This window comes from Enterococcus sp. DIV0724b, from assembly GCF_050531475.1.
GTDB classification, from domain to species: domain Bacteria; phylum Bacillota; class Bacilli; order Lactobacillales; family Enterococcaceae; genus Enterococcus_L; species Enterococcus_L haemoperoxidus.
Genome location: NZ_CP172890.1, coordinates 2710554 through 2768224, shown reverse-complemented (window position 1 = coordinate 2768224; position 57671 = coordinate 2710554). Strand labels below are relative to the sequence as shown.

Here is a 57671-nt window from a genome sequence, read left to right as displayed (position 1 = left end):
GTTTTTGCTAGTTTAGCATTTGCTACGCTAATGAGTATCCCGGTGAAACTATTTCCATCGGATGAAGTATCTGCAAAATATGCAACGATCAATGCAATTGGTGTATCAGGTGGCTTCGTTGCACCTACGATTATAGGAGCTCTAATCAAACTTTCAAATGGTGCTTTCTTCAGTTCCTTTTTATTTATAGGAATTTCATTCGTTGTTGCAGGAGGAATTACCTTACTGGTTCAAAAAAATAACGAATCTTAGTTCAGGATTTTGAAAAAATGGAAAGGTTATGAGAAAATGTTTACAGGAATCACAAGTAAGTTTAAAGTAGGAAATCACTATTAGAATTGAATCCAAGAACTCATTTATTGATAAACTATGATATTCTTGTAGGCGTTTTAACTCATTGCCCTAAGTTGATTGGCACTTAACCATTCTTCAAAATCAGGTAGAAGTTAGTGAGGCGATAGCGCCCGATATTCAGATGTAAAATCGCAATTCTTTAACAAGCGCGTGATCTAAACATTCTCCTTAAATTCTGACATAATTAAGCACCACAATAGTTTGAATAAAGAAAGAACGGTATTAGTTTTCAATGCCTAAAAAAAGATAGAAATTATGTATAATCTAAATTAGATGGAAGAGAATTACGGGAGAGACTAGTCATAGCACCGAAGGAATAAATGATCAGTGGCGCAAACTATTGATTGTGAAGATCTCAGGTAAAAAGGACCGTAATTGGACATCACTCTGGAAAGCGGAAGCACCGAAGGAGCAACTCTTCAATATGAAGACGAATCTCTCAGGTTTTGTACAGAGGAGCAGGCATTTTTTAAAGATGCCTGCTCCTCTGTTTTTATATCGTTATTTTAGTTTGGAGGTGTCTTAGTAAAGAACGAAAAATAAAAAGAAGCAAAGGAGTAGAAAAGATGGATTTAAAAACACCTTTATACGATGCACATCTTAAAGCAGGCGGGAAAATGGTTTCATTTGCTGGCTACATGCTACCTGTCCAATATAAAGATGGCGGTGTGATCAAAGAACATTTAGCCGTTCGAAATCAAGTAGGACTATTCGATGTTTCCCATATGGGGGAAGTTGTTTATGAAGGAAAAGATGCGTTAGCAAATTTGCAGTATGTATTAACAAATGATTTTAGTAATTTGGAAATTGGTCGTGTTAGATACACTTTGATGTGTAACAAAAACGGTGGTGTAATTGATGATTTACTCGTATATAAATGTAGCGCTGAAAAATATTTATTAGTGGTCAATGCAGCAAATAGAGAAAAAGATGTAACTTGGATGAAACAGCACTTATTCGGTGAAGTTGAGTTTTCAGATCAATCAGATCGGTTTGTTCAGATTGCATTACAAGGACCAAATGCCAAAGAAATTATTGGACAACTAACCAAAGAGGAAGAGATTCCTAAAAAGTATTATAGCTTTGTTGAAGACGCTAATGTTGGGAGTGTGTCCTGTATTTTGTCGCGAACAGGCTATACAGGTGAATTTGGATATGAATTATACTGTCGACCAGAAGATGGACTTAAATTATGGGACTTGTTATTAAAATCAGGTCAAAAATATGGCATTATTCCATGCGGATTGGGCGCTCGTGATACCTTACGATTAGAAGCTGGAATGCCGCTTTATGGTCACGAAATGACGGAAGAAATCACGCCACTTGAAACGGATCTGAGCTTTGCTGTCAAAATGAATAAAAAAGAATTCATCGGTAAACAAGCAATCCTTGATAAAGGAGAGCCCAAAATCACTAGAATCGGTCTACAGCTAACAGAAAGAGGAATCGCACGTGAAGGGGCGAATATTTATTTCAATGGTAAAAAAATTGGACAAATAACCTCTGGTACAATGTGTCCGTTTATTAATAAAGCTTGTGCGATGGCTTTAGTTGAAAAAGGCATCGTAGAAATAGGTTCACCTATTGATGTAGAGGTAAGGGGCAAGAAAATTACAGCTGAAGTTGTCGCAATACCGTTTGTAAAAAAATAATTGGAAGAAAAGGAGTCGTTTAATATGGAAAATACAGCAGAAATGAAGTTTTCAAAATCACATGAGTGGGTACTGTTTGATGGAGATAAAGTAAGGATCGGCCTTTCCGATTATGCACAAGATCAGTTAGGGGATATTGTTTTTATTGATTTACCAGATGAAGGCGACGAGGTAATCAAAGGTGAGTCATTTGCTGATATTGAGTCTGTTAAAGCTGTATCAGAAGCATATTCTCCAATCACAGCGACGGTTTCAGCAATCAATGAAGAGTTGATGGATAGTCCAGAACTGATTAATTCAGCACCTTTAGAGTCATGGTTGATCGAGGTGGAAGGAGTCGAAGAAATCGAAGACTTACTGAGCGCTGATGAATACAAGAAATTCTGCGAAGAATCTGAGGAGGCATAATGAATGGGTAACTATCTTGGATCAACAGAACAACAACAACAAGAAATGCTAAAGACGATCGGCTTAAAAGAGATGAGCGATCTTTATCAAGTTCTTCCAAAGGAAATGATCGTAGAAAAACTAGATATTCCAGCAGGGAAGTCAGAGTTTGAAGTGCGACGTATTTTGGAAAACATGGGGAAGAAGAATAAAGTTTTCTCAAGTATTTTTCGTGGTGCAGGTGCGTATAATCACTATATCCCGGCTATTGTAAAACAAATCTCAGCGAAAGAAGAATTCATGACATCATACACACCTTATCAACCTGAAATCAGTCAAGGCTTATTGCAGTCGATTTTTGAATATCAAACGATGATTTGTGAAATCACTGGAATGGATGCTACGAACGCTTCTGTTTATGATGGTGCAACAGCGGCAGCAGAAGCAATCAATATGTGTTTAGAGAAAAAACGGTTGAAAGTGCTGATTTCAGAAACGACTAATCCCATGACGATCCAAACTGCATTGACCTATTTTAGTTCTAGAGATATTGAATTTATCATGATTCCAGAAAAAGACGGGCTGACCGATTTAGCTGTTTTACAAGAAAAATTAGATGATACAAGTGCTTGTTTCATCGTTCAACAGCCAAATTATTATGGCGGGATCGAGCCTGTGGAAGCGATAGCTGAAATGGTTCACACAGCAAAAGCTAAGTTCATTATGAGCGTGAACCCAGTTGCTAGTACAATTTTGAAAACAGCTGGCGAAGTTAATGCTGATATTGCAGTAGGAGATTCACAACCATTTGGGTTGCCGTTAGCTTTTGGTGGACCCTATATTGGTTTTATTGCTACCAAAGAAAAATTGATTCGAAAATTACCAGGTCGTATCGCGGGAGAAACGGTAGATGAAGCTGGTAACCGTGCGTTCGTTTTAACGTTGCAAGCACGTGAACAGCATATCCGCAGAGAGAAAGCAGCTTCGAATATCTGCTCAAATCAAGCACTTTGCGCGTTAACGAATGCTGTTTACATGAGTACGATGGGTGCGCGCGGGATTCAAGAAGTAGCAGAGCAATGTTATAGTAAAGCACACTATTTTGCTGATCAATTAAGTCAAATCAATGGCGTAAAACGAAATAATGAGAACCCTTTTTTCCATGAATTCGTTACAACATTTCCAGTAGCAACTGAATCTATACTAGCTAAATTAGAAGAACATGATATTTTAGGTGGTTATCCTACAGAGCAAGGGTTATTATGGTGTGTTACAGAAATGAATACTAAAGAACAAATAGATGAAGCCGTTGAATTGGTGAAGGAGGTATGTGTTCAATGAAATTGATTTTTGAACGTAGCGTAGAAGGATATTATAATGAAATGATTTCACCTTGTGATGTGCCGACTACCGATCTCCCAGAAGAACTAAAACGTCAAACAGAACTGAATCTACCCTCACTTCCTCAACCGGAAATCAGCCGTCATTACACAGAATTAGCCAATGCAACTTTTGGCATCAATAATGGATTTTACCCACTGGGCTCATGTACGATGAAATATAATCCTAAAATAAACGACGAAATGGCCGCTTTTTCAGCTTTCGCTGCTATTCATCCATTGCAGCCGGAACATACTGTTCAAGGATCACTAGAAGTTTTTACCATGACAGAAATGCTGCTAAAAGAAATTACTGGAATGAATGCGATTACTTTTCAACCAGCAGCTGGAGCTCATGGGGAGTTTACGAGTTTATTGATGATCAAAGCATATCATGAAAAAAATGGTCAGGGGCAAAGAAATAAAATTATTGTACCTGATTCTGCTCACGGAACAAATCCTGCAAGTGTGGCGATGACTGGCATGACTACGGTCAACATTCCTTCCGATAAATACGGATGTGTCGATATCGAGGCCTTAAAAGCTGCAGTTGGAGAAGACACGGCCGGCTTGATGCTGACAAACCCTAATACAGCAGGGATTTTTGATAAAAATATTTTAGAAATCACAAAAATCGTTCATGATGCTGGTGGGTTGAATTATTATGATGGTGCAAATTTAAATGCCATTATGGGTGTTGCACGTCCGGGAGATATGGGGTTTGATATCATTCATTTAAATTTACACAAAACTTTCTCAACTCCGCATGGCGGCGGTGGACCAGGGTCTGGCGCTGTAGGGTGTAAAACTTTATTAAAACCATTTTTACCTAATTATTATCCAGTCAAAGAAGGTTCGCAAATCACTTTTACTAAACCGGAGTATTCAATTGGGATGGTTAAAGGATTTTATGGTCAGTTTTCGGTGTTCTTGCGGGCATTGACTTATATCTTATTTCTAGGATCAGAGGGGATCTCATCAGCTTCTAAAAGTGCAGTGTTGAACGCTAATTATATGCTCCATGAATTAAAAGATATTTTTGAAGTGCCATATGGTGAATCTTGTATGCATGAGTTTGTTATGAGTTTAGATAAATTGAAGAAAGAAACAGGTGTTTCAGCATTAGATGTAGCTAAAGGAATTCTGGATCATAATATGTATCCACCAACAATGTATTTCCCACTGACGGTGCCAGAAGCGTTAATGGTAGAACCTCCTGAAACTGAGTCAAAAGAACGAATGGATGATGCAATTGCAGTTTACCGTAAGCTTTATGAAGAGGCACATAAAAATCCAGAAGCCTTTCATGCTTACCCATTACACGCGCAAATCCATCGAGTGGACGAAGTAAGAGCGGCTAGACATCCAATTGTTCGGTATGATTTTAAAACGAATTAAGGAGAGGAGAATAAAAAGGTGAAGTATGATTTGATTGTGGTCGGTGCGGGTCCAGGTGGTTATGTTGCGGCAATCAAAGCAGCTCAGTTGGGCATGAAAGTAGCGCTTGTTGAAAATGATCGTGTTGGTGGTACTTGTTTAAATAAAGGGTGTATTCCAACTAAAACATTATTACATTCGGCTGAAACAGTCCGTGAAATCAAAAACGCTAGCGAAAATGGTATCAAGGTCAGTAATCTTCAAATCAATATGGAAGAACTCTATGCGAAGAAAAATAAAGTCGTCGATAATCTAGTTCACGGAATTGAAGGCTTAGTCAAAGCAAATAAAATCGAATTGATTTTTGGGAAAGCTCAAGTTATCAAAGCAGGTGTAATCAAAATAGATGAAACTACTTACGAGACCAAAAAAATCATGATTGCGACAGGTTCCACCCCAACTATTCCACCGATCCCAGGAATTGATCTACCAGGCGTATTAACGAGCAATGAACTTTTAACAGAACCAAATGATTATAAAAAAATGACTATTATCGGCGGTGGCGTGATCGGTGTAGAGTTTGCTATGATTTTTAATGAGTTGGGCTGTGAAGTAACGATTATTGAAACGGCGGCTACATTATTACCGAATTTTGATAATGAGATTTCAAAGAAATTAGCGTTGGTTTTGAAGAAACAAGGCATCAAAGTGGTTACAAAGGCCGTTGTTACAACTATTTTTAGAGATCAGTATTTGACATGTACTTACACTATCAAAGGGAAAGAAAACACTGTAGAAGCTGATGCAATTTTGATTGCTACAGGTCGAAAATCAAATTTTGAAGGGGTTTTTGCACCAGAGTTGAATGTGAAAATTGAAAATCAAAGCATTTGGGTTGATGATTATTTTGAAACATCCATCAAAGGTATTTATGCGATTGGAGATGTAGCGAGTCGTGGCATACAACTCGCACATTTGGCTTCTGCTCAAGGTGTGAATGCTGTTTTAGCAATGAATCAACTTCCTGTTGAGTATGACTTAAATGTTGTTCCTTCTTGTGTCTATACAACACCGGAAATCGCGTCTGTTGGTATCACAGAAACTAGGGCAAAAGATCAAAACAGTTCAGTAATAGTCGGCAAATACAATATGGCAGGCAATGGGAAGACGATGATTGCAGGGGCTTCTTTAGGCTTTATCAAAGTCATTGCAGATGCACAGAGCAAAAAAATTATTGGCGCACAGTTGATGTGTGATCGAGCAACGGACATGATCAGTGAGTTTACAACTGCAATTGTTAATGGATTAACGATTAATGAAGTGACTGCCATCATTCATCCGCATCCAACTTATAATGAAGGTATAGGAGAAGCGTATGAGAATCTTCAAGGTCTTGGAATCCACACAATTCCTAAAAAATAAAAAAATAGGACCAATAATCTGAAATCTTTGGTACTATAATAAGAGAAGCTTCTTATCCGTTAGTTTTGTTTGTATTATTGGTTTTTACAATGGCATCAGAAGCTACTAGCTTTAAATGAAAAGGAGAAAAATAATGCTGACAGAAAATCAAAAGAGATTTGCCGATAGCTTAGAAGACGAACTGATCCAAATTAGAAGACATCTTCATCAAAATCCAGAAATCGGTATGGAGTTGCCAAATACGGTTGCTTTTGTAAAAGAGAAGCTCACAGAGTATGGTTATGAGCCACATCCTTGTGGAGAATCAGGTATCACAGTTATCGCTGGTAAAAAGACTGGGAAAACATTTTTACTGCGAGGGGATATGGATGCACTACCGATTCGTGAATTAACTGATCTTCCGTTTAAATCTGAAAATGGCTATATGCATGCATGTGGTCATGATATGCATACAACGATGTTACTTGGAGCCGCTAAACTTTTAAAAAATTTCGAAGATGAACTTGAGGGTCAAGTAAAATTACTATTTCAACCAGGTGAAGAAATTCTTTCTGGCTCAAAAGACTGTATCGATAATCATGTATTGGAAAATCCTAAGGTAGATGCAGGGATGATGATCCACGTTTTTCCTTTTAAAGGATATAAAGCCGGACAAATCATGCCGACACCAGTTGGAACTTTTATGGCCAGTGCTGACTGGTTTGAAATCAATATCAAAGGACGAGGTGGGCACGGCTCTCAACCAGAGACATCGATCGATCCAATCAACGTAGCCGTTCATATTTATACAGCCTTACAAGAACTTTCAGCGAGAGAAATTGGTTCAGAAGAACGTTTTGTACTAACGATCGGTGAGTTTACTGGAGGTACCCCAGGTGCTTCGAATATTATTCCAGAAACAACCGTGATGAAAGGGACACTACGTACCTTAAAAGAAGATGTTCGTACACAAGTCAAAGAACGAATGACAGTCATGGCAGAAAATATTGCGAAAGCGTTTCGTGCCGAAGCGGAAGTGATCTTCACCAATGGTTGTACAACGAATGTGAATGATCCACAGTTGACGGCTTTTACGAAAGAATCATTAACAGAAACCTTCGGAGCTGAACGAATTGTTGCTATTCCAACATCAACTCCTCTTATGGGAAGTGAAGATTTTGGTGAGATAAGTCAATTGATTCCAACAACGACCGTTCTGTTGGTGGCATCAGAAGAAAATATCAATCTTCACAATCCAGCGATTATTTTTGATGAATCAGTCTTAGTCGAGGGAACGAAAGTTTACGCAGATACAGCAATGTCCTGGTTGAAAAAAGACTAAAATTCGTGATACTTTTTAATAAAAAACGGGTAATGAAGCGGAGGAGAAAAAGTGGTCAAAACAGATATTGAAATTGCACAAGAAGCAACTATGTTACCTGTCACCAAAGTAGCAGAAAAAATTGGGTTGAATGCAGACCAGTTTGAATTATATGGAAAATATAAAGCAAAAATCGAAGTTGAAAAAATAACAGCCGACAAAAAAGGGAAAGTTATTCTAGTTACCGCCATCACACCAACACCAGCTGGTGAAGGAAAAACAACAACGGTTGTTGGCTTAGGGGACGCGTTAAATCGAATTGGCAAAGATGCAATTATTGCATTGAGAGAGCCTTCTTTAGGACCTGTTTTTGGGATCAAAGGAGGAGCCGCTGGCGGTGGCTACGCTCAAGTTGTACCGATGGAAGATATCAATCTTCATTTTACCGGTGATTTTCATGCAATCGGTGCAGCGAACAACTTGCTAGCAGCTATTATTGATAATCATATTTTCCAAGGAAATGAATTAGGAATTGATAATCGCCGAATTACATGGAAAAGAGTAGTCGATATGAACGATCGTCAATTAAGACATGTGGTTGATGGTCTAGGTGCTAGGGTCAATGGTGTTCCTAGAGAAGATGGGTTTGAAATCACTGTGGCATCAGAAATTATGGCCATTTTATGTTTATCTAATGATATCGAAGATTTAAAAACAAACTTAGGTAATATTATTATTGGGTATACGTACGACAATCAGCCAGTTACAGCGAGAGAATTAAATGCCCAAGGTGCAATGACGGCTTTATTGAAAGAGGCAATCAAACCTAATTTAGTTCAAACATTGGAAAATAATCCTGCCTTGATTCATGGCGGACCCTTTGCAAATATTGCTCACGGTTGTAACAGTGTGATCGCAACCAATGCTGCTAGAAAATTAGCTGATTATGTTGTGACGGAAGGTGGTTTTGGTGCAGATTTAGGTGCAGAAAAATTTATCGATATCAAATGCCGAAAATCGGGTATTCGTCCTTCAGCTGTCGTTGTAGTAGCAACTGTCCGTGCGCTTAAAATGCATGGTGGCGTGCCCAAAAATCAACTTGGCGACGAAAATATTGCGGCATTAACAGCTGGATTGCCAAATCTTTTAAAACATATTGAAAATACAACGACTGTGTTTGGTTTACCAACGGTTGTGGCAATCAATAAATTTCCTACAGATACAGATGCAGAGCTTGATCTTGTGAAGAAAGAATGTCAAAAACGCAATGTGAATGTGGTTCTTTCAGATGTCTGGGCAAATGGCGGAGCTGGTGGAGAAGAACTAGCAAAAGAGGTTGTTCGTTTGTCAGAGCAAGAAAATCATTTCTCTTTTGCTTATCCAGATGAACTGTCAATCAAAGAAAAAATTAGTGCAATTGTGGAAAAAGTGTACGGTGGAAGCGCTGTAAGGTATGAACCGATTGCTGAAAGAGAAATCACTAAACTGGAAAAACTTGGTTTTGGTCATTTGCCAATTTGTATGGCTAAAACACAATATTCATTGTCAGACGATCAAACTAAATTGGGAAGACCAACTGACTTTACGATTACGATCAGTAACATCAAGATTTCGGCTGGAGCAGGATTTATCGTTGCGTATACAGGAACAGTGATGACGATGCCTGGATTACCTAAAAAAGCAGCTTATGAAAAAATTGACGTTGATTCTGATGGGAAAATTGTGGGTCTTTTCTAGAATGAAACCAACAATTAAGTGATAAACGAAAACCTCAATCATTTGATCAAGTACAGATCGAATGATTGAGGTTTTTAATGATAGTGGTTCAAAAACCGAATTTAGCGTGGGACAAAACTAAAAAACAGTTTTGTTTCGCGCTCTAAATCCGAATAAACGGCGAGAAAAAAGCAGATCCTTCGGAAATAAGCTTTTGTCTCGGCCTCCTCTAATTAAATAAATGGATATGTGTCTTGACACATAAATGTTTCTCCCTTAAAATAAATAGTATCATACATGTCAAGACACATCGGAGGAGAGCATGAAAAAGAATTCAGTCAGACATTTAACGATTTCAGCTTTACTTGTTGCAATGGGGATCATCATTCCAATGGTTATGCCGCGAATCACGATAGGACCAGCTTCTTTTACATTAGCTAGTCATGTACCAGTATTTTTAGCGATGTTTTTTTCACCCGGAGTTGCAATTGCGGTTAGTTTAGGTACAGGCTTTGGTTTTTTTCTGTCTGCAACACCGATCATAGCTTTAAGAGCATTTTCTCATTTACTTTTTGCACTCATAGGGGCGTTTTATTTGGAAAAACATCCGACGATCGTTTTGACTAAAAATAAATTTGTTATATTCAATGGTCGTTTTCAATTATTTAATTTTGCAATTGGCTTAATACATTCTGCTGCTGAATTAGCTGTAGTAAGTGTTTTTTATACAATGGGAAATATGCCGGAAACTTATTATTCACAAGGGTACATGTACTCGATCTTTTTGTTGATGGGGGTTGGCGGATTGATCCATAGTTTGATCGATTACAACATTGCTTATTTTGTAGCTAATGCATTAAGTAAACAATTTGATATTCCAATATTTAGTCAGGCTAAAAAATTGGAACAAGCAAAAGCAAACATCCTTCCCCAAGAGACAGAAACAATGGTATAAAAAAATGAGTAGCGGATTTATACGCTACTCATTTTTTTTATATAGCAATTAAGGCAATTTAATCACTTGTTCCGTTTCTGGATCGAAGAAGTGCGCTTTATTGATATTGAATGCTAAATCGACCATCTCTTCAGGTTTATGGAAATCACGAGCATCTACTTTTGAGATGAATTCTGTATCGCCTAATTTTGTATAAAGCATTGTTTCAGCACCTAATAGTTCAGATACCACAACTTCAGAGCGAACCACCGCATCGTTCATTGTGTCTAAGGCAACTTGCTCGCTGTGAATATCTTCTGGTCTGATGCCAAAAATAACTGATTTTCCTTCATAACCTTTTTCAACTAATAATTTATTTTTCCCTTCTGGAATGATAAGTTCCAATCCATGTCCATCACGAATGACTCCGTTGTTTAATGTAACGTTAAAGAAGTTCATAGCAGGTGATCCGATAAAGCCTGCGACAAAGATGTTATTCGGTGTATTGTAGACTTCTTTTGGTGATCCGATTTGTTGGATAAAGCCGTCTTTCATGATAACGATCCGATCAGCCATAGTCATAGCTTCTGTTTGGTCATGGGTAACATAGACGGTCGTTGTTTCTAGACGACGATGTAATTTTGCGATTTCAGCGCGCATTGCGACACGTAATTTTGCATCTAAGTTGGATAAAGGCTCATCCATCAAGAACACTTTCGCGTCACGCACGATTGCTCGACCTAAGGCGACACGTTGACGTTGCCCACCAGATAAAGCAGCCGGTTTACGGTGTAAATATTCAGTCAGCCCTAAAATTTCTCCCGCATTTTCTACACGTTTTTTGATTTCAGCTTTGTCATATTTACGTAGTTTTAAACCAAAAGCCATATTGTCAAAAACAGTCATATGAGGATATAGCGCATAGTTTTGGAAAACCATTGCGATATCCCGATCTTTTGGTGCAACGTCGTTCATTACTTTATCCCCAATTGAAAGTTCACCTTCTGTGATATCTTCTAGTCCTGCGATCATTCTTAGTGTAGTTGATTTACCACAACCAGAAGGACCTACAAAAACGATAAATTCACGGTCAGCAATTTCTAAGTTAAAATCAGTTACAGAATAATTTTCTGCATTATCATATTTTTTATAGACATGTTTTAACGCCATTTCTACCATCGTCGTCACTCTTTTCTTTTTTATTGTATCCTTAGTATAAATGAAAGCGCTGTACATTCTCAACGGAAGGTTGCACAAGAAAGAATGCAATTTTTCGTCAAAGTGACAAAGAAGCAAACATTCCTTTAACTCTATAATGGAAGAGTTTGTTATAATAAGAAAAAGAAATGAATTGAGGGATCACGGATGAAAATTGCATTGATAGCACACGATCGTAAAAAAGAATTGATGGTCAAGCTGACCTTAGCGTATCAACCGATATTAAAAGAACACGAACTTTTTGCTACGGGAACGACTGGTTTGAAAATTTCAGAAGCTACTGGACTCCCTGTTCATCGGTTTAAGTCTGGACCATTAGGTGGAGATCAGCAAATCGGGGCAATTATTTCAGAAGATAAATTAGATATGCTGATTTTTTTACGAGATCCATTAGCAGCACAACCTCATGAACCTGATGTTACAGCGCTGATTCGTTTGAGCGATGTGTATGAGATTCCTTTGGCAACCAATATCGGAACGGCTGAAATTTTATTAAGAGGATTGCAAGCGGGGTTTGTCGACTTTAGAAATGTGGTTCACGAAACAGATAATAGACCATTATCGTTTTAACTATTTTAGTCAAAGTTTGTTGCAGCAATGTAGGGAATATGCTATATTTCACTTAGGCTTAGGCCTAAATAAATCAGAGTAGGAAATAAAGCGTTAAGTGCTGAAAGGATGGGATGTTGCCTTTCGGACGAAGAATACATGAGAATAGTGAAATAGCTAGACCAGTTTTATAATCTAGCTGCACGAACTAGCTCTTCGGAAAAAAAGATGAATAATGCTAGTGGCAAAAAGCGCCACAATCAGTATTCCCTATTTTTCTGTCAGAGCTGAACGAGTTCGTTCCGCTTTTCTGTATTCGCGGTTTTGTTTTCGCATTCGCTGCATATTTTGTGTAGCAGCTCTTAGAGGAGATGCTAGAAATGAAGAAAAGAAAAATTGATACACGAACCATTACGCTGATGAGTTTATTGATTGCGTTAATGGTAGTTTTCACACGATTTATTTCGTTTGAAACCCAATTTTTACGAGTTAGTTTGACCTTTATTCCAGAGTCATTGATGGGCATTCTTTTTGGGCCATTCTGGACTGGGATAGGCAGTGCCGTAGCGGATACAGTCGGTATGTTGTTATTTCCCAAAGGACCCTATTTTCCTGGGTTCACATTGAATGCATTTATTTCTGGTGCAATTTATGGGTTCTTTTATTACAAGAAGGAATTAACTTGGAAACGAGTAATCATGGCGACGTTATCAGTCACTTTGATTATTCACATGTTTTTGACCCCATTGTGGCTTGGACTGATGTACGGTGTGAATATTTCCAATCTTGCTTGGTGGGCACCTAGAATCGTGAAGAATATCATCTTTTTCCCGATACAAGTAGTTGCTACTTACTATTTAGGGAATAAAGTTCCTTATAAGCAATTTTTGAGTAAATCCTTAACAAATTTTAAATAAAAAGAACCTCAAACTATCCTACATCCCAAGGAAGTTTGAGGTTTTTTAATACCTATTCTACTTATAATTGATTTTTAAACTGAGCGTCATATAACGCATGATAATAACCATCTTCTTTATGGATCAATTCATCATGACTACCGATTTCAACTACAGAACCTTGATCCATGACTAAAATTTTATCTGCGTTTTTAATCGTGGAAAGACGGTGAGCGATTACGAAGCTTGTACGGCCATCCATCATCTGTAAGAACGCATCTTGAATGTTTTTTTCCGTCAACGTATCAACAGAACTAGTCGCTTCGTCTAAAATCAACATGGGTGGGTCACTGATCATTGTTCGAGCAATTGTCATCAGTTGTCTTTGGCCTTCGGAAATTTTGATTCCGCTAGCACCAATCAACGTATCTAAACCTTCAGGTAGACGGGTGACAAAATCAAAAATATAGGCTTTCTTCATAGCTGCTTCAATTTGCGCATCGGTTGCATCAGGTTTTCCATAAGTCAGATTATCCCGGATCGTACTATCAAATAACCAAGTGTCTTGTAGAACCATTCCAAAACTTTTCCGCAAGCTATCCCTTGTGACTTGGGTGATTTTGTGATCATCGATCGAAATTTGCCCGTTGTCTACTTCATAAAAACGCATTAATAAATTAACTAGTGTTGATTTACCAGCACCTGTTTTTCCGACGATAGCAATAGTTTCTCCTGGAAGGGCCGTTAAGTTAAAATCTTGAATCAATGGATTTGATGGTGTATAAGCGAAATCTACATGATCGAACACCACTTTACCAGTAACCTCAGTTAACGCAAATGCATGTTCACCATCTGGTTTTTCTTCAGGTTGACTGATAATTTCAAAGGTCCGATCAAGTCCTGCTAAAGCAGTTTGAATTTGGGTTGTGATTCCAGATAATTCGATAAAAGGTTTAGAGAATTGGCTAGAATAAATCGTAAAACTAGAAATAACACCGATCGTGATAGCTTGATGACCACTTAACAATAACAAACCTCCAACAAGACCAATAGATAAGTAAGCTAAATGATCGATAAAACGTGACAGTGGGTTTGTTAGTGAAGATGAAAACTGTGCTTTTTGACCACGTACATATAACGTTTGATTCAAAGCTTCAAAGCGTTGCTGAGAAACATTTTCTTGCTGAAAGGCTTTGACGATTTTTTGATTACCAACCATTTCAGACACATATCCAGAAATTTCACCTACGATTTTTTGCTGAGCGGAAAAATTTTTCTGTGATGATTTTGCAACGACCCAATTAACTAGAAAAATAATTGGTGTCGCAATCAACACAACTGCAGTAAGGATTGGGCTTAATTTAAGCATAAAGAAAAATGCAATGATCACCACAGATAATCCTGAGAATAATTGGTTAAAAACAGCAGAGCTAGCCACAGAAATATTATCCATATCATTTGTAAAACGGCTGACAATATTGCCATGAGAAGTTTGGTCATAATAATTTAAAGGCAGACGATTTAAATGAGCGAAGGCATCTTTTCTCAGTTCTGCAACTGAAAGATAAGAAACACGGTTACCTAAACGCTGAATCAACCATTGGCTGATCACTGTAATCACTAAAATACCAGCTAAAGTGCTCAGAAATCTCAAGAGAATCGAGAAATCAACATTACCTTTTGCAATCATTGTATCAACTGATTTTCCCATATAGTAAGTCATCAAAACAGTTGTTAATCCACTAAGAATACCCAGAATAACGGCAGCAATCATTTCCTTAGGATATCGGAGCAAATAGGGCATGAAACGATTAAATGAACTAATTGTTGTTTTTTTCGTTGTCATGATATAGTTTCCTCCTCTTGTGAAGCAACAATTTCTTGGTAGGCTTCTGAATAGTGTAATAATTCTTCGTGAGTTCCTAGACCAACTTGTTTTCCACTAGCCAAAACTAGAATTTGATCCGCTTGTTGAATCGAACTGATTCGTTGTGAAATTAAAATCAGGGTCGTTTCTTTTAAATCTTGACGTAAAGCTGTTCGCAAGTTTAGATCTGTTTGATAATCTAGAGCACTTAAAGAGTCATCTAAAATTAAAACGTCTGGTTTATGAATCAAGGCACGGGCAATCGTTAAACGCTGTTTTTGACCACCAGAAAAATTTTTTCCGCCTTCGTATACGATTGTATCTAGACCGTCACTTAGGTTTTCAACGAAATCTTTGCACTGAGCAGTTTCTAATGCTTGCCAGCATTCTTCATCCGTCGCGTTTTCTTTGCCCCATTGAAGATTTTCTCGAATCGTTCCCGTAAATAAAACAGCGGTTTGAGGTGTAATTGCGATTTTTTTGCGTAGTTTATCTAGAGGCCAGTCACGGACATTGAGACCATCGACAAATAGATTTCCTTCGCTCGTATCATAAAAACGAGGAATTAATTGTGTTAAGGTGCTTTTACCACCGCCTGTGGGTCCAGTGATACCTAACACAGAATTTGCTGGAATCTTCAAAGAAATATCAGTCAGTGCTAATCCTGCAGATGGTTGATAGCGAAATGAGACATGATCGAATACAATTCCTGCTGTTTGTCCTTTTATAGAAATATCCTCATTATCTGATTGAATACTTGGCTCTACAGATAATACTTCACTAACTCTTGACGCAGAGGCAGAAGCACGAGTAAAAATGATAACCAAATTTGACACAACAATCAAAGCAAGCAACATTTGATTCATATAGTTGATCAAAGCCAATACCTCACCTTGTTGTAATCCACCAATTTCGACTTTGATGCCGCCGAGATATAGCAAAGCTAAAATACCAAGATTCATTACTAGGGTAGTAGCAGGAGTTAATAAGGCTGAAATGTTAGAAACACGAATATAAATAGAAGAAAGATCATCCGTTACTTCATTTACATGCTTTTCTTCGGTTTTTTTTCTAGCAAAAGCCCGAATGACACGAACACCACTTAAATTTTGACTGATTTGTCTGTTTAACAAATCCAACTTTTCTTGTACTTTTTTATATAAGGGCACTGTCGTTTTTATAATGAAATAAAGAATAAGGCAAAAGATTGGCAGCATAAGTAGAAAAATCAATCCCATTTGCACATTGATATAAAAAGCCATTATGACAGAACCAATACTTAAAAAAGGTGCACGAATCACAAGGCGAATCAACATGGCTAAAGCCAATTGTAACTGATTGATGTCATTGGTCATACGCGTAATCAAAGTGTCAGTTCCAAAACTATTTAATTCAGCATGGGAAAGCTGGTTGATTTTTTTCATTAACTGATTTCTCAACTCTGTTCCAAAACCTTGAGATGCAACTGAGGAATAATATTGACAGATCATGACACAGATTAATCCAATCACAGACATCAAAAACATCCATCCAGCCATTTGTAGCACATAAGATCGGTCATTATTTCTGATCCCTTGATCCACTAAACGAGCCATAAATAAGGGCAAAACTAATTCAAAACAAGCTTCTAAAAACTTGAAAAAAGGTCCAAGAATAATTTGCTTGCGGTATTTCTTTGCATAAGTAAGTAGACTGAACATGGGATTCCTCCTAAGTTTAAAAGTGTGTCGGCTCAATTATCTTTTCCGAGAAGTTAGTCTGCAAAACGAAAGACTACATGCTAACATCTTTTTGTTTTAGCTGAAAATAAACGGATAATGAGCGGATTATTCTTATAAAAAGATTTCTCTTCTATTGTATATCAATTTTTCTTGATAATAAAGTTGCTCGCACAAACCTATAGTTCTTTGATACAATAAATAGCAAATGCTTATTTAAAGGAGAAAATATATGAATGAATTTATTAAAATCGTTTTATTATTTTTTATCTACTCGTTTATCGGTTGGTTGTGGGAGACCGTTTATTGCTCATTAAAAGCTGGTAAGTTTGTGTATCGAGGCTTTTTATTAGGACCCTATTGTCCAATCTACGGTTTTGGTATTTTAGGCGTTCTCTATTTTTTAGAGCCACTAAAACAAAATATTGTCATTTTATATTTATTATCAACGATTTTAGTTACTATTTTGGAGTATATCACGAGTTACGGGTTAGAAAAGTTATTTCATGCTTCTTGGTGGGATTATAAAGATGTACCACTGAATATTAATGGGCGCGTCGCTTTGCCTGTTTCGTTATTTTGGGGAATCGGTTGTGTACTGATCGTACGTGTCATCCATCCCAAAGTGATGTTATTCGAACGATTTTTATCTGAAAAATTTGGTATTCTGCTACCAATTATTTTATTGCTCCTGATCGTGAGTGATTTGTTTTATACTTTAGTAAACATGCAGTCTTTCAAAAAAGTCACGGCACAAATCAGTACAGCGGTAGAAGATCGCAAACAAGAACTATCTGCTGTGTTGACTGAAAAACGGGATGAACTGTCTGCTAATCTAACCGAACTAAAACAATCTGTGTCAGAAGAACTCAATGAGCGCAAGCAGCTAAAAGCAGCTGAACGAACTTCTTGGTTGGAAGAGTTTAAAGAAACACCAACAATCAAAAAATTATTAACACATATGAGCTTCAATCAAAAACGGTGGGTACGAAATTATCCCAATTTAAAGTTGAAAAATGTGAAAAATCCTTCTGAAGTTCAACAAATCATCAATAAAAACAAAAAAAATAGTAAGTAATATGTATTGAGTATAACAGTCTGTTTTAGTGTTCCATAATTGATAGAAACCTTGATTTATATGGGTATTTATGAGACTATCAGAAATAAAATGAGGCGAATTAAAACGAACAATGTTACAGGAAAAGGGCTGTTTTCGCTAAAACGTAACAAATTGTAACAGTATTGAAATAAAATAAGCCCTATAGATTAGTATAATAGGTGGAGTTGGATTTAGTTAGGAAAGGTGTTGGATTCAGTGAAAGTAAAAAAATTGATACCATTTTTAGCTGCTATCATGCTAGTAAATGTCGCTCTTCCAATTGGAGCCGCAGCAGAGTCATTAGACGAGCTGAAGGATAAAGAGGCGCAAGCTTCACAAACGGGAGCATCACTTAGCGAAGATATCAATACAGCTTTGAATGATGTTAATGAAAAATACGCTGAAATTGAAAAACTCAAATTAGATATTTCAAAAGCTGAAGAAACAATCAAAAACTCTGAAGCTGAAATCACAGTGACAGAACAAAGTATTGCACGCCGTAAAGAAGTCGTTGGAAATCGTATGAAAGATGTCCAGCTAAGCGGGGAACAACGTACATGGCAAGTATTATTAGATGCTGAAAGTGTATCAGATTTCTTTAATAAAGCGTATGCGATGACTATTTTACAAAATGCAGAAAAAGAAAAAATCGATCGTCTATCTGAAGATAAAGAAAAATTATCTGAGCTTCAAGAAACTGTAAAAAATAAACAAGAAGAATTACAAACCAACGAATCAAAATTACAGGATGAAGCATCAGCAATGAATGAACAAGTTGTAACCTTAAAACAGCAATTATCTGATAATCAAGAAGCGTTACAACAAATTGCCAGCCAAAAACAGACTGAAGAAAAACGAATCACTGATGAGAAAAAAGCAGCTGAAGCTCGCAAACAACAAGAGGCAGCTAAAGAAGCTCAAAGAAAAGCTGATATTGTTTCATCGTCAAGCTCAAGCAACAGTTCTTCATCAAGTAGTGAGTCAAGCGACAGTTCAAGCTCTAGTTCTAGCAGTGAAGAACAACCAGTCGTTACACCTCCATCTCAACCAGAAGAAGTACCAAGCACTGGTGGAGAGACGGGGAATGGTGAAGCAAATGGTCGTGTTCTATACATGCAATCAACAGCTTACTCATGGAGAGAAGCAGGTTCTGGCTTTATTACAGCAACAGGGATCGATCTTCGCTCACAAAGCAATGTGATTGCAGTTGACCCAAGCGTGATTCCGCTAGGTTCACTTGTTCAAGTAGAAGGCTATGGATTTGCAGTTGCTGGTGATACTGGCGGCGCAATCAAAGGCAATATCATTGACGTTCATTTCCCTACAGTTGACCAATGTTTAACATGGGGACGTAGAAATAATGTTAAAGTCACAATTCAATAAAACAATGAAGACGCTCATTGAGCGTCTTTTTTTTGTGGGTGGAACCAAAACTAAAAATCAGTTTTATTTCGCGCACTAGATACGAATAAACGGCGGGAAAAAACAGCTACTATGCTTCGATCACATCGAATTCTAAGTGCTAAAGCACTAAGTTTTGAAGGCTTCGGAAATACGCTGAAATTGTTGTAAAACACAGTGAATATAATGAACTGATGTTGCGCAATACTACTCGTTCACAAAAATTTGAAGAGCACCAAGTAGGTACTAACTATCATCAGTTCACAAGCTCACTGTGAAACTTGGCAATTTCCGTGAATACCCTCTTATTTTTCTGATCTAAACGCTTTCGTCTCGACCTCATTTTGTAAGAAAAGCAATTTTTGTTAGAGAACTGAATGGAATCACAAGCGCTTCATTCTAATTATTAAAACAAATTAAAAAAAAAGTGAATGTAATGCATTAAAGAAAAATAAATGTTACACTTCAATAAAGAAAGTGAGGAATAACAATGATTCGTTTTGCAACAAAAGAAGACGGAGAGGCTATTGCTCCGTTAATTTTAGTTATTTTAAAAGATATGGAATTACCTTTATTGGAAATCATTCCAGAAGAAACGCTTTTGGCTGTCTTGGCTGAAGCAGTAGAAGATCCAATCTATCGTTATGGCTATAAACGAGGATTAGTGTATGAAGAAGATGGACAGGTTGCTGGAATTGCATTTGGTTATCCAAATGAAGATGAGCCAATAATTGATGAACCACTAAAAAAAGTTTTAAGTAAATACAATTTGGATGAAGAAATCAGAATATTTATCGACCCCGAAACATTGCCGAATGAATGGTATTTAGATTCGATTTCTGTCGATGAAAAATATCGTGGAACAGGAATTGGGTCTAAATTACTAGATGCTTTGCCAAAAATGGCTAAAAGAGATGGTAAAGAGATTATTGGATTAAGTGTGGATAAAGGAAATCCTAATGCTAAAAAATTGTATAGCCGTAAAGGCTTTAAAGATGTTGCTGAGATGATGATCAGTGGCCATCTGTACGATCATATGCAGAAAAAAATCAGCGAATAACACTCGCTGATTTTTACTTTATATTAACAAGTTCCCCAACCAATGATTGGTTTATGATTCTGATTCTTTTTTTTATTATACAACCAATAATCTAAGACGGCAGCAACACAAATACATAACGGCGCATCTTCATCATCAGCAACTTCCAAGCTAAAGTAATTACCAGAAAAAAGAGTTGCTTTACTCATTTCCATCACTTTGCGATTGACTTGATAAATGGAATAACGATGATTCCTAATATCGCCTAAAACAGTCCAATGCATATGTTGAATATAATAAAAATCAGCATTTAAATTTAAGATTTTTCTTAGGACACCAACTTTTTCAAATCCTTTATACAAATCAAAACGTGAACCAAAGGCAAATGATGTCTGCCTGATACTAGCAACTAACTCACCACTCATCGTGTATAAAGAAAGTGCGTCTCCACGTGTTCCCCAGCGGCCAACAAGTAAGAAAATGGACTTGCCGTCTTCGTCTTTGACAAGGGTTCTTGTGACCTTACTCAATTGTTGTTCTTGAATAAAAAACTCAGACACCATATCTCACCTCTTTTCGTTATTGTTAAGCAGCTTGAACGATTATAAATCTTCCCTGATTGCTCGTAAAATCGCTTCACCTACACCATTATCTAAATTGGTAGAAGTAATATATTTGGCATGATCTTTTACTTCCAACTCGGCATTTCCCATTGCGAAACTAACGTCGGCCCACTGCAACATACTGACGTCATTAAAGTTATCACCGATCGTCATGACTTCTTTTTCGGAAATCCCACGTTCTTTTGCGACATGAGCCACTGCAATTCCTTTTTGTGCATTTTTATGATTGACTTCAATATTATTTTGAGCAGAAGAAGTAACAACTAAGTCTGCAAGTCCCCTGATTTGAGTACTTGCAGGAGCTAGTACTTTAGGTCCTTCCATGCTAAAACCAATGATTTTTAAAACTTCGATATCTTTTTGTTGAATCAAGGTACGCATATCTTCGATATAAGTAATATCCAACAATGATAAATGAGCTGCAGCCATCGCAATTGCTACTTTATAGGTCAAATGTGGCATTGTAGTGGCGATATGAGAAGCAAAATTTTCAATTCTTTTTTCTTGTTGTTCAGAGTATATCCCTTTATTAGTCGACACTTCAAAATAAATGTCATTGGCATCTAATATATCTAAGATGTCATTGGCTGTCTTTTTTTCGATTCCAGCAGTGAATAGTGAGTTACCTGCTTTATCAAAAACTTTAGCACCATTTAAAGTAATCATCGCGCATTCGATCCCAGCTTCTTCTAAAGCAGGTTTAGCCTCCGCGTATGCTCGGCCAGTGGCAACCATAAATTCGATCCCTAGACGTTCGGCTTCTCTAATAGCAGAAACATTGTCCTTTGAAATCCCCATTTTTGAATCCAGTAGTGTTCCATCCATATCTGAAGCAATCAATTTAATCATAAAATTTTCTACCCCTCGTTTATTTAACTTATCTATAGTTTACCATGTTTTTTCCATTTCAGTGCAGAAAAAATTCTCTTGTCACATCTTAAAAAATCAGATATGCTAAAAGTGTAAAAGAAAACTGTCAGAATAGAAGCTTTACTTATTAAGAGTTAAATATTGGAATCAATCTAATCAAGGAGGGCAACTAATGAAAGCAATCATTCATAATAGTTGGCAGGAAGTTTTAGAAGAAGAATTTACGAAAGAATACTATTTAAACTTACGAGAATTTTTAAAACAGGAATACAGCGTTCAAACGATTTATCCAGATATGTATAATATTTACTCAGCATTAGAACTAACGCCATATGAGGAAGTAAAAGTTGTGATATTAGGGCAAGATCCTTATCATGGACCGAATCAAGCACATGGCTTAAGCTTTTCTGTACAACCTGGGGTCAAAACACCACCTTCCTTAATGAATATCTATAAAGAACTTCAAGCAGATTTGGGGTATCCGCCTGTTTCACATGGTTTTTTAGAAAGTTGGGCGAAGCAAGGAGTCCTTTTATTAAACACTGTTTTAACTGTTCGCAATGGCCAAGCCTATTCGCACCGGGGACAGGGCTGGGAAAACCTTACAGATGCTATTATTAAAAAGTTAAATGAGCGTGATAAGCCAATCGTATTTATCTTATGGGGCAAACCAGCACAAGAAAAAATCAAGATGATCGATACAAACAAACATATTATCATCAAATCGCCGCATCCAAGTCCGCTAGCTGCTCATCGTGGTTTTTTTGGATCAAAGCCATTTTCTAAAACTAACCAAGCGTTAGAACAATTAGGAGAGACTCCAATCAACTGGCAATTGCCTGATACAGTGTCATAAAACAGGACGCTCTGTTATAGTGCAGTATGGTAAGTTTGTGAAAATAATATCAGAATCAACATTTTTTACACTAATACAGCTATAAATAACTGTTATTTTCTTGGAGAATGGTGTATGATTAGATTGTATAAATAATCAGTTGGAGGGTATATCGTGGAATTATTCGATAGCTTAAAATTTAAAGTCATTCGCCGTAACATCAAAATTGTTTTCCCAGAAGCAACAGATCCTCGTATTTTAGGAGCTGCAGCTCGTTTGAAAGCAGAAGAGTTAATGGAACCAATCTTGATTGGGAAACAAGAAGCCATTGTGGAAGCAGCACATGCTCGTGGAATCAAGGCATCTAACTTTACGATTATCGATCCAGATAATTATGATGGATGGGAAGAAATGGTTACAGCGTTTGTTGAACGTCGTAATGGTAAAGTCACTGAAGAAGATGCACGCAAGATTTTGAAAGATGTCAACTATTTTGGAACAATGCTAACTTACATGGGCCTTGCTGATGGGATGGTCAGTGGTGCAATCCACTCAACTGGGGACACAGTTCGTCCAGCCCTACAAATCATCAAAACAAAACCAGGTGTTAGCCGTACAAGTGGTGCGATGATCATGGTTCGTGGCCGTGACCAAGAAAAATACATCTTTGCAGATTGTGCGATCAATGTGAATCCAACAGCGCAAGAATTGGCTGAGATCGCCGTTGATAGTGCAAAAACAGCTGAATTATTCGATATCGATCCAAAAGTTGCAATGATGAGCTTCTCAACAAAAGGTTCTGCTAAAGCACCTGAGGTTGATAAAGTTGTTGAAGCAACTAAAATTGCTAAAAGCTTAGCACCTGAACTTGAAATCGATGGAGAATTACAATTTGATGCTTCATACGTAGCCTCTGTTGCTCAATTAAAAGCACCTAATTCACCGGTAGCTGGACAAGCAACGGTCTTTGTTTTTCCAGAATTACAATCAGGAAATATTGGCTACAAGATTGCACAACGTTTAGGTAACTTTGAAGCAATTGGACCAATCTTACAAGGATTGAACAAACCAGTTTCTGATTTATCTCGTGGAGCAAATGAAGAAGATATTTACAAATTATCTATTATTACAGCTGCACAAACATTAATGAACTAATAAAAGCTATAGAGAACTAAAACAAAACGTTTAGCGTTATGTCTTAGTTCTCTAGTTTTTTTTGCAAAAATTCGGTATACTACACTACATAGAAATACGAAATGTTTAAATAGGCAGGTGAAAAAATGGATAGTAGGATCAATAATCCAAAAGAAACGGAAGCAATAGCAAAGATCATCGGTTCAGTCGCTGATGCAGGAGACACGATTATTCTTTCTGGCGATTTGGGTGCAGGGAAAACTACAATGACAAAAGGAATCGCATTAGGTCTAGGGATCGATCAAATGATCAAGAGCCCGACGTATACTATTATTCGCGAGTATCAGCAAGGACGTTTGCCACTGTATCATATGGACGTCTACCGTATTGAAAATGGAGCAGACGATCTTGGTTTAGATGAATATTTTGAAGGTGATGGCTTATGTGTTGTTGAATGGGGGAAATTATTAGGAGAATTTTTACCGGCTGACTATTTAGATATCACGATTGAAAAAGATCCAGAAGACATGGAAAAAAGAAAACTACTAATTCAAGCTTTTGGGGAAAAATCAGAACAGTTTTTAAGCCGTATTGAGCAAAAAATGGAGGAACGTACATGACAGAGGTTGAATTTACAATTCGAGAAGCAATTCCAGATGATGCTGCAGATATTCTACAAGCCTTAAGAATCGTTGGAAAAGAGACTCCCTATCTTGTAATGGATGAAAAAGGCATGGAAATGACGACAGACGAGATGAGTGAAAACTTGGCAAACTTGTATGAATCTCCCAATAACGTGTTGATGGTTGCTTTAGCAGACGGGAAAGTCATAGGAACGGCTTCTGTCAAAGCATCAGCGAAAAAGCGCATGGAACACATTGGAGAGATTGGTATCAGCATTTTAAAGGATTTTTGGGGCTTCGGTTTAGGGAGTTTAATGATGGAAGAACTAATTTCATGGGCGCAAGAAAGTGAAGTTATTCGCCGCTTGGAATTAACTGTCCAACATCGAAATCAACGTGCAGTTCATGTTTATGAAAAAATTGGTTTTACGACAGAAGCAATCATGCCTCGAGGTGCGAAAACGGATGACGGAGAATTTTTAGATGTTCATTTAATGAGTATGATGATTGATTGAGTTAAAAAGGATTGAACAAGAAAGTTTGTTCAATCCTTTTTTTGTAACACCTCGTTACTCAAATGTCACAGGTTACTTCTTCCTTTACTATGTAACCACTTTCTTCTTCTCTATATATTCTTACTTGGTAAAAGGCTATACTTAGGTCAGATAAAACGCTTAAGGAGCTGAAGGAAATGTCAAAAGGAATTAAAATCGTGACTATCGGTGGAGGATCAAGTTATACACCAGAATTAGTTGAAGGCTTTATTAAGAGATATGATGAATTGCCAGTACGCGAGTTATGGCTAGTTGATATTGAAGCAGGAAAAGAAAAATTAGAAATCGTTGGTGCAATGGCTAAACGGATGGTCAAAGCAGCTGGGGTGGATTGTGAAGTTCATTTAACATTAGACCGTCGTGAAGCATTGAAAGACGCTGATTTTGTGACAACACAATTACGTGTAGGACTTTTAGATGCACGGATTTTAGATGAGCGCATCCCATTGAGCCATGGATTGATTGGTCAAGAAACAAATGGAGCTGGCGGTATTTTTAAAGCGTTGAGAACAGTTCCCGTAATTTTAGATATTGTAGAAGACATGAAAGAACTCTGTCCAAATGCTTGGTTGATCAACTTTACCAACCCAGCAGGTATGGTAACAGAAGCTGTTTTACGTTATGGTAATTGGGATAAAGTTGTTGGATTGTGTAACATCCCAGTTAATGCAGTATTTGAAGAAGCAGCATTGTTAGGAGAAGACAATCGTGATTTATTCTTCCAATTTGCTGGGATCAATCATTTACACTGGCATACAATTACAGATAAAAATGGCAAAGATCGTACAGACGAGCTGATCAAAGTAATGTACGGTCAAGACGATGCAAAATCGATCGTAGCGAATATCAAAGACAATAACTTGATTTGGGAACAAGTTGAAAATCTACACATGGTTCCTTGTCCATATCACAATTATTACTACTATACAGATAAAATGTTAGCAGAAGAAATAGAAGACTTCAAAAACAATGGCACACGTGCTGAAAAGGTCAAAGAAATCGAACATGAATTATTTGAACTATACAAAGATCCTAATTTAGATTACAAACCAAAACAATTAGCAGAACGTGGCGGCGCCCGCTACAGCGATGCAGCGTGTGAAATTATCAACTCCATTCATAATGACAAACGTACAACAATGACAGTCAGCACTAGAAACAATGGTACGATCACAGATTTACCAGCTGAAAGCGCAGTAGAAGTAACGTGCACAATTACTGGTAAAGGTCCAGTGCCTTATAACTTTGGCAGCTTCAAACCACAAGAACGTGGCTTACTACAAGTGATGAAATCAATGGAAGAATTAACGATTGAGGCAGCCGTTACAGGAGATTACGGTACCTTGTTACAAGCCTTCACAATGAATCCATTAATTACAAGTGGTGATGTTGCTAAAGAAGTAATGGATGAATTATTGGAAGCGCACAAGCAATATTTACCAGCCTTTTTTAAAGAAGGTAAGTAAACTAAAAAAACAAGATCACTCGTTTTTATGAGTGGTCTTGTTTTTGTTTCTGGACTTCTTTTGCCAAATACTCTACCGTGTAAAGTGCAGGGACTTGTGAAGTGATATCGCTATCGCCAATTCTTTCTGTTGAAATGTAATATGGAATGTTTACATCTGAAAGGGCTGCAATCGGTGACTTCTCACTATTCGTGATCGAGATGATCGAACTATCATTTGTAATAAAATGATTCAGATAATTGATAATTGCTTCATTTTCCCCACTGACAGAAAGAGCAATCACGCACACATTTTTCGCCATACTTTTATTAAAAAAATTGACTGGATGATTGATTGGGTCTTCAATATGAAAGGCCATACTGAAGATAGAAGAGAAATACAATGCACCATATTCAGCGATAATATTGGAAGAACCTGTTCCTATAAATAAAACTAAATCCTTTTCAGACAATAATTTGGCTGCCGCTTGAATGCGTTCTTGATAAAAAGACTCAGTAGAACGTTGAATAAAATTAGTAAAAGACGTTTCATCCACAGCATGTGTTGTCACAGGTTCAGCTAAGGATTTTCGATATAAATTCAATTTGATTTTAAATTCAGAGAACCCTTCGCAACCAAATTTTCGGCAAAAGCGTAAAATACTGGCGGTGCTGCTATGGGTTTCTTTCGCTAATTCACGAATACGCATATAAACAACTTCATCAATATGAGAGGCAATATATTTATAAATTTCTAAGTCGATAGGACTCAAATCTGGACTGTGATCTAAGAATAACAAGATATCCACTACTTTCTTCTTAACTATTATTTAATTAAATCAATACTATAAACAAAATGACGAACAGGCAGACTAGAATAATCTTTATCAAATTGTTTGATGATGGTCATACCATTTTTTTCTGCAACTTTTCAAGAAGAGAGATTCGTCTCTCGAATGATTGAACAGATTTTTTCAGCTTTTAATTCATCTTTGGCATAAGCGATACATAGTTGGCTGGCGGAACTTGCATAGCCTTGATTCCAGTATCGCTTGTTCACTAAATAGCCGATTTCTAAGAGGGATTCATCTTAGACATCAGAATAGACAATCCCACATTGACCGATAAAGTCTTTACTTTTTTGATCGATGATAGCCCATAGACCAAATCCGTGTTCTTGATAGCTTTTCAAATTCCAGCTCAACCAATTGTTTACTTTTTCTTCTGTAAAAGCTGCTTCATAGGCATACATCGTTTCTTCATCTTGGAGAATCAAACATAGATCCTCAAAATCTTTGGATGTGAATTCTCTTAAATAGAGTTGGTCATTTTCGATTATTCTATTCTGCATCACTTGTCTCCTTTAATCCAATCTTACACTCATGATATATAAAGGGCCATATTCTCCATCAACGATTCTGTTTAGCCGTTGATACCCAGTTTTTTCATATAGACTTTGCGCTGCTATATTTTGTTTATTTACTGCAAGAATAATTTCATTCGCATTTGGAAAATGTAGATGAACAAATTCGGGTAATAACTGGAGCGTTTTTTTCGCATAGCCTTGTCCTTGGTATCTTTGATCCGTGGAGAAGGTTCTAAGTAAAAGTGCTTGCTCATTGCTTGTATATAAGGCAACATCCTTCTTTTCATCTAAGACAAAAAAATTCGTCAAGCAATCATTCGCGATTCCTATTATCGGATGGATAAACGGATTTTTCAAAGAAATCTTAATAGGCATTTCTGGCGTTCCTGTATAGCGCAATTGTTCGTCATTTAATTGGTATTGCTGGATCATCTTTGAGAAATCGTTGGTATATTTTTGTAAGAACATGATTCAGCACATCCTTTTTTGTCGTTTCCATTATTTTACCATAGTAACAGCTTTTATCAGAAAAAAAGAAGGTTTAAAACTCTAAATAGTGAAAGAAATGTAACAGTATCTTGGGATAATTTTGACAGACTCCTGGGAGTTTGAACTCACTATTTCTTTGTATACTAGGTTCATCAAGTAATAACTGCTGTAAATATTTGATTCACAGAGTCGCCCGTGACTTTAAATGAGAGGAGATGTCAAAGTGAAAGTAGAGGATGTTGCTTTGCAAAATAAGATGTACGTAACTTTTCAGCAGCAAGATAAGGCAATCAAACAACAGTTAAAAATTATCGAAAAACTGCAACGAAGAGTAAAGGCAGAACAACGACGGAAAAATCAATTGGCATCTCAATTAAAAAAAATAACACAGCAGTAAAACACAAGGAGGAAATGAACAGATGACAGCATTAAGTGGAGTAGATGTAGTGTGGCGTTTTCGTTTAGCCGAAGATGAAGGAAATGAAAGTGCGTGGGGCTTAGCATACAGCACAGAGAATGGTTATTCAAAATCAAAAGAAAGTGAATCAACTGTTACGAAAGATGGCAGCGTGGTCACACCAGGAGCGACTGAAACAACAGTGACGGCAACAACATTGTATAAAATCGGTTCAACTCAAATCGACAAATTGGAAACGGCAATGGATGAAAACAAGCGTGTTCAGATTTGGCGTATTAATACCAAGGAAATTGGTACTGGCAATGATGAAGGCAAGTTTAAAGCAAAATATTTTGAAGGCTATTTTACTTCATTTGAAGAAACTGATTCAGCAGAAAATAAAGTTGAATACTCTTTGGAGTGGGCAATCGAAGGTGCTGGGAAGAATGGCTTTGCAGCATTAGAGTTAGATACATCAGAAGGCGGCGATTATGAGTTTAAAGACACTGTAAAAGTGGAACAGAAAGCATAATCGCAATATTTTATAACTATTATGAAAGAGGTTAATTTCTAGCCTCTTTCACATTTTATAGAGTGAGACAATTATTGCAGTTTTTAAATTTTATTGAGCTTCCCAGGCTAGCTCTTCGGAAAAAAGATAAAAATAGAGTGAGATAAAAAGCGTCTCAATCAATTTTTCTTATTATTAAGTCAGAGCTGAACGAGCCTGTTCAACAATTAAAACTATCTAGCTGCACAAATCAATCCTTAGGAAAATAGATAAATCGTCATTGAAACATAGGAACGTTTCAATGCCAATTTTCTAATTTTCTACAGGCTTAACCGATTTGTTCTGCTTTTAAAATTAGGAGGAAAAGATATGGAATTAGCAATGGACGAAAAAGTTTTTGGCTGTAAATTTGGCTATGGTTTTTTAAAAGAAATCAATAAACGTTATTCAGTAGAACGTGGTGGGATGCAGTTGAAATTAGGTGTAGGAGCAATTGTTTCAAATCTGCTTTTATCTGATGTAGATACTCTTTTTGAAGTTTTATTGATTGCAAATATGACAGAGAAACCTCGGATGACGGTTAAATTTTTAGAAGATTACGTTGAACAAAATGGTACAAAAAATCTGTTTGAAGAAGTGATCGATGAGCTAAAAAAGTCGGAATATACCGGGATGATGACCAGCAAGATGTTGGAAGAAGCACAAGCGTAACCACCGTAGATTTTGATGAAGTATACGAGCAAGTTCGATTAAACTGTTTACGTTTCTTGAAAATCGAGGATTTTAATGAAATAGATCGTTTGACGATTCCGAATTACGAACTACGTATGAAGGCCTATCAATTAAAACAGTTGGATCGACAATATGAGATTCATCTACAAGCTTGGGCAACTGTTATGGCGGGACAAACACGAAAAGGCAAACCTGTTTTTAGAACCTTTGATAAATTCTTCGATTATCGTAAAGCAGAAGAGAGATTATTAGGCAGACAAAAACGTACTTCTCCTGATAAAGAAAAACTTCAAAATTGGATCGCCAATTTTAATTCATAGGAAAGGAGGAGGAAGATGACAGACGAGATATTACCAACAACAAATAGACAATTTGCTCGATCCATAAACAAATCAATCAAGGCTACTAAGGGGTTGGATCAACAAATAGTTAAAGCGACTAAGCATTTGAATAACTTTGTAAAACCGCTATCGAAAACTTCAAAACTATCAAAACCATTTCTTCATATGGAAAAGCAGATCGAATCTTTAAACAAAGCAATTTCAGCGAACGATTTATCAGAATTTCAAACAACTCTTACAAATATCGGAGTGGCCTTTTCTGAGGTAACGAATCAAAGTTCTCAGATGATTCGTTCAATGAATCAAGCAAGTAAGAGCTATGAAATGCTTAGTAAAGTTTTCAATGGGGAACTAAGTATAGATGACACTAGTTTAATTTCGCTGGGTAGCCAAACAAAAACTTTAATTCGAAGTTTTGTCAGCTTTCAAACTCTTCTAACTAGCTTGAAAAACGAGTTAGTTCTGGATGGTTCAAATCTTAAGGAATTAGTTGATATCGGAAGAAAAATAACAACCGAATTTTTTAGTATGAGCCAAAGTATAAATGCTTTCAGTACAACATTTACGAGCAGCCTACCAATTGTTGGAACTTTTAGCAGTATAATTAACGCGACGATAGCATCAATCGATGCATCAGTTTCTAGTTTGATAGTAACGAGTGAAAAACTAAATAGTACATTGACAAATGCTATAAAGGAACCAGAAAAGCAAATAAAAAGTACAGAAAATAGTTTTCAAAAGTTAAAAATAAGTTTAATAGGACTTTTTAAGCCATTAGAAAATACTTCCAGCATAGGGAACTCATTTGATGAAATAAAAGCTAGGATAAGTAGTTTGGATGGAAATCTAGGGAACATTGGGCTGCCAGATTTTCAAAATTCTCTCATGGGCATTGGAAAAGCCTTCCAAACAGTTACTTCTAAAAGTGGTTCAATGTTTCAGAATATGAATCAATCGATGGATCAAACAAGTCAGAATTATTCTCTATTAAAAAAAGTATTTAACGGGAAATTGGAAATTGATGACTCCCAATTTAATCGAATGGATGAAAGCACACAAAATTTAGTTCGACGATTTTCAGATGCCAAAAATGGTCTGAAAGTTTTTAAGGGAGAACTAAAAATTGGGGATGATGCATTTAAGGAGCTTGATAAGGCGTCACAAATATCTGTAAAAAGATTTTCTGAGTTGGAGAAAAAAATAAGTGGTGTCAAGGAAACGATGAGTAATACAGGATTTTCGATGTTAGCGAAGATTGCTCCGCCCAAATTGACAGACCCATATGCTAGTGGGGAATTAGATCCAACTGCAGCGCTCAGATCTACATTAGATTTTGGGTTAGAAGATATAAAACAGAAACTTTCAAAGTTCAGTGTAATAGGTACCGGATTATCTAAAGCAATACAAGTACCGATGAAAATCGGAACAACAGCTTTAGGTGGAATGGTTCAAGGATTAGTGTCAGTTATGGGGATTGCCATGAAAGCTATCGCACCTACGGCCATTTTAGGTGTTGCATTAGCTGGATTAGCTTTGTTAGACGGTCAGATGGGTGGTCAAATTAGTAGTATGATTGAAACTGCTACAACCAAAGGGCCTGAAATCATTCAAGGATTTGTAGATGGAATTATTACTAAATTACCAGATTTGATTAGTTCTGGTGCTCAAATAGTTACTGGATTAGCAGAAGCTATCGCTGTAAATCTACCTGTAATCATGCAAAGTGCAGTTGATCTGATTGGCGCACTAGTTCAAGGTGTAATTGAAAGCTTACCTACCTTGATTCCAGCAGCACTGATGTTGATTGAATCATTAGCCACTAGTTTATTATCGGCAGCACCACAACTATTATTGACAGGATTAGATTTGTTGATTGCATTAGTCGATGGGATTTTAGCGAATAAGGATCAGATTGTTACTACTGTAACAAATATTATTGAAGCATTCACCACAAATATCACGAATAAATTACCAGAAATTATTAAAAAAGGTGTTGAGGTTTTAACAAAACTTGCAGAAGGGATCGCCTCTGTATTACCCACTTTGATACCAGTCGCTATAGAAGCAATTGCAACCTTAGTAGGAACACTATTAGAGCAATTACCAACTTTAATTGATGCAGCAATAAAAATTGTTGCAACGTTGTGTAAAGGATTATGGGATAATCTACCAGAAATTTTATCAGCAGCTGGTAAGTTGTTAGGGACTTTTGTTGAAGGGATTATTGGGCTTTTACCAGATATTGCTAGTGCAGGATTGAGAATGGGTAACGAAATAATCAAAGAACTTACAGGAGTAGATTTATTTGAAATTGGTGGCAATATAATCCAAGGCTTGATAGATGGTATCGAGGCAGGAGTGAAATGGCTTTTTAAAACTTTATCCAATATTGGTGATGGTATTAAAAATTTCTTTACTGGCAAGTTCAAAATCCATTCACCATCTCGTTGGATGCGAGACGAAATCGGCGCAATGTTACCAGCAGGTCTAGCTATTGGTATTGAACGAAATGCTCATGTAGTTGACCAACCAATGGATAAATTAGCTTCTCAAATCATGTTGCCAAGCTTAGACAGTTTAGATCAACAGTTAGAAACGATTCAAGATGTATCGGTTCAATCAAGTAGTAAACAAATGATGATCCAGAGCAAACAACCTGCAACCTTCAATATCAAACTCGGCAATCAACAATTCAAAGCCTTTGTTTCCGATATTTCAGAAGCAATGGGACAAGATTCTGCTATTAACTTAGCATTTTAGAAGGAGGGAAAACATGTATTATTTTGAAGACACAACTAAAAAAGTCCATAAAGATGATTTGATCCTTCCTTCCTCAGCCATGATGTATGATGGTGTTTATCTCGAAAAAATGATCGATGGTTATCGTACTTTAGCGGTAACAGGTAGAGAAATGCTGTCACTTACGGTAGACACGCAAGAAACCCAAGTTGGAAGTATTAAATTAAATCAAAAATTACCCGCTCGAACAATTAAAGTGACCTATCAGTTGATTGGAAAAGATGCTAAAGAGGTTCAAAAAAAATACCATCAATTGATGCAATTGCTTTATAAAGAGTCGGCTGTTGAAATTCGCTTTAAAGATGAATTAGATTATCATTATCACGGACAATATATGACAACAGATGAAGTTCGTGGAGATACCAATAGTATCATTGCAAGCTTTGAAATTCTTTGTACCGATCCCAAGAAATATTCGGTGTTACTGAAAACGGACGGACCCATTACAACCTATTTACCCTATCAAACGATACCAGAAAAAATCAAAGTGACGATTGTCGCTTTTGGTCCTTTAAAGATTACAAACGGCGACCAAACAATTAAAATCACTAGCTACAATTTAAGCGCAGGCGATCAAGTTGTGTTTGATTTTTTAAAAGGAAAAGTTTTTGTAAATGAATTGGATCAAACTTTTTTACTCGATTTAGAAAGTGACTTTGAAAACTTTAGGATTAAAGAAGGTCAATCCGTTCACTGTAATAACGGTAAAATGATTCTTTCTTATCGGGAGGTACAACTATGAACAAGAGCGTTTATTTTTTTGATGAGCGGCAACATTTGCTTCGAATCGTTAAAGAAAATGAATTAGTCGAAGTGATTCAGGAAAAAGAAATTACTTCAAATAAAGCTGAATTGATGAATGATACGCTGAATGTATCAACCATCTATGACGAAGAATTAAAGCAAGCAGCTTATATGGCTGTGAAGGAAGAATCCGCTTCATATAGTTTATATAGAATTATTTTAGATAGTGAAGAGGAAAACTTGTTATCTTTTGTGGGAATTAGCTTTGCCCCTGATGAGTTAGATTCGTACGTGGTTAAAAATGTTCAAGTTAAAAATGAATCAATCAAAAATACGATTCAAAAATTGTTGACAGAAACCGAATGGAGCTTGGGGAAAATTGAGTCCAATTTACCGTTACTAACAGAAGATTTTCGTTTTCTCTCTGTGCGGGATGCCTTAAAAAATATTCAAGCACAAGGCTGCGAAATCTTGTTTAAATATAAGATTGACGGAATCGGTATTACCGATAAATGGCTAGAAGTCTATCGTGAAATTGGGGAACAAAGCAAACAACGTTTTACCTATGGGGAAAAAGCGTTAAGCATTGTGAAAGAACAAGACCGTAATCAGGTTTACACAAGTTTAATCGGTCGCGGACGTGGCGAAGATGTGGGCGATGGTAAAGGCAAACGAATCGAATTTACTAATGTAGAGTGGAAAAAAGCCAATGGCAAGCCTTTGAATAAACCCAAAGGACAAAATTGGCTGGAATTTCCCGAGATGACCAAACAATATGGTATCCCGCTAAAAAATGGTGGGATGCGAAGACGGGAAAAAGTCATTACATTTGATGAAGAAGAAAGTCCAGAAAAATTGCTACAAAAAACATATGATTCGCTTGTTGAATATTCTCGTCCGCTCGTTCAATTTAAAACTGAGATTTTAGGTGGAGACACGATTGGTAATACCGTAACGATTCATCGTCATGATCGAAACTATCATTACCAAACTCGAATCTTCAAGGTGAAAATTGATCGTTTAACGGGGAAAGTCGAAGCAGGTTTAGGAGATAATATTAAGAAGAGCATTTCAAAAGTTACTTCGGATCTCAAAGGAAATGTAGATTCATTGGAAGAGAAAAAGATGACTTTTTATGATTCTGAAGAAATTTCCAAATGGCAAGATGATATTATTCGTGGTGCCAAAGGCGGTTCTATAAAATTAATGAATGGAATTGAAACAGGAAAATCCAATAACCGTGAACCTTATCAACAAGTCTTTATGGATGGAAATTCGTTAGAGAATAGTAAACATTTTTTAATCATGAACTCTGATGGCATAGGCTTTGTTAAAGATAAATTTACAAATACGCCTAAAACAGCTTGGACGATTGATGGAAAGTTTAATGCTGACTTTATTCAAGCTGGCACCTTAGAAGGCGTTACTGTTCAAACAAAGAAAGATAATGATTTTCAAATCAAATTACAGTCAAATGGAACCATTGCTTTTAGAAATCAAAAAAAGAATGAAGAAGAAGGCTGGATCGGTGCTGTAATAGATGGGAAAACGAAAGAACCAGTGGGTGTTGCCATTTGTCAAATTCCGGGATATAAGTTTTCAATTGGTTCAGCGGTTTCTAAAGAAGAAAGAGCACCGAGTGCGGTGTTTGAAATCCCTAAAGAATCAAACGCAAATAAGAAAATATGGCGATTACACGGTCAAGGAGAAATTAATGGTGACTTAAATATTACTGGCAATCTAAACATTAAAGGGAAATTGTTCCTAAACGGCAAAGAAATCACCGGTAATGGGAATGGCAGTGGTGGTAACGGAAGTACTGGTGGTGCATATCCGCCTGAGGTAAACACTCAAACAGATAAATTTGCTTGGGATTTGTGGAGCTTTCTAATCTCTAATGGTTATAGCCAAGCAGCTGCCGCTGGTATTTTAGGAAATGTTCAACAAGAAACTGGTGGAACGATGGACCCAAATACAGACCAAATTGGTGGACCAGCCTATGGTTTGGTGCAATGGGATGGCTCAAGTTATCCGCTAATTGGCAGCCCAACTTGGGATGGGCGCGAGTACGTTAAACGTTTGATTGGAGCGGCGGGTATTACAAATGATTATCAATCAACATTAGCGCAAGCTAAATTAATTGATTGGTGTATGTACAACGGACAGTGGATCGGTGCGGTTAATCCAACAAGTGTTAGCAGTTTTAAGGCGATTTCAGATCCAGCCAAAGCTGCTTATGCTTTTGAAATGAATTTTGAACGCCCTAAAAATGCACACCCAGAAAGACAGGGCTATGCACAAGAATGGTATAACAAATTTAAAGAATTAAAACCGTCAAATGGAGCAGGAAAAGCAGGACTGGATCATTTAGAATCCTTAGTTGGTCGTTATTGGGGGAATGGTCAATGTTATGCTGTACCAGCAGAATATTCAGGTTTTTTAGGAGGCTGTGGTTTGGGCGCTCAAACGAACTATCCTTTAAGTCATGTGATTGGAAATACAGAAGCGGCAGCTGATATTGGTAGCTCGTATGATTGGGCTGCGCTTGGCTGGAAAGTTATCTATCAACCTGAGTATAAAGACTTGATGACAGGTGCCATAATCAACTGGAAACGTGGCGGAAATATTGGTGGCTTCAACGTCGACTATACGTATGGACATACAGGCGTCATCAGAGGAGTAACTGCTGGCGGATTTCAGACGTATGAACAAAATATCGGAAAAGGTCAAATTATCGAAAGATACGACCGCACATGGGTCGGGTCAAGCGAAATCAGTTCGATCGTAATCCCACCCAAATAAGCAATTTTTAGAAAGGAGTGAGCAAATGTCAATTATATATCCAATTTTTTTATCGATCACACAACCAAACGATAACATTCCATCAATCATGATTCGTCAATTCGATGAAGGAACGCAAGTTTTGGATGTGACCGTAACAGAGCACGGAAAACCAAAAGACATTTCAAATTTAACCCCATTTTTTTGCGTCAAACAAGGACATCATGCAGGTCTTGGTTTATCTGAGCAAAAAGTCACGAAAATCATTGATGCAAAAAAAGGTAAATTACAATACACATTAACTAATTACGATATGCAAAATACAGGAGAAAATATAGCTTATTTCAGCTTTAGAGAACTTCAAAAAGATCTAAGTTGGCGACAACAATTTTCCACTCGAGATTTTGCTTACCAGGTTAAAGAAAGTATTTACGATGAAGGAATCAAAGATAGTAACTATATTTGGACGTTTGAAGAAATTTTACGCTATTTCACAGAATGGGTGAAAACCTGCCAAGAGATTTATGATGACTGGTATCTAGTCGCACAAGAAGAGCTACAGCACATCATTGCGGAGTTTCAGACATGGATCACAACCAGTCAACAGCGCTATGATCAATGGACGGAAGTTCAACGAGCTACATTTGATCAATGGTTTGCTACAATCAAAGGGATTTTAGACGAAAATGTTGCAGGAAATCTTTTGAATTTGATTGAAGAGCTAAAACAAGCACATTTTACGTTGAAAAGTGGAGAGACAGGTGTTCTTAGAACAATTCGCGATGATAAGTTTAGCTTGAATCATACTGTAACTAAAGTAAGAACCGTTACTCATAAAAAAGAAGAATCGGCTTTGGTTATAGCTGAGATCGACAGTCAAAAGCAAAATACGTTCTTTATTCGAAAGGTGGGATCAGTATAATGGCTCATGAAGTAGAGATCAAAAAAGTCATGGAAACAGATGAAGCAGGCGTACAACGTCAAGTATTTCCCGAGACGCATGTTAGTGCAATACTCGGTTTAGATAAAATCGAAACAGTAGGAGCCGGCGTAACGTCGATCAACGGAAAAACGGGCGATATTACATTAACGGCCAAGGACTTAGGGGTTCAAGGCACAAATATCACAATAGATAAGGTGGGAACAGTATGACAGATATCGTTGAATTAAAAAGTGATGGAGCTGTTGTTTATCCTAAAACACACGTCAGTGCAGTTGAAGGGATCACAACAATCAAAGGTGAAAAAGGAGATACAGGTCCACAAGGCCCTCAAGGTGCAACGGGACCACAGGGACCAGCTGGAACAAACGCTACAACAACAGCTGTAGCAACACAAACAGTCAATGGACTGATGAGTGCCGCGGATAAGAAAAAATTAGATACATTACCAATAATAACGTTTAGTAAGGTGGGAGCAGTATAATGGCAGATATTGTACAATTAGAAGAAAAAGGAAATTTATTATATCCGAAGACGCATACAAGTGCGATTGATGGATTAATTGATTTGATTTATCCAGTAGGTTCAATTTATATGAGTACTAAAGATATAGATTTGAATAGTTTTATTGGCGGGACATGGGAAAGAATCAAAGGGAAAGTACTAGTTGGTGTGGATGAAACTGATGTGGATTTTGTTGCAGGTAAAACTGGTGGTTCGAAAACCCATACTTTAACCGTGAATGAAATGCCCTCTCACGGTCATCAACTTGGACTTACCAAAGGGACGAATCCAGCTGTAAGTGGTACAGGAACTTCTGGTTTTTTATGGGGTGATGCTGAAAATAAGATGTCAAAAAACTCTGGGGGAGGGTTGGCACATAATAACTTACAACCTTATAAAACCGTGTTTATATGGCAGCGTACAGCCTAGTTAATTTTAGTAAATCAAAAAACCTGAAGATAAGTCATCTTATTTATCAGGTTTTTTGACTTGCAGAACTATCATGTTAATCTATTCCATAGATTTATAAGTATCGTATCTACTAACAGAAAATCTACTTCTATATAGACTCCCTTGACTATATGATAATATCTATCGTACTATAGTTAGGAGCCGAACTATATATTAAGGAGGTAAATCATGGACAGAAAAATCGGTCTAAAAATCAGAATATTAGCCAACGAACTTAACCGAAAAGCAGCAGAAATTTTAAAAGAAGACGATGGCGAAGCATCCTCAAGCATCCAAATGCGCATCCTCAACTTTATCCATCGACGCAATAGCCAACAAGTACCAGTCTATCAAAAAGACATAGAACAAGAATTTGATATTCGTCGATCCACTGCGACAGGTGTTCTACAAACAATGGAAAAACGCCTATTTATCCAACGAAGCAGTTGCAAAGAAGACAACCGCTACAAAACGATCATCTTAACTGAATTAGGGCAACAAAAAGTCAAAGAAAACATTGTAAAGCTACATAAATTCGATGAGTTACTCGTCCAAGGAATACCAGAAGAAGAATTAGTAATTTTTTTTAAATTATTGGACAAACTGTCTGAAAACAGCAAAAAAATAAATAAGGAAGGTGAACGGATTACATGATAAAAAAACTGATCGCCAATATCGGTGTCTATAAAAAAGAAAGTATCATTACGCCGCTTTATGTAACTGGAGAAGTAATTTTAGATATCATTATCCCATTGGTTATGGCAATGATGATCGATAACGGCATCGAAAAAGGCGATACCAAAGCCATTTTGATGTATGGAGCAATTCTATTTGTTTGTGCCATCATTGCGTTATTTTTTGGTGCGATGTCCGGTCGGTATGCCGCGGTTGCATCAGCTGGATTTGCGAAAAATTTACGAGATCAATTATTTGTTCGCATCCAAGGGTTTTCTTTTTCAAACATTGATCGTTTTTCAACGTCTAGCTTGATCACACGAATGACAACGGATGTGACCAATGTCCAAAATGCGTATCAAATGATTATTCGACTTTTAGTCCGTAGTCCATTGATCATGATTTTTTCATTAGCGATGGCTTATAGTATCAACAAGGATCTGTCCTTGATTTATTTAGGTGTTGTACCGTTTTTGATGATCGGTTTAGCGCTAGTTATTTATTTTGCTCATCCTAATTTCAATAAAGTTTTTCGTATTTACGATAAATTAAATAACGTTGTTCAAGAAAACTTGCAAGGAATTCGGGTCGTTAAATCTTATGTAAGAGAAGAACATGAAGACGAGAAATTTAAAACTGTTTCTAAAGATATTTACAAAACTTTCTCAAAAGCTCAAAGTATTGTTGCGTTTAATAACCCTATTTTACAATTTGCAGTTTATACATGCATGTTGTTGATATCATGGTTAGGGGCAAAATTTGTCGTTGGCAGTACATTGACTACTGGGGAATTAGTCAGCATGTTTACCTATACCATGCAGATTTTGATGAGCTTAAACATGCTATCAATGGTTTTTGTGATTGTACTTATTGCACGAACTTCAGCTGAGCGAATCACAGAAGTTTTATCGGAAGAAAGTGATTTAAAAAATAACGAAAACCCACTTTTTGAAATTCCAGATGGCTCTGTTCGTTTTAACGATGTTTGTTTTAGCTATGCCAATGATCTTGAAAAACTAGCCTTGATGCATGCGAATATGGAAATCAAATCGGGTGAAGTGATCGGAATAGTTGGTGGAACGGGGAGTTCTAAATCAACTTTGGTTCAGCTGATCCCAAGACTATATGATGTCACACAAGGCTCTGTAGAAGTCGGTGGACATGATGTACGGGAGTATGACCTAAAATCATTACGAGATCAAGTTAGTATGGTTTTACAAAATAACGTTTTGTTTACAGGAACCATTAAAGAAAATTTACGTTGGGGAAATGAAGAGGCTACAGATGAAGACTTGATCAGAGTCTGTAAAATTGCTCAGGCGGATAGTTTTATTGAAGAATTTCCTGACAAATATGATACGATGCTTTCCCAAGGTGGAAACAATGTATCTGGTGGACAAAAACAACGGCTATGTATTGCTCGTGCATTATTGAAAAAACCAAAAATTTTGATTTTAGATGATTCGACAAGTGCGGTGGATACCAAAACAGATCGTTTGATTCGGGAAGGAATGCGCCAAGAAATTCCAGGAACGACAACCTTTATCATCGGACAACGTGTGTCTTCTGTTCAAGATTCTGATCGTATTATTGTGATGGATAAAGGCTTGATCGATGCCATCGGAACCCATGACGAATTACTTGCTACGAATCAAATTTATCAAGAAGTCTATGAGTCTCAGGAGAAAGGATTTGGTGAAGAGAATGCGTGATGAACAAACAAAAGGGATTCGCAAAAGTCAAGATCCTTTGAAAACGCTAAAGCGACTGTTTTCATATATGGTTAAAAAATATAAGTTTCGTCTAGTATTAGTAATGATTCTCATTTTGCTAAGCACCTTCGCCAATGTTCGAGGCTCTTTATTCTTACAAGTTGTGATTGATGACTATATCACACCATTACTTGGACAAAGCAATCCTAATTTTTCTGGATTATTGAAGGCAATTACGACGATGGCGCTGATTTACGGCGTTGGGATCATTTCAAATTTAGGCTTTAATCTAATTATGGTTCGTATTAGTGAAGGAACACAAAAAACAATTCGAGATGAAATGTTTACCCATCTAGAAACATTACCGATTCGTTATTTTGATTCAAATTCTGATGGGGATATTATGAGTCACTTTACCAATGATACGGATACCTTGAGGCAGATGATTTCTCAAAGTATTCCTAATCTGATTGCCGCTGTAGTCAGCTTTATCAGTGTGTTTATCGCCATGTTTACCATCAGTGTGCCATTGACTTTAGTGGTGATCGTCTCTGTTTCTATAATGATCGTGACGATTCGAATGATCGCTGGGCGTAGTAGTCGTTATTTTGGCAAACAGCAACGGGATTTAGGAAGTGTAAATGGGTTTATTGAAGAAATCATGCATGGACAAAAAGTAGTGAAAATTTTTAATCACGAACCGCAAACAATCAAACAATTTAAAGTCATCAATGAGGAATTACGTCAAAGTGCTACTCAAGCGAATAAATATGCGAATAGTTTAATGCCAATCATGATGAATTTACTAAATATTCAATATGTACTTTTAGCGGTAGTCGGCGGCATTTTTTCTGTATATGGGGTTTCTGGTCTGACCATTGGGATGATCGCTTCTTTTCTTCAATTGAGTCGTTCATTAAATATGCCGATCAGCCAAGTCTCTCAACAAATCAATTTTGTGATCATGGCGTTAGCAGGAGCTGACCGTATCTTTGATTTGATTGATGAAGAACCGGAAGTAGATGATGGTTATGTGACGTTGGTTAATGTAAATCGTGAGTCAGGTACTCTTGTTGAAAGTGAAGCTAGAACGGGATTGTGGGCGTGGAAGCACCCTCATAACGATGGCACCGTTACGTATACTGAATTAACTGGAGATGTACGCTTTGAAGATGTCTCATTTGGCTATACAGATAAGCAACGGGTATTAAAAGATATCAATCTATATGCCGAACCAGGTCAAAAAGTAGCTTTTGTAGGTGCAACTGGAGCCGGTAAAACAACGATCACGAACTTGATCAATCGGTTTTATGATATTCAAGAAGGTAAAATTCGCTATGATGGAATCAATGTGAAAAAAATCAAGAAAAGTTCTTTACGAAGATCATTAGGGATTGTCTTACAGGATACTCATTTATTTACTGGCACGATTCGTGAGAACATTCGTTATGGAAAATTGAATGCATCGGATGATGATGTCATCAAAGCGGCTAAGTTAGCGAACGCTGAGGATTTTATCAATAATTTACCTAATAAATATGATACTGTAATCACAGGGGACGGTGACGGATTATCACAAGGACAACGCCAATTGTTGTCAATTGCGCGTGCTGCGATTGCTGATCCGCCAGTAATGATTTTGGATGAAGCAACTTCTAGTATCGATACAAGAACAGAAAAACATGTGCAAGCTGGTATGGATCGGTTGATGAAAGGCAGAACGGTATTCGTTATCGCCCATCGATTATCGACGATTCAAAATTCAGATGCGATCATGGTAATGGATCATGGACGTATCATTGAACGAGGCAGTCATGAAGATTTGCTTGAAGAAAAAGGGATTTATCATCAACTCTATACAGGCAAAGTTGAGCTTTCATAACAGCAATAAAAAACACCAACCATAAAATGGTTGGTGTTTTTTGATATGAACGTTTAAATAATACGCCAAGAGAGATTCGAACTCCCGACCGCTCGCTTAGAAGGCGAGTGCTCTATCCAGCTGAGCTATTGGCGCAAAATGTTAACGCAACAGAATTTATTATAATGAAGATACATAACAAAGTCAATCATAAATTAGAAATAACAACAAAAAAATTTGAAAAGAAGTTTGTAGGAGAGAAAAGTCAAGTTTTCATTGACTCAGTATTCTTATTTTGATACAATATTAATGTTGTAATTGTGGACTCCACAGCTACAACCGCACAGAACAAGTTTTTAAGCATGACACTAGTCATCACTTGGGATGGCGAGTCTAAGTCTAGAAGAAGGAGGTGCTGTATAGCATGTACGCAATTATCAAAACTGGTGGTAAACAAGTAAAAGTTGAGGTAGGTCAAGCAATTTACGTTGAAAAATTAGACGTAGAAGCTGGCGAAAAAGTTGTTTTTGACGAAGTTATCTTAGTGGGTGGCGAATCTACAAAAGTAGGAGCTCCAACTGTAGCAGGTGCAACTGTCGAAGGAACTGTAGAAAAACACGGCAAACAAAAGAAAGTCGTGACTTTCAAATACAAACCTAAAAAACACACTCACCGCAAACAAGGTCACCGTCAACCATATACAAAAGTTGTAATCAACGCAATCAACGCATAATTCTTTTAAGTTGCATAGGAAAGAAGGCCTATCAATGATTAAAAGTTCTTTTAAACGAAATGGCGCAGGCCAAATCGTTTCATTTGAAGTCTCGGGGCATGCTGAATCAGGTCCATATGGCAGTGACATCGTTTGTGCAGCAGTGTCTGCTTTAACGATCAGTACCGTCAATGGTATCGATGCTTTAGCTGGATTTGAACCGATTGTTGAAACCAATGAAGATGAAGGTGGTTACCTTTATGTTGAAGTGATTTCAAATGCTAATCAGGAACAAACTAACATTGCCCAAATTCTCTTGGAAAACCTTTTATTAGGTCTACAAGCAGTCGAGCAAGAAAATCTTGATTTTATTCAAGTCAAAACCATAAATGAAAAATAGGAGGTGCAGACTATGTTATTAAACATGAATTTACAATTATTCGCCCACAAAAAAGGTGGAGGTTCTACTTCCAACGGACGTGATTCAGAATCTAAACGCTTAGGCGCTAAAAGCGCTGACGGACAAACAGTAACTGGTGGATCAATTTTATACCGTCAACGCGGAACTAAAATTTACCCAGGTGCTAACGTAGGTATTGGCGGAGATGACACTTTATTTGCTAAAGTAGACGGTGTAGTACGTTTTGAACGTAAAGGCCGTGACAAAAAACAAGTGTCTGTTTACCCAGTAGCTCAATAATAATTTTAAAAAGTTGCTCTATCCCTTGTCACGTAAGGGATAGAGCTTTTTTTATTTTCTTTAATTTTTGACTGACCTTGAAATTGACCTTGAACAGTTAAAAGCTTGCAAACTTAGCTAGTTGCTTAACTGTTTTCTCTTTAGATTTCTTGGTTACATGAGTATAGATATCCATAGTCATTTCAATTGAACTATGACCAAGCCTTTCTTGTGCGTCCTTCATCGATACACCAGCTTCAAATAGCATAGAAGCGTGGCTGTGCCGGAAGCCGTGTGTCCCGATGTTCGGTAATCCTGTTTTTTGAGCCAGACGGCTAGAACGCTGATACAAGGATTGTCTTTCGGTGTGTGTCCCGTTTATATCCGCAAAGATAATATCGCAACCCTTGACACGGTTAGCAAAAAGGAATTCTTTTTGCCTTAATTGCCAACGTTTTAAAATTCTTAGCGTTTTAGGATCGACACCGATATTTCGGTTAGAGCTTTTAGTTTTAGGTGTTGAAACAGCGAAGCCTTCTCTTGTTTTAGATAGGGTTTTGCTAACATTTAGCGTCTGTTCTGTGAAGTCTATATCATCCCACGTTAAAGCCGCAGCTTCTCCGCCCCTCAAACCAGTAAAAGCTAGTAGCCGATACAAAGTATATTCATATTCGGCGAAAAACTTTTGTAGCAATGTGCCATCCTTATATTTATTCACGTTAGTTTTAAGATAGACCATAACGCTTTCTAATTCTTCAGCAGTATAAAACTTAATCTTCTTTTGTTCTGCAGTTTCTTTTCTAACGGGACGGATCACCTTTTTAAATGGATTGCTATCGATGATTTCTAAATTAATGGCGTAGTCCATGACTTTAATCGCATACTGCAAAACTACTTTAAATACCTGTAATTTTTCCGCCCAATCATTCACCGCTTTTTGGCACTGCTTAAGAGTGATTTTATCTATTCTAGACTTTCCAAAGACTGGTAAGATGTGCAATTTCATGTAACGCTCTGTGGCGATGCTGGTCGATTCTTTGACAGTATTCTTATAACTTGTATACCAAAGGTCGTAAACCTCTTGAAACGTTGTTATATTTTGCTTTTTTAAGCCGTTCTTTTCATAATCAACTAGCAACTCATTCAGTTTCTTTTGAGCTATCTTTTTCGTTTCAAAATTACGTCTAGTTGTTTGTACCTGTTTTCCGGTAGATGGATCGGTACCAAGGTATGCTTTAAACATCCAAGCCTTGGACCCATCTTTTTTTGTATATTGTCTAAATGTTGCCATGTTTTATTCTTCCTTCCATCTTTACAGGCGTTGCGAGATGGATAGGGATGTATTTATTTAACTCTTAATGTCATACCTGGCATAATTGGCATGGTGTCTCCACCGCTAGTACCAGGAGGCGCTGGCGTTGGTTTGGTCTATGTCCTATATATTGGATATCTATTAATGGAAATTAAATCTATTTTTGAAAACTACCAAAAAATGGGGATTGGAACAGAACTGTTTGAAGATTTTATCCAAAAAATTAAAAAAGATAAATAGATCATAGTCCTCACGAAGAGGGCTATTTTTTATATAAAAAATTATGAAAGAGGTTTTAAAATGAAGAAATTTAGTAAGTTTTTATTGTCATTGATTGTTGTTACAGGGTTGTTGTTGCCAGTGAGTGCGAGTGCCTACACTATTGAGCAAGATCCAATTAATTTTAGTTACCATCCAGGATATGCAAGTAACGAAATTATCGTATTACACGAAGCTGGCAACCCTAGCAATGTTGGTGCTGATAGTTTGGATCGTGAAGTTAGTTTTATGAAGCGTAATTGGCAAAACGCTTATGTGTCATACTTTGTCGGATCAGGTGGACGTGTAAAACAGTTAGCGCCTAATGGCTACTATCAATATGGAGCTGGAGCTACTGGTAACAGTAAAGCTCATGCCCAAATTGAGTTAGCACGTACAAATAACGCAGCCACTTTTAAAAAGGATTATGCGTCATACGTCAATCTTACTCGTGATTTAGCTAAACAAGCTGGATTTACATTTGATTTGGATGATAGCACACCTTATGGAATCAAAACTCACTTGTGGGTTACTCAAAATTGGTGGGGCGATCATACTGATCCTTATAGTTATCTAGCGAGTTGGGGCGTTAGTAAAGCTCAATTACAACATGATTTAATTAACGGTAAGACAGAAAATGGAGCAACCAATCCAACTAAACCGAAAGAGCCGGCTAAACCAGCACCAACAAAACCTCAAACAGGACAGCGTATTGCAATGTCAGGAGTATTTACAACAAATCAAAGTTTGCCTGTGTCTATAGATACTACAGTTGAGAGTGCACCACTGGCTTGGTACGATCCGTACGAAGTAATTGTATATGATAGTTATGTACAATCTGCTAATTACGTTTGGATAAGTTACATTGATTATGGCGGTACACGTCGCTATGTTGCAGTTGGCCCAGATGATGGACGGATCGATACAACGTGGGGTAGAGGATTTTTTAATTAAATTATTAAAAAACATGAGCGCATCTTTTGAAATAGTTAATTGCAGGAATTACTATTAAATTACCCTATAACTAGGTACGCTATATTTGTACCACTCCTTTTCCCATCTCTTTTGAGGTGGGATTTTTTTGTTAAGCGAATTCGGTTCATATCGAGATTGGTGAGGAGATTATAATTTTTCTTCAGATGGACATAGATAATATGGTACTAATTTAGGGAGCAATTTGGGAGATTTTAGATATTCTCAACGATAAGGCTTAGTTTAAAATAAAATTCAAACTATATTTCTGAAAAACTATAGATATTTATTCTTACTATTGGTATTATTAATTTGTGAGGAGGGGAGAAATGATTGAAAAAATACACAAAATAGTTTCATCGGATTTTTATAATGATTTAAAGAATATCTCTGAGTTTTTCAGTTTTCTAGTTGCGATAATAGGTATAATTGCTATATTTGTATCAGTTAAGCAGTTAAAATCTGAACAAAAAAAGATGATAGACGATCAAAAAGATAAAAAAAGCAATGTACAATATAAGCAAAAAGAGAAGGCTATCGAGATACTAGAATTTTTTGCGAATGATTTAATTCCCCAAATTGACGAATATATACGAAAGTCGAATAAGGAATTGTCAGGAATTGAAAGTTTACGTAATGAAAGTATCGAAAAGCAGCAAATGATTTTGTTATTAGTTAAAAAAGATTGTGGAGCAGGCTATATATTTAATCAACTTGAGCATGTTTGTTTAAATATCTGTGCAGGGCTAGCAGATGAGGATATGATTTATTATCCACTAAGCAAAATTATTATCGGTTTTGTAGACAATAATAAGAATGTTTATGAAGATTTATTGAATGAAGCTCCGTACAAATATCTGACCCAGGTTTATGCAAGATGGACAAATAAAGAAAAATTAGAAGTTCTAGAGAAAGAATCAGAAGAGATAGAATCAAAAAAAATGACGATTATGAATCAAATGGAAAAGAATAATTGATATTATCAAAAAAAACAGTATACTATTAAGTATGTACTTTATTATTGGGAGGGAATAATAATGGTCGAAAAATTATTAGAAAAAACTTTAGAAGAATTAAAACAAGAAAATGATAAGGTGAATAAACAAGTTGCTAAAGAGCTACACAAAAATATCGATTTATCAAAAAAGCAAAAAAACTAGTAACCTATCGAGTTGTCTGTAAATAGTTTTCAAAGATTAGTTTTAACTAAAATTTCCTTATCCGACCCTAACCGGTCGGTATTTTTGTGTAAAGAAAAGTTTAATCAATATAATTCTATATATATGTTGTAAAAAAATAACATTGTGGTAATATTGAATTATAATGAGAAAGGAGATGTTTATTATGAAAAAAATGTTTTTTGGTGTAGCATGTTTTGTTGGTTTATCAGTTTTAGGTGGTGTTTCTTTTGGTAGTATTGATGCAGCCGCGGTTGCATATAATAGTGACTATAAAGATTTTGTACCTGATCCAAAGTCTAATAAAGAAGCCCTTGAAATATTAAAAAGGGATGGTGATTTATCTAAAACTAGATTCCCTTTAGACAAAATAACGACAGAACAACCAGTAGAATCAACTAGCCCTTTGTACACTAAACGGAGTGGAAGACCAGAATTTTATTATGTTGATGAAGCTAGAACTATCTATGGATTATATCAGTTTCGCACTAACTATTTAGCACGAGTAAAATTTAATTGGTATGATAATGGAATTCCTGCTTCAGCAGTAGTTTGGACTGGTCAAGACAGGGTATATTGCTTTGTTGGATCACCAATTAGAGATACTGGTGTAGGCACCTATGATGGTGGATATTATTGGCGAAGATTTTTAAGTTATGATAAAGGGCGTCCGATATATTATTGGTTAAACGCTTGGAATTTAAATGATTTGGTGTATCGTTAATTTTTATGTAAATAAAAAAGCTACTGATTATCAGTAACTTATATCATCTCGCAACGCCTAATTTTTTGACCTTGAAATTGACCTTGAATACGTTCATATCTATTCATTTCCATTCATATTGAAAAATACGAAAAAAGTTGCATATAATAGAAGAAACACGTTAATTCTTATTGGATTGATAGCTCTCGGGTTATACCCAGTAGCTCAATAATTTTGAACTTAATGGAGAGTGGGACAATAATCAGAAAAAATCTGATTATTGCCCCATTTTTTTGATTTTAGGGTACACAAAAAGCACACAACCTTGTAAGATTAAAGTGACGAAACCCAACCAAAAAGGAGCATGCTTTTATGTTTAAAAATTATACCATCAATCAAACAACTTTACCATTAGATATGGAAAAATATATTCCTGAAACCGATGTCGCTTTTGCGGTCAACGCCTTAGTAGAAGCAATCCCTCAAAAGCTTTTCGATCAAATAGAACAACAACTCGGACGTCCGGCTTATCACCCCAGAATGATGTTGAAAATTATTCTTTATGCCTATACACAACGTGTTTTTTCTGGAAGGAAAATTGAATTTCTACTAGATGATAGCTATCGTATGCGCTGGTTAGCCAACCACGAACAAATCAGCTACCGCACAATCAACCGGTTTAGAAGCCACGAGACAACCGCTCAACTTTTAGCTGAAGCCTTTGTCTTATTTCGTCGTCAGTTGATTACGAATCGAGTCATCGACAACGAAGCCATTTTTATCGATGGTACAAAAATAGAAGCCGATGCCAATAAATTCAGCTTTGTTTGGCGGAAAGCGACCACTCGGTACGAGCGGACTTTAGACGAAAAATCCGAAGCCTTCTATCAAGCTCTTTATCAAGAAGAGATCCTGCCCTATTTAAAAGAAGAACGTCAATCCGATGGATTGACAAGCGACCAATTAGAAGAAGTCGCTCATCATTTAGAAGCAGAACTCCATGAAACAGAAGCACAATTAACACATGAAAAGCGCAAAGAAAAACAAAGCCAATTAAAGAGAAAAAGAAGAACGTACAAAAAATATCTCCGAAGAGTGCAAGCAGATTATCTACCAAGAAAACAAAAGTACGAACGCTACAATCAACTGTTTCAAGACCGCAACAGCTTTTCAAAAACGGATACAGACGCTACATTTATACGGATGAAAGACGATTACATGCGTAATGGACAGTTGAAACCAGGCTATAACTTACAAATCGCTACAGAAAATCAGTATGTCCTAGCCTATGATCTCTTTCCAAATCCAACCGACACAAAACCCTTAAATCCATTCTTAGACAGCTTTTTAGCGCAACATAAAGAACTACCAGAATATATTGTGGCCGATGCTGGGTACGGTAGTGAAGAAAATTATATGTATATCAACGATATTCTGCATAAAACTCCTTTGATTACGTACGGCAGTTACCACAAAGAAAGTAAAAAGAAATACAAAGAAAATCCATTTAACGTTGAAAACTGGCTCTATCTTGAAGAGCAAGATGAATATAGTTGTCCAGCGAAACGTCCAGTTAGTTTCAAAAGATATAGCCGACGAAAAGATAAAGGTGGGTTTGTACGAGATTTCAAAGTCTATGAATGTGAAGACTGTCGGGGGTGTCCAATCCGTAGTCAATGTACGAAAGCCAAGAGCAATCGAAATCGGCAAATTCAGGTCAACAATTCATGGCGTTATTTCAAATCAGACTGTAAAAAGAAGCTTTTAGATGAAAAAACAGGTTCGATTTACCGAAAACGGAAAATCGATGTCGAACCAGTGTTTGGTCATCTAAAAGCTCAATTGGCGTTCCATCGTTTCCATTTGCGTGGAAAACAAGGAGCGAAGATTGATATTGGGCTAGCGTTAATGGCCTTAAATTTAAGAAAATTAGGGAACTATATGGAAAAGAAAGCACGTAAAAAGAAGAAAACTAGTCTGATTTTGACACTAATCATCAAAATCAGGCTAGTTTTCTTTTTTAGAAGGACTATTGTCCCAGACTCTTTTTTTGGTACAAACATACAATTGATTACAGAGTAACTAAAAAGCCCTACAATCAGGGCTTGCATAAAAAATCAAAAAGTTATAACAGAACCATTAAACATTGAAATAAAGACATAGACCATCAAAATCACAACTAAAATCAATGATAGTGTTAGCGGGAAAATACTTGCTCCTTTTTTCTTGTCCCAACTATAAGTAGTTTTTTTTGATTTACTGCCAAAAATTGAAAACAATACTAAAATTAAAATAGCAATCAATAATATTTCCATAATAAGCCCTTGTTGTAAACGCATATCGTTAATAAATGTAAAACCTAAAAACATCATTTTTATTCTCCAATCATTTTAACCTTATTTTATCACAAAATAGCTGAAATAAAATGTCCATATTTACTTTCAATTTATTGAATGTCTAATTTTCAAAAATTATTTTAGAACGTTCAGATATCATTATAAAACAATTAAAAAAATTTAACTTACGAGAATTTTTTTTATATGATAGCATAAACTCTGCTTTAAAAAATTAAAGGAGAGTGTTTTATGCCACAAAACAAAAAAGAAGGAATATTTTTTACAACAATTGTCTGTTTTTCTATGGTGATTTCAATGAGTGCCTATAATCTCTTACTACACGGACAATTTTCATTAAGTAATTTATTCGGTGGACTAGTGCCAGGATTTATCGTAGCGTTTATATTTGATGTCTTAGTAGTTTCATCGCCAGCTAAAAAAATTGTCTTTTCTTTGCCTGTCAATAAAGAGAAGAAAATTCAGCTGATCATTGCAGTTTCTAGCTGTATGGTTTTAGGAATGGTCTTTTTTATGTCAATGTATGGTGTTTTTATGCAGTTTGGTTTTACAGAAAATTTCTTGCGTTATTATGTTGATGCATTCGCTAAAAACCTTATTATGGCTTTGCCGCTACAGTTATTGCTAGTAGGTCCACTCTGTAGAATGATCTTAAGTATGAGTCGGCAAAGTAACTGGTTAAAAGAAACGAATGATTAAAAAAGCAAAACGAAATACTTACACAAAAGCATTTGTATAAATGTAGAGCGTAAGACAAAAACGTATTTTGAGTTTTTGTCTTACGCTCTATTTTCTATTATATAAGAGAAATCCCGTTCCAAAGGGGTCTAGCTTTCCAAAATTGATATAAAATTGTTATAATTAATAGAATATTGATTAACAGGGAGGCCTTCAATAATGGAAATACATGAGCGAATTGTCAGGTTATTAAATTCAAGTACAGTATTTTTGATTTCAACAATTGATAAACGTGATTTCCCAACGGTTATTACTGTTTCAGAACCGTTATGGAGAGAAGGCTTGTTGAAGCTACAGTTTTATTTGGATGCTAATGGAGAAACCGTTAAAAATATTCGATGTAATCCCAATGGTTCTGTTTGTTGTTATGAGGAGATTGAACATGAAAGTCTGCTTTTAAAAGGGAAGTTTACAGTTGAACAAATTGAATCACTTGACGTAATCGAACCCAAACTATCAACTTACCAAAAAGAATTGAATCACTCAGAACCTGTTTTGGTGAACTTTGAGACTTGGACTGCTAGGATTCATATGGATAAAAAAACAAAAGACATTATTGTCTAGTAATTCTGTTGTATATCTAAATAATTACTAGAAAAGGGAGGTTTTGATATGACTCATAGAGTTATGTCATAACCTCTCTTTTATTTTTTCTTAATCATTCTTCATCATTTATTCAAAAAAACTTATGTTTGAGTTAAGTTATTTTGAGTATAGTTAGTTATCATCAAATTTCAAAAAGAAAGGGGGAATGGTGATGTACGCTGTAAAAGTATTACATGGGTATATTGGTAAAGACGGACAACGTACAAGAGATAAACGGTGTGTTCGAATCTTTCAAACTAAAAATTATGCAAAAAAATTTGCCGATAAGATTGGCGGTCGAGTTAAAGAACTTGGCTAAATTAATAAACTAACAGGAAACGAGTACCCCGAAATGTAATTATTTCGGGGTACTCGTTTGTAGTGGCGCTTTAAACGTAAATATCAAAAACAGCGATTTCCGGAGGCACTCTAAAACGTGCTGGAATTTTTGTTGTGCCTAATCCTGTGTTGACGTATAACGTTGTATCATTTGCTAAGTTGTAAAAACCTTCAAAATATTTTTCCGCCATCACATTTTTGATCGTTAGGAAAGGTAGTTTAACTTGTCCTCCATGACTGTGGCCAGATAATATCAGCTGAACATTTTGATCAAGCGCTGAATCTGCTTTATCCGGTTCGTGACTTAGTAATATAGTGTACTCACTTTGTCGATCGGCAAGGGCATCATTGACAGAAGAGTTTCCCAGTAATGAATCATCCAATCCAGCGATATAAAGCGATTTTCCATTAGGTAATGAAACGTTAGTGCCAGAATTTTCTAATAGTTGAAAATCAGCTGCTTCGAGGATTTCTGGATAAACATGGGCCGCAGCTCCACCATAATCATGGTTTCCCCAAACAGCATATTTGCCTAGAGGAGCACTTAAACGACTTAAAGCTTGCGTCACTTCCTCGGCAGGACCATATAAGGCGTAGTTATCAAATAAATCCCCAGTAAATAAAATGATGTCGGGTTTTTCGTTATTGACTTTTGTAACAATTTTTTCTAATTGCGCTGCTGGATATTTTTCTTGAATATGTATATCCGAAATTTGGATGACCTTGACAGGTTTTTGACCATCGTTGTTTCCAACTGTATAGTTATGGGTAACAATTCTTTTTGGTTCTATAAAAAAAGCGTAGAGAATTATACCAATAATGGCTAATAAAAATAAGTAAAAAAAGTATCTTTTTTTCATTCGAGACCTCACTTTCGACTCTCACTATAACGGAAAGAGATTAAAAAAGGGTAAAATATCGCGTATAGCGTAGAAACTTTAGAATAATTTAGAGGTTGTAGTTCTTCGGTGTTTTTCAAAATCATTATTTGCTATAATAGAGAAGAAATTATTTTTGAAAGAAGGATGAAAAAAATGATGGTAAGAATAAATAAATTAAGAGATTTAATGAGAAAAAATGATCTCTCAGGTTTTTTGATCACGAGTCCGTACAATTTACGTTATCTAACAAATTTTACTGGAACAACAGGACTTGCAGTGATTACTTTAGATAAAGCTTTTTTTGTCACAGATTTTCGTTATACAGAACAAGCTGCAGAGCAAGCGCAAGGTTTTGAAATCATTCAAAATGCTGGTCCGATCTATGATGAAGTTGTAGCAATCGCTGAAAAGGAACAGTTGCCTAATCTAGCGTTTGAAGAAACTTTTGTCAGTTTTGCGGAATATAGTTTATTGGAAGAAATTACACCTTGTGATCTAATTCCGGTAGCAGGTCTAATCGAAGAATTACGTGAAATTAAAGACGAAGAAGAAATAGCGATCATTGAAAAAGCCTGCAGCATTGCTGATCTTGGGTTCAAACATATTTTAACAGTGATCAAACCTGGTATGACCGAAATCGAAATTGCCAATCAATTAGATTTTTACATGCGTTCTTTGGGCGCGACTAGCGTGTCTTTTGAAACAATCGTTGCAAGTGGTCTTCGTTCGGCAATGCCGCATGGTGTTGCTAGTGAAAAAATCATCGAAAAAGGTGATTTGATTACACTAGATTTTGGTTGTTACTATCAAGGGTACGTTTCAGATATGACTCGAACCTTCGCGATTGGCGAGCCGAATAGTAAATTAAAAGATATTTATCAAATCGTTTTAGAAGCGCAGTTAAAAGTATTAGATGAAGCAAAACCTGGTTTAACTGGAATTCAATTAGATGCGATTGCTCGTGATCATATTGCTTCCTATGGATATGGCGAGGCCTTTGGACATAGCACAGGTCATGGTATTGGCTTAGAAATCCATGAAGGACCAAATGTTTCCTTTAGAGCAGATAAACAATTTGTTGCTGGGAATGTGATCACAGATGAGCCTGGAATTTATTTACCTGGTCTTGGTGGCGTTAGGATCGAAGATGATTTGTTGATTACTAAAGATGGTAACCGTGTTTTGACACACTCACCTAAGGAATTGATAATTTTATAAAAATATTTGTAACATTGGTAAGAAAAGAAGTAGTAGATATTCTAAATGGAAACTATTTTCTTTGATTAAACTGTTTTCGACTTGATTTCTCATAGTTTTTTTGGTAGCGAAACGAGCTGATTAATGATAAACTATGAGGGAATGGAAACTTAGATAGGTAATTGAATTATGACGAAAAATGGAATTCTCTGATTTTCCTATTTTCCTGTTGAGACAATACGAGCCTGCTACGCTTTTGCTTTGAAACATGCCAAGAAATACGACGAAGTTATGAGTTGATATTGATTGGTACAAGGAGACTGAAAGGACATTGCTTCCATTCGTTACCTAATGTAAAAAAGTACAAAGTTCAGCGAAGTGGAACGTTGTTACCTATATTATAAGGAGGATTAAAATGACTGAAGAAAAAAATCTAGTGATCAATACAAAAGATTCTTTAGGTGAAATTGTTATCGCACCAGAAGTAATAGAAGTCATTATTGGTATTGCAGCTTCTAAAGTAGAAGGTGTTTACGGCATGCGTGGAACATTTGCTAATAATGTAACAGAATTTCTTGGCCGTGCTGCTCACGATAAAGGCGTTTATTTAAGAGCTGAAGAAGAAGGTCTTAAGGTCGACATTTACTGTTACTTAAATTATGGTATCTCAGTACCTAAAGTAGCCTTAGAAATGCAAGATCGTGTAAAACAGCAAGTGTTGTTCATGACAGACATCGATTTAGTGGAAGTTAATATTCACGTAGTAGCAGTAGTTCCTGAAAAACTGCCTGAACCAAATTTTGATGAATTATTCCCGGAAGATGAGGAAGAAAATGAGTAAGCCAAGTTTCACTCGTCACGAGATTCGTGAAAAGGCGCTTCAAGCGTTGTTTCCTTTAGATTTTAATGTTGACTTAACAAAACAAGATGCAATTTCTTATGCATTGGAGTTAGATGATCAAGAAATCATTAGTGAAGATGGGGAAGAATTTGTCCCAACTTACTTAGATTTATTGGTGGGCGGCGTTTGTGATCGAAAAGCTGAACTTGACGAGGTTATCAAAAAGCATCTAGGTAACAACTGGTCGATCACACGTATTGCTAAGATGGATTTGATTATTTTACGCATGGCCATTTTTGAAATGCTTTACGTTGGGGATGTCCCTAACACAGTGGCTTTAGATGAAGCTATTGAGTTGGCAAAAAAATACAGTGATGACCGTTCAAGAAAATTCGTAAACGGTGTTTTAGCGAATGTGATGAAAGATATTGATTCAAAGTAGAGATACTTTGAATCTTTTTTCATTTAGAAAATATAAGAAATGATCAGTGTTAAGACCCAACAAATTATGCTAAAATAAAACAATACAGACAAAAATGAGGAGTGAGCTTATGGGAGAGTTAATCAACGGCCGCGAACTAGCAGATAAAATGCAGGCGCAAATCAAAGAAGAAGTGCAAGAACTTGAGAAAAAAGGCATTCGTCCAGGTTTAGTTGTTTTATTAGTTGGTGAAAATCCAGCTAGTCAGACCTATGTGAAAAATAAAGACATAGCAGCTGCTAAAATCGGGATCCGTTCAAAAATCGAACGTTTACCTGAAACGATTTCTGAGACTGAGTTACTTGCTGTGATCGCACATTACAATCAAGATCCAGAATACCACGGAATATTAGTTCAGTTGCCGTTACCTAAGCACATCGATGAAGAAAAAGTGTTGTTAGCTGTTGATCCCAAAAAAGATGTTGATGGTTTCCACCCAATGAATATGGGGCACCTATTTATTGGGGAACCAACGATGATTCCTTGTACGCCATATGGCATCATGAAAATGTTTGAAGCTTATAATATTGATTTACAGGGCAAAAGAGCCGTTGTGATTGGGCGAAGTAATATTGTTGGGAAACCAATGGCGCAACTGATGATGATGAAAAATGCTACAGTTACGATCGCGCACTCAAGAACCGTTGATTTGCCAGCAGTAGCGAGAGAAGCAGATATTTTAGTTGTCGCAATCGGCCGTGGTCATTTTGTGACAAAAGAATTTGTAAAACCAGGTGCGGTCGTGATCGATGTCGGCATGAATCGAGATGAAAATGGAAAATTGATCGGTGATGTGAAATTCGATGAAGTCTCACCTATTGCAAGCTTTATCACACCGGTGCCCAAAGGCGTTGGACCAATGACGATCACGATGTTGATGTATCAAACGGTAGAGGCCGCAAAAAAACAAAAGTAAGGTGAGAAGATGGAGCAGCAATATTTAACAGTTACAGCCTTAACAAAATATTTAAAACGTAAATTTGATGCTGATCCATACTTGGAACGGGTTTATTTGACTGGGGAAATTTCTAATTTTCGCCTGCGCCCTAATGCTCATCAGTATTTTAGTTTAAAAGATGATGGGGCGAAGATTTCCGCAATCATGTTTAAATCGGCGTTTCAGAAGCTGAAATTTCAACCAAAAGAAGGGATGAAAGTTCTTTTAGTTGGTCGTATTTCATTGTATGAGAGCGGCGGATCTTATCAAATTTATGTAGAGCATATGGAACCAGATGGCGTTGGAGCTTTATATCAAGCTTTAGCGGAATTACGTGAGAAATTAGGTAAAGAAGGTTTGTTTGAAGGACCAAAAAAAAGGTTGCCGAGATATCCTAAACGAATTGCGGTTGTTACAAGTCCAAGTGGTGCGGTTATCCGAGACATCATTACAACAGTCAAACGAAGATATCCGATTGCACAGCTTGTGTTATTCCCCACGTTAGTCCAAGGAGATCAAGCTGCTGACGATATTGTCCGCAATATTCAGCGCATTGAAGAATTGGGAACTTTTGACACAATGATCATTGGTCGTGGTGGTGGTTCAATCGAGGATTTGTGGCCGTTTAATGAAGAACGAGTGGCAAGAGCGATTTATCAGGCAAATACCCCAGTTATTTCGTCTGTGGGACATGAGACAGATGTAACGATTGCCGATATGGTAGCGGATGTTAGAGCAGCAACACCAACTGCCGCAGCAGAATTGGCCGTTCCTGTACTGAATGAAGAACTACTAAAAGTTAAAGATCGCC

General features: G+C 36.7%; 59 protein-coding genes, 1 tRNA gene, 2 pseudogenes, 2 riboswitches and 1 other annotated feature (2 of these 65 cut by a window edge). Of the genes and pseudogenes, 50 read left to right on the top strand and 12 right to left on the bottom strand.

Going from position 1 to position 57671, the window contains the following annotated elements; all coding sequences use genetic code 11:
• The 9 genes from IGJ02_RS12825 to IGJ02_RS12785 all read left to right on the top strand — a co-directional run.
• Positions 1 to 252, top strand: the end of a protein-coding gene (locus IGJ02_RS12825) for an MFS transporter (protein ID WP_430602242.1). Its footprint begins 948 nt before the window's first position; the window shows 252 of its 1200 coding nt (coding positions 949-1200); its start codon lies beyond the left edge, outside the window; it ends in the stop codon at positions 250 to 252.
• 379 nt (positions 253 to 631) lie between these two features.
• A riboswitch (glycine riboswitch) is annotated at positions 632 to 736 on the top strand.
• A gap of 184 nt (positions 737 to 920) precedes the next feature.
• The gene (gene gcvT / locus IGJ02_RS12820) at positions 921 to 2006 is read left to right on the top strand and encodes a glycine cleavage system aminomethyltransferase GcvT (protein WP_010762789.1); all 1086 of its coding nucleotides are present in this window, start codon (positions 921 to 923) and stop codon (positions 2004 to 2006) included.
• A gap of 24 nt (positions 2007 to 2030) precedes the next feature.
• A complete protein-coding gene (gene gcvH / locus IGJ02_RS12815; RefSeq protein ID WP_430602241.1) occupies positions 2031 to 2414 on the top strand; it encodes a glycine cleavage system protein GcvH in 384 nt (127 codons plus the stop codon).
• 3 nt (positions 2415 to 2417) lie between these two features.
• Positions 2418 to 3734 carry an aminomethyl-transferring glycine dehydrogenase subunit GcvPA gene (gcvPA, locus tag IGJ02_RS12810; RefSeq protein WP_010762791.1) on the top strand — a complete coding sequence of 439 codons (1317 nt, stop codon included), beginning with the start codon at positions 2418 to 2420 and terminating at the stop codon, positions 3732 to 3734.
• Positions 3731 to 5170 carry an aminomethyl-transferring glycine dehydrogenase subunit GcvPB gene (gcvPB, locus tag IGJ02_RS12805; RefSeq protein WP_430602240.1) on the top strand — a complete coding sequence of 480 codons (1440 nt, stop codon included), beginning with the start codon at positions 3731 to 3733 and terminating at the stop codon, positions 5168 to 5170. Before gcvPA ends, gcvPB begins: the two co-directional genes overlap by 4 nt.
• 18 nt (positions 5171 to 5188) lie before the next feature.
• Positions 5189 to 6571: a dihydrolipoyl dehydrogenase gene (gene lpdA, locus IGJ02_RS12800; RefSeq protein ID WP_430602239.1), complete on the top strand. Its 1383-nt coding sequence runs from the start codon at positions 5189 to 5191 to the stop codon at positions 6569 to 6571.
• Positions 6572 to 6704: 133 nt separating this feature from the next.
• A complete protein-coding gene (locus IGJ02_RS12795; RefSeq protein WP_430602238.1) occupies positions 6705 to 7892 on the top strand; it encodes a M20 metallopeptidase family protein in 1188 nt (395 codons plus the stop codon).
• A gap of 51 nt (positions 7893 to 7943) precedes the next feature.
• The gene (locus tag IGJ02_RS12790) at positions 7944 to 9608 is read left to right on the top strand and encodes a formate--tetrahydrofolate ligase (RefSeq protein ID WP_430602237.1); all 1665 of its coding nucleotides are present in this window, start codon (positions 7944 to 7946) and stop codon (positions 9606 to 9608) included.
• A gap of 301 nt (positions 9609 to 9909) precedes the next feature.
• Entirely contained in the window at positions 9910 to 10542 is a 633-nt protein-coding gene (locus IGJ02_RS12785) for a hypothetical protein (protein WP_430602236.1), read from the top strand.
• 48 nt (positions 10543 to 10590) lie between these two features.
• Here the strand turns inward: IGJ02_RS12785 and IGJ02_RS12780 are convergent, their stop codons facing one another.
• A complete protein-coding gene (locus tag IGJ02_RS12780) occupies positions 10591 to 11700 on the bottom strand; it encodes an ABC transporter ATP-binding protein (RefSeq protein ID WP_010762797.1) in 1110 nt (369 codons plus the stop codon).
• A gap of 186 nt (positions 11701 to 11886) precedes the next feature.
• Here IGJ02_RS12780 and mgsA point away from each other — a divergent pair, with 186 nt between their 5' ends.
• The gene (gene mgsA / locus IGJ02_RS12775; protein WP_010762798.1) at positions 11887 to 12309 is read left to right on the top strand and encodes a methylglyoxal synthase; all 423 of its coding nucleotides are present in this window, start codon (positions 11887 to 11889) and stop codon (positions 12307 to 12309) included.
• Between the two features lie 72 nt (positions 12310 to 12381).
• Positions 12382 to 12492, top strand: a riboswitch (THF riboswitch).
• 176 nt (positions 12493 to 12668) lie between these two features.
• The gene (locus IGJ02_RS12770) at positions 12669 to 13205 is read left to right on the top strand and encodes a folate family ECF transporter S component (protein ID WP_010762799.1); all 537 of its coding nucleotides are present in this window, start codon (positions 12669 to 12671) and stop codon (positions 13203 to 13205) included.
• 61 nt (positions 13206 to 13266) lie between these two features.
• On the opposite strand, the gene IGJ02_RS12765 is transcribed toward IGJ02_RS12770, so the two are convergent.
• Both IGJ02_RS12765 and IGJ02_RS12760 read right to left on the bottom strand, forming a co-directional pair.
• Positions 13267 to 15030 carry an ABC transporter ATP-binding protein gene (locus IGJ02_RS12765; protein WP_430602235.1) on the bottom strand — a complete coding sequence of 588 codons (1764 nt, stop codon included), beginning with the start codon at positions 15028 to 15030 and terminating at the stop codon, positions 13267 to 13269.
• Complete coding sequence (locus IGJ02_RS12760) at positions 15027 to 16751, bottom strand: ABC transporter ATP-binding protein (RefSeq protein ID WP_430602234.1); 1725 nt, start codon at positions 16749 to 16751, stop codon at positions 15027 to 15029. The genes IGJ02_RS12765 and IGJ02_RS12760 overlap by 4 nt, the downstream gene beginning before the upstream one ends.
• A gap of 250 nt (positions 16752 to 17001) precedes the next feature.
• Here IGJ02_RS12760 and IGJ02_RS12755 point away from each other — a divergent pair, with 250 nt between their 5' ends.
• The 3 genes from IGJ02_RS12755 to IGJ02_RS12745 all read left to right on the top strand — a co-directional run bounded on the left by IGJ02_RS12755 (position 17002) and on the right by IGJ02_RS12745 (position 20329).
• Positions 17002 to 17847, top strand: a complete 846-nt coding sequence (locus tag IGJ02_RS12755; RefSeq protein ID WP_430602233.1) for a putative ABC transporter permease — start codon at positions 17002 to 17004, stop codon at positions 17845 to 17847.
• A 228-nt stretch (positions 17848 to 18075) separates the two neighbouring features.
• Positions 18076 to 19251 (top strand): 3D domain-containing protein, encoded by a 1176-nt coding sequence (locus tag IGJ02_RS12750; RefSeq protein ID WP_010762803.1) that lies wholly within the window; start codon positions 18076 to 18078, stop codon positions 19249 to 19251.
• A gap of 508 nt (positions 19252 to 19759) precedes the next feature.
• Entirely contained in the window at positions 19760 to 20329 is a 570-nt protein-coding gene (locus IGJ02_RS12745; RefSeq protein WP_430602232.1) for a GNAT family N-acetyltransferase, read from the top strand.
• Between the two features lie 23 nt (positions 20330 to 20352).
• On the opposite strand, the gene IGJ02_RS12740 is transcribed toward IGJ02_RS12745, so the two are convergent.
• Both IGJ02_RS12740 and IGJ02_RS12735 read right to left on the bottom strand, forming a co-directional pair.
• Positions 20353 to 20868 carry an LURP-one-related/scramblase family protein gene (locus tag IGJ02_RS12740; RefSeq protein WP_034683006.1) on the bottom strand — a complete coding sequence of 172 codons (516 nt, stop codon included), beginning with the start codon at positions 20866 to 20868 and terminating at the stop codon, positions 20353 to 20355.
• Positions 20869 to 20910: 42 nt separating this feature from the next.
• Positions 20911 to 21780 carry a Cof-type HAD-IIB family hydrolase gene (locus IGJ02_RS12735; protein ID WP_010762806.1) on the bottom strand — a complete coding sequence of 290 codons (870 nt, stop codon included), beginning with the start codon at positions 21778 to 21780 and terminating at the stop codon, positions 20911 to 20913.
• A 193-nt stretch (positions 21781 to 21973) separates the two neighbouring features.
• Here IGJ02_RS12735 and IGJ02_RS12730 point away from each other — a divergent pair, with 193 nt between their 5' ends.
• From IGJ02_RS12730 to IGJ02_RS12710, 5 genes are all read left to right on the top strand, one after another.
• The gene (locus tag IGJ02_RS12730; protein ID WP_430602231.1) at positions 21974 to 22657 is read left to right on the top strand and encodes a uracil-DNA glycosylase; all 684 of its coding nucleotides are present in this window, start codon (positions 21974 to 21976) and stop codon (positions 22655 to 22657) included.
• A 153-nt stretch (positions 22658 to 22810) separates the two neighbouring features.
• Positions 22811 to 23791 (top strand): phosphate acetyltransferase, encoded by a 981-nt coding sequence (gene pta / locus IGJ02_RS12725; protein ID WP_010762808.1) that lies wholly within the window; start codon positions 22811 to 22813, stop codon positions 23789 to 23791.
• Positions 23792 to 23916: 125 nt separating this feature from the next.
• Positions 23917 to 24390, top strand: a complete 474-nt coding sequence (tsaE, locus tag IGJ02_RS12720) for a tRNA (adenosine(37)-N6)-threonylcarbamoyltransferase complex ATPase subunit type 1 TsaE (RefSeq protein ID WP_430602230.1) — start codon at positions 23917 to 23919, stop codon at positions 24388 to 24390.
• A complete protein-coding gene (locus IGJ02_RS12715; RefSeq protein ID WP_010762810.1) occupies positions 24387 to 24908 on the top strand; it encodes a GNAT family N-acetyltransferase in 522 nt (173 codons plus the stop codon). The genes tsaE and IGJ02_RS12715 overlap by 4 nt, the downstream gene beginning before the upstream one ends.
• 176 nt (positions 24909 to 25084) lie before the next feature.
• Positions 25085 to 26413: a 6-phospho-beta-glucosidase gene (locus tag IGJ02_RS12710; protein ID WP_430602229.1), complete on the top strand. Its 1329-nt coding sequence runs from the start codon at positions 25085 to 25087 to the stop codon at positions 26411 to 26413.
• A 25-nt stretch (positions 26414 to 26438) separates the two neighbouring features.
• Here the strand turns inward: IGJ02_RS12710 and IGJ02_RS12705 are convergent, their stop codons facing one another.
• The 3 genes and pseudogenes from IGJ02_RS12705 to IGJ02_RS12695 all read right to left on the bottom strand — a co-directional run bounded on the left by IGJ02_RS12705 (position 26439) and on the right by IGJ02_RS12695 (position 28225).
• Entirely contained in the window at positions 26439 to 27191 is a 753-nt protein-coding gene (locus IGJ02_RS12705; protein ID WP_430604115.1) for a MurR/RpiR family transcriptional regulator, read from the bottom strand.
• A gap of 131 nt (positions 27192 to 27322) precedes the next feature.
• Positions 27323 to 27742, bottom strand: a pseudogene (locus IGJ02_RS12700) (GNAT family N-acetyltransferase).
• A 12-nt stretch (positions 27743 to 27754) separates the two neighbouring features.
• On the bottom strand, positions 27755 to 28225 hold the full coding sequence (locus IGJ02_RS12695) for a GNAT family N-acetyltransferase (RefSeq protein ID WP_430602228.1): 471 nt from the start codon (positions 28223 to 28225) through the stop codon (positions 27755 to 27757).
• 244 nt (positions 28226 to 28469) lie between these two features.
• Here IGJ02_RS12695 and IGJ02_RS12690 point away from each other — a divergent pair, with 244 nt between their 5' ends.
• The 14 genes from IGJ02_RS12690 to IGJ02_RS12625 all read left to right on the top strand — a co-directional run bounded on the left by IGJ02_RS12690 (position 28470) and on the right by IGJ02_RS12625 (position 42714).
• Complete coding sequence (locus tag IGJ02_RS12690) at positions 28470 to 28643, top strand: hypothetical protein (protein WP_430602227.1); 174 nt, start codon at positions 28470 to 28472, stop codon at positions 28641 to 28643.
• A 22-nt stretch (positions 28644 to 28665) separates the two neighbouring features.
• Positions 28666 to 29175 carry a phage major tail protein, TP901-1 family gene (locus IGJ02_RS12685; RefSeq protein ID WP_010762816.1) on the top strand — a complete coding sequence of 170 codons (510 nt, stop codon included), beginning with the start codon at positions 28666 to 28668 and terminating at the stop codon, positions 29173 to 29175.
• Positions 29176 to 29523: 348 nt separating this feature from the next.
• Positions 29524 to 29865: a tail assembly chaperone gene (locus tag IGJ02_RS12680; protein ID WP_010762817.1), complete on the top strand. Its 342-nt coding sequence runs from the start codon at positions 29524 to 29526 to the stop codon at positions 29863 to 29865.
• Between the two features lie 56 nt (positions 29866 to 29921).
• Complete coding sequence (locus IGJ02_RS12675; protein WP_086444995.1) at positions 29922 to 30206, top strand: hypothetical protein; 285 nt, start codon at positions 29922 to 29924, stop codon at positions 30204 to 30206.
• Between the two features lie 15 nt (positions 30207 to 30221).
• Complete coding sequence (locus tag IGJ02_RS12670) at positions 30222 to 32987, top strand: phage tail protein (protein ID WP_430602225.1); 2766 nt, start codon at positions 30222 to 30224, stop codon at positions 32985 to 32987.
• Between the two features lie 13 nt (positions 32988 to 33000).
• The gene (locus tag IGJ02_RS12665; protein ID WP_430602223.1) at positions 33001 to 33768 is read left to right on the top strand and encodes a distal tail protein Dit; all 768 of its coding nucleotides are present in this window, start codon (positions 33001 to 33003) and stop codon (positions 33766 to 33768) included.
• Positions 33765 to 36572 carry a phage tail spike protein gene (locus IGJ02_RS12660; RefSeq protein ID WP_430602222.1) on the top strand — a complete coding sequence of 936 codons (2808 nt, stop codon included), beginning with the start codon at positions 33765 to 33767 and terminating at the stop codon, positions 36570 to 36572. Before IGJ02_RS12665 ends, IGJ02_RS12660 begins: the two co-directional genes overlap by 4 nt.
• Before the next feature lie 25 nt (positions 36573 to 36597).
• Entirely contained in the window at positions 36598 to 37473 is an 876-nt protein-coding gene (locus tag IGJ02_RS12655; protein ID WP_430602221.1) for a phage baseplate upper protein, read from the top strand.
• A complete protein-coding gene (locus IGJ02_RS12650) occupies positions 37473 to 37703 on the top strand; it encodes a hypothetical protein (protein ID WP_010762823.1) in 231 nt (76 codons plus the stop codon). The genes IGJ02_RS12655 and IGJ02_RS12650 overlap by 1 nt, the downstream gene beginning before the upstream one ends.
• Positions 37700 to 37975, top strand: coding sequence for a collagen-like protein (locus IGJ02_RS12645; RefSeq protein ID WP_430602219.1), 276 nt, complete (start codon positions 37700 to 37702; stop codon positions 37973 to 37975). Before IGJ02_RS12650 ends, IGJ02_RS12645 begins: the two co-directional genes overlap by 4 nt.
• Positions 37975 to 38424, top strand: coding sequence for a phage baseplate protein (locus tag IGJ02_RS12640; RefSeq protein ID WP_430602217.1), 450 nt, complete (start codon positions 37975 to 37977; stop codon positions 38422 to 38424). The genes IGJ02_RS12645 and IGJ02_RS12640 overlap by 1 nt, the downstream gene beginning before the upstream one ends.
• Before the next feature lie 210 nt (positions 38425 to 38634).
• Entirely contained in the window at positions 38635 to 39099 is a 465-nt protein-coding gene (locus IGJ02_RS12635) for a MarR family winged helix-turn-helix transcriptional regulator (RefSeq protein ID WP_010762826.1), read from the top strand.
• Positions 39096 to 40832, top strand: a complete 1737-nt coding sequence (locus IGJ02_RS12630; protein ID WP_430602215.1) for an ABC transporter ATP-binding protein — start codon at positions 39096 to 39098, stop codon at positions 40830 to 40832. Before IGJ02_RS12635 ends, IGJ02_RS12630 begins: the two co-directional genes overlap by 4 nt.
• Positions 40825 to 42714: an ABC transporter ATP-binding protein gene (locus tag IGJ02_RS12625; RefSeq protein ID WP_034682605.1), complete on the top strand. Its 1890-nt coding sequence runs from the start codon at positions 40825 to 40827 to the stop codon at positions 42712 to 42714. The genes IGJ02_RS12630 and IGJ02_RS12625 overlap by 8 nt, the downstream gene beginning before the upstream one ends.
• Before the next feature lie 61 nt (positions 42715 to 42775).
• Here IGJ02_RS12625 and IGJ02_RS12620 read toward each other — a convergent pair.
• A tRNA-Arg gene (locus IGJ02_RS12620) sits at positions 42776 to 42849 on the bottom strand.
• A 171-nt stretch (positions 42850 to 43020) separates the two neighbouring features.
• Positions 43021 to 43098: a sequence feature (ribosomal protein L21 leader region), on the top strand.
• A gap of 19 nt (positions 43099 to 43117) precedes the next feature.
• Here IGJ02_RS12620 and rplU point away from each other — a divergent pair.
• Genes rplU through rpmA form a run of 3 tightly spaced genes read left to right on the top strand, consistent with a single transcriptional unit; the run spans position 43118 to position 44105 of the window.
• The gene (gene rplU, locus IGJ02_RS12615) at positions 43118 to 43426 is read left to right on the top strand and encodes a 50S ribosomal protein L21 (protein WP_010762829.1); all 309 of its coding nucleotides are present in this window, start codon (positions 43118 to 43120) and stop codon (positions 43424 to 43426) included.
• 34 nt (positions 43427 to 43460) lie between these two features.
• Entirely contained in the window at positions 43461 to 43805 is a 345-nt protein-coding gene (locus IGJ02_RS12610) for a ribosomal-processing cysteine protease Prp (RefSeq protein WP_010762830.1), read from the top strand.
• Between the two features lie 12 nt (positions 43806 to 43817).
• Positions 43818 to 44105, top strand: coding sequence for a 50S ribosomal protein L27 (rpmA, locus tag IGJ02_RS12605; protein WP_010762831.1), 288 nt, complete (start codon positions 43818 to 43820; stop codon positions 44103 to 44105).
• A gap of 97 nt (positions 44106 to 44202) precedes the next feature.
• Here the strand turns inward: rpmA and IGJ02_RS12600 are convergent, their stop codons facing one another.
• Positions 44203 to 45375, bottom strand: coding sequence for a tyrosine-type recombinase/integrase (locus IGJ02_RS12600; protein WP_430602213.1), 1173 nt, complete (start codon positions 45373 to 45375; stop codon positions 44203 to 44205).
• 102 nt (positions 45376 to 45477) lie between these two features.
• Between IGJ02_RS12600 and IGJ02_RS12595 the strand changes: the two are divergent.
• From IGJ02_RS12595 to IGJ02_RS12570, 6 genes and pseudogenes are all read left to right on the top strand, one after another.
• Positions 45478 to 45636: pseudogene (locus IGJ02_RS12595) on the top strand (phage holin family protein); the annotation flags it as partial.
• Between the two features lie 60 nt (positions 45637 to 45696).
• Positions 45697 to 46608: an N-acetylmuramoyl-L-alanine amidase gene (locus IGJ02_RS12590; protein WP_430602212.1), complete on the top strand. Its 912-nt coding sequence runs from the start codon at positions 45697 to 45699 to the stop codon at positions 46606 to 46608.
• 347 nt (positions 46609 to 46955) lie between these two features.
• A complete protein-coding gene (locus IGJ02_RS12585; protein WP_430602211.1) occupies positions 46956 to 47603 on the top strand; it encodes a hypothetical protein in 648 nt (215 codons plus the stop codon).
• A 60-nt stretch (positions 47604 to 47663) separates the two neighbouring features.
• Positions 47664 to 47786 carry a hypothetical protein gene (locus IGJ02_RS12580; RefSeq protein ID WP_430602210.1) on the top strand — a complete coding sequence of 41 codons (123 nt, stop codon included), beginning with the start codon at positions 47664 to 47666 and terminating at the stop codon, positions 47784 to 47786.
• A gap of 184 nt (positions 47787 to 47970) precedes the next feature.
• A complete protein-coding gene (locus IGJ02_RS12575) occupies positions 47971 to 48528 on the top strand; it encodes a lytic exoenzyme target recognition domain-containing protein (protein WP_430602208.1) in 558 nt (185 codons plus the stop codon).
• 351 nt (positions 48529 to 48879) lie between these two features.
• Complete coding sequence (locus tag IGJ02_RS12570; RefSeq protein ID WP_430602206.1) at positions 48880 to 50589, top strand: IS1182 family transposase; 1710 nt, start codon at positions 48880 to 48882, stop codon at positions 50587 to 50589.
• Positions 50590 to 50624: 35 nt separating this feature from the next.
• Here the strand turns inward: IGJ02_RS12570 and IGJ02_RS12565 are convergent, their stop codons facing one another.
• Positions 50625 to 50879 (bottom strand): hypothetical protein, encoded by a 255-nt coding sequence (locus IGJ02_RS12565; protein ID WP_430602205.1) that lies wholly within the window; start codon positions 50877 to 50879, stop codon positions 50625 to 50627.
• A 213-nt stretch (positions 50880 to 51092) separates the two neighbouring features.
• Between IGJ02_RS12565 and IGJ02_RS12560 the strand changes: the two genes are divergently transcribed.
• From IGJ02_RS12560 to IGJ02_RS12550, 3 genes are all read left to right on the top strand, one after another.
• Positions 51093 to 51560 carry a DUF2798 domain-containing protein gene (locus IGJ02_RS12560; RefSeq protein WP_430602204.1) on the top strand — a complete coding sequence of 156 codons (468 nt, stop codon included), beginning with the start codon at positions 51093 to 51095 and terminating at the stop codon, positions 51558 to 51560.
• Between the two features lie 198 nt (positions 51561 to 51758).
• The gene (locus IGJ02_RS12555; RefSeq protein ID WP_010762839.1) at positions 51759 to 52163 is read left to right on the top strand and encodes a pyridoxamine 5'-phosphate oxidase family protein; all 405 of its coding nucleotides are present in this window, start codon (positions 51759 to 51761) and stop codon (positions 52161 to 52163) included.
• 193 nt (positions 52164 to 52356) lie between these two features.
• Positions 52357 to 52503: a hypothetical protein gene (locus IGJ02_RS12550; protein WP_010762840.1), complete on the top strand. Its 147-nt coding sequence runs from the start codon at positions 52357 to 52359 to the stop codon at positions 52501 to 52503.
• 70 nt (positions 52504 to 52573) lie between these two features.
• Here IGJ02_RS12550 and IGJ02_RS12545 read toward each other — a convergent pair whose 3' ends face one another.
• Complete coding sequence (locus tag IGJ02_RS12545; protein WP_430602203.1) at positions 52574 to 53383, bottom strand: metallophosphoesterase; 810 nt, start codon at positions 53381 to 53383, stop codon at positions 52574 to 52576.
• A 174-nt stretch (positions 53384 to 53557) separates the two neighbouring features.
• Here IGJ02_RS12545 and IGJ02_RS12540 point away from each other — a divergent pair, with 174 nt between their 5' ends.
• From IGJ02_RS12540 to xseA, 5 genes are all read left to right on the top strand, one after another.
• On the top strand, positions 53558 to 54622 hold the full coding sequence (locus IGJ02_RS12540) for a M24 family metallopeptidase (RefSeq protein WP_430602202.1): 1065 nt from the start codon (positions 53558 to 53560) through the stop codon (positions 54620 to 54622).
• 394 nt (positions 54623 to 55016) lie between these two features.
• Positions 55017 to 55442 carry an Asp23/Gls24 family envelope stress response protein gene (locus tag IGJ02_RS12535; RefSeq protein ID WP_010762843.1) on the top strand — a complete coding sequence of 142 codons (426 nt, stop codon included), beginning with the start codon at positions 55017 to 55019 and terminating at the stop codon, positions 55440 to 55442.
• The gene (gene nusB, locus IGJ02_RS12530; RefSeq protein WP_010762844.1) at positions 55435 to 55884 is read left to right on the top strand and encodes a transcription antitermination factor NusB; all 450 of its coding nucleotides are present in this window, start codon (positions 55435 to 55437) and stop codon (positions 55882 to 55884) included. The genes IGJ02_RS12535 and nusB overlap by 8 nt, the downstream gene beginning before the upstream one ends.
• Before the next feature lie 109 nt (positions 55885 to 55993).
• Positions 55994 to 56839, top strand: coding sequence for a bifunctional methylenetetrahydrofolate dehydrogenase/methenyltetrahydrofolate cyclohydrolase (locus IGJ02_RS12525; protein WP_430602201.1), 846 nt, complete (start codon positions 55994 to 55996; stop codon positions 56837 to 56839).
• Positions 56840 to 56848: 9 nt separating this feature from the next.
• A protein-coding gene (gene xseA / locus IGJ02_RS12520; protein WP_430602199.1) for an exodeoxyribonuclease VII large subunit crosses the window boundary here: on the top strand, positions 56849 to 57671 show its 5' portion. It continues 521 nt past the right edge of the window; only the first 823 of its 1344 coding nucleotides appear in the window; it begins with the start codon at positions 56849 to 56851; the stop codon falls past the right edge of the window.

Excerpts from the sequence above, each read along its gene's own strand:
- IGJ02_RS12630 (WP_430602215.1), top strand. The coding sequence starts at position 39,096 with ATGATAAAAAAACTGATCGCCAATATCGGTGTCTATAAAAAAGAAAGT.
- IGJ02_RS12665 (WP_430602223.1), top strand. The coding sequence starts at position 33,001 with ATGTATTATTTTGAAGACACAACTAAAAAAGTCCATAAAGATGATTTG.
- IGJ02_RS12695 (WP_430602228.1), bottom strand. The coding sequence starts at position 28,225 with ATGTTCTTACAAAAATATACCAACGATTTCTCAAAGATGATCCAGCAA.
- IGJ02_RS12730 (WP_430602231.1), top strand. The coding sequence starts at position 21,974 with ATGAAAGCAATCATTCATAATAGTTGGCAGGAAGTTTTAGAAGAAGAA.
- IGJ02_RS12655 (WP_430602221.1), top strand. The coding sequence starts at position 36,598 with ATGTCAATTATATATCCAATTTTTTTATCGATCACACAACCAAACGAT.
- IGJ02_RS12560 (WP_430602204.1), top strand. The coding sequence starts at position 51,093 with ATGCCACAAAACAAAAAAGAAGGAATATTTTTTACAACAATTGTCTGT.
- IGJ02_RS12785 (WP_430602236.1), top strand. The coding sequence starts at position 9,910 with ATGAAAAAGAATTCAGTCAGACATTTAACGATTTCAGCTTTACTTGTT.
- IGJ02_RS12585 (WP_430602211.1), top strand. The coding sequence starts at position 46,956 with ATGATTGAAAAAATACACAAAATAGTTTCATCGGATTTTTATAATGAT.
- IGJ02_RS12575 (WP_430602208.1), top strand. The coding sequence starts at position 47,971 with ATGAAAAAAATGTTTTTTGGTGTAGCATGTTTTGTTGGTTTATCAGTT.
- IGJ02_RS12525 (WP_430602201.1), top strand. The coding sequence starts at position 55,994 with ATGGGAGAGTTAATCAACGGCCGCGAACTAGCAGATAAAATGCAGGCG.
- gcvH (WP_430602241.1), top strand. The coding sequence starts at position 2,031 with ATGGAAAATACAGCAGAAATGAAGTTTTCAAAATCACATGAGTGGGTA.
- IGJ02_RS12760 (WP_430602234.1), bottom strand. The coding sequence starts at position 16,751 with ATGTTCAGTCTACTTACTTATGCAAAGAAATACCGCAAGCAAATTATT.
- IGJ02_RS12590 (WP_430602212.1), top strand. The coding sequence starts at position 45,697 with ATGAAGAAATTTAGTAAGTTTTTATTGTCATTGATTGTTGTTACAGGG.
- IGJ02_RS12770 (WP_010762799.1), top strand. The coding sequence starts at position 12,669 with ATGAAGAAAAGAAAAATTGATACACGAACCATTACGCTGATGAGTTTA.
- IGJ02_RS12565 (WP_430602205.1), bottom strand. The coding sequence starts at position 50,879 with ATGATGTTTTTAGGTTTTACATTTATTAACGATATGCGTTTACAACAA.
- gcvPA (WP_010762791.1), top strand. The coding sequence starts at position 2,418 with ATGGGTAACTATCTTGGATCAACAGAACAACAACAACAAGAAATGCTA.
- IGJ02_RS12635 (WP_010762826.1), top strand. The coding sequence starts at position 38,635 with ATGGACAGAAAAATCGGTCTAAAAATCAGAATATTAGCCAACGAACTT.
- IGJ02_RS12755 (WP_430602233.1), top strand. The coding sequence starts at position 17,002 with ATGAATGAATTTATTAAAATCGTTTTATTATTTTTTATCTACTCGTTT.
- IGJ02_RS12610 (WP_010762830.1), top strand. The coding sequence starts at position 43,461 with ATGATTAAAAGTTCTTTTAAACGAAATGGCGCAGGCCAAATCGTTTCA.
- gcvPB (WP_430602240.1), top strand. The coding sequence starts at position 3,731 with ATGAAATTGATTTTTGAACGTAGCGTAGAAGGATATTATAATGAAATG.
- IGJ02_RS12650 (WP_010762823.1), top strand. The coding sequence starts at position 37,473 with ATGGCTCATGAAGTAGAGATCAAAAAAGTCATGGAAACAGATGAAGCA.
- IGJ02_RS12670 (WP_430602225.1), top strand. The coding sequence starts at position 30,222 with ATGACAGACGAGATATTACCAACAACAAATAGACAATTTGCTCGATCC.
- IGJ02_RS12735 (WP_010762806.1), bottom strand. The coding sequence starts at position 21,780 with ATGATTAAATTGATTGCTTCAGATATGGATGGAACACTACTGGATTCA.
- IGJ02_RS12795 (WP_430602238.1), top strand. The coding sequence starts at position 6,705 with ATGCTGACAGAAAATCAAAAGAGATTTGCCGATAGCTTAGAAGACGAA.
- nusB (WP_010762844.1), top strand. The coding sequence starts at position 55,435 with ATGAGTAAGCCAAGTTTCACTCGTCACGAGATTCGTGAAAAGGCGCTT.
- gcvT (WP_010762789.1), top strand. The coding sequence starts at position 921 with ATGGATTTAAAAACACCTTTATACGATGCACATCTTAAAGCAGGCGGG.
- IGJ02_RS12580 (WP_430602210.1), top strand. The coding sequence starts at position 47,664 with ATGGTCGAAAAATTATTAGAAAAAACTTTAGAAGAATTAAAACAAGAA.
- IGJ02_RS12535 (WP_010762843.1), top strand. The coding sequence starts at position 55,017 with ATGACTGAAGAAAAAAATCTAGTGATCAATACAAAAGATTCTTTAGGT.
- tsaE (WP_430602230.1), top strand. The coding sequence starts at position 23,917 with ATGGATAGTAGGATCAATAATCCAAAAGAAACGGAAGCAATAGCAAAG.
- IGJ02_RS12780 (WP_010762797.1), bottom strand. The coding sequence starts at position 11,700 with ATGGTAGAAATGGCGTTAAAACATGTCTATAAAAAATATGATAATGCA.
- IGJ02_RS12680 (WP_010762817.1), top strand. The coding sequence starts at position 29,524 with ATGGAATTAGCAATGGACGAAAAAGTTTTTGGCTGTAAATTTGGCTAT.
- IGJ02_RS12570 (WP_430602206.1), top strand. The coding sequence starts at position 48,880 with ATGTTTAAAAATTATACCATCAATCAAACAACTTTACCATTAGATATG.
- IGJ02_RS12710 (WP_430602229.1), top strand. The coding sequence starts at position 25,085 with ATGTCAAAAGGAATTAAAATCGTGACTATCGGTGGAGGATCAAGTTAT.
- IGJ02_RS12540 (WP_430602202.1), top strand. The coding sequence starts at position 53,558 with ATGATGGTAAGAATAAATAAATTAAGAGATTTAATGAGAAAAAATGAT.
- IGJ02_RS12645 (WP_430602219.1), top strand. The coding sequence starts at position 37,700 with ATGACAGATATCGTTGAATTAAAAAGTGATGGAGCTGTTGTTTATCCT.
- IGJ02_RS12640 (WP_430602217.1), top strand. The coding sequence starts at position 37,975 with ATGGCAGATATTGTACAATTAGAAGAAAAAGGAAATTTATTATATCCG.
- IGJ02_RS12555 (WP_010762839.1), top strand. The coding sequence starts at position 51,759 with ATGGAAATACATGAGCGAATTGTCAGGTTATTAAATTCAAGTACAGTA.
- IGJ02_RS12745 (WP_430602232.1), top strand. The coding sequence starts at position 19,760 with ATGATTCGTTTTGCAACAAAAGAAGACGGAGAGGCTATTGCTCCGTTA.
- IGJ02_RS12600 (WP_430602213.1), bottom strand. The coding sequence starts at position 45,375 with ATGGCAACATTTAGACAATATACAAAAAAAGATGGGTCCAAGGCTTGG.
- rpmA (WP_010762831.1), top strand. The coding sequence starts at position 43,818 with ATGTTATTAAACATGAATTTACAATTATTCGCCCACAAAAAAGGTGGA.
- IGJ02_RS12550 (WP_010762840.1), top strand. The coding sequence starts at position 52,357 with ATGTACGCTGTAAAAGTATTACATGGGTATATTGGTAAAGACGGACAA.
- rplU (WP_010762829.1), top strand. The coding sequence starts at position 43,118 with ATGTACGCAATTATCAAAACTGGTGGTAAACAAGTAAAAGTTGAGGTA.
- IGJ02_RS12765 (WP_430602235.1), bottom strand. The coding sequence starts at position 15,030 with ATGACAACGAAAAAAACAACAATTAGTTCATTTAATCGTTTCATGCCC.
- mgsA (WP_010762798.1), top strand. The coding sequence starts at position 11,887 with ATGAAAATTGCATTGATAGCACACGATCGTAAAAAAGAATTGATGGTC.
- IGJ02_RS12660 (WP_430602222.1), top strand. The coding sequence starts at position 33,765 with ATGAACAAGAGCGTTTATTTTTTTGATGAGCGGCAACATTTGCTTCGA.
- IGJ02_RS12545 (WP_430602203.1), bottom strand. The coding sequence starts at position 53,383 with ATGAAAAAAAGATACTTTTTTTACTTATTTTTATTAGCCATTATTGGT.
- IGJ02_RS12685 (WP_010762816.1), top strand. The coding sequence starts at position 28,666 with ATGACAGCATTAAGTGGAGTAGATGTAGTGTGGCGTTTTCGTTTAGCC.
- IGJ02_RS12715 (WP_010762810.1), top strand. The coding sequence starts at position 24,387 with ATGACAGAGGTTGAATTTACAATTCGAGAAGCAATTCCAGATGATGCT.
- IGJ02_RS12625 (WP_034682605.1), top strand. The coding sequence starts at position 40,825 with ATGCGTGATGAACAAACAAAAGGGATTCGCAAAAGTCAAGATCCTTTG.